Annotated in this window: 53 protein-coding genes, 1 pseudogene and 1 riboswitch (1 of these 55 cut by a window edge); of the genes and pseudogenes, 22 read left to right on the forward strand and 32 right to left on the reverse strand. The window is 69.9% G+C overall.

Annotated elements, in window-relative coordinates; all coding sequences use genetic code 11:
* The first annotated feature begins 145 nt into the window (after positions 1-145).
* On the forward strand, positions 146-574 hold the full coding sequence (locus tag SALPAC6_RS0107655) for an OsmC family protein (protein WP_018252842.1): 429 nt from the start codon (positions 146-148) through the stop codon (positions 572-574).
* A 301-nt stretch (positions 575-875) separates the two neighbouring features.
* Positions 876-1,766: a hypothetical protein gene (locus SALPAC6_RS0107660; protein WP_018252843.1), complete on the forward strand. Its 891-nt coding sequence runs from the start codon at positions 876-878 to the stop codon at positions 1,764-1,766.
* A 52-nt stretch (positions 1,767-1,818) separates the two neighbouring features.
* Here SALPAC6_RS0107660 and SALPAC6_RS0107665 read toward each other — a convergent pair whose 3' ends face one another.
* Positions 1,819-2,304 carry a hypothetical protein gene (locus SALPAC6_RS0107665; RefSeq protein WP_018252844.1) on the reverse strand — a complete coding sequence of 162 codons (486 nt, stop codon included), beginning with the start codon at positions 2,302-2,304 and terminating at the stop codon, positions 1,819-1,821.
* A 226-nt stretch (positions 2,305-2,530) separates the two neighbouring features.
* A complete protein-coding gene (locus SALPAC6_RS0107670; protein ID WP_018252845.1) occupies positions 2,531-2,836 on the reverse strand; it encodes a hypothetical protein in 306 nt (101 codons plus the stop codon).
* Positions 2,837-3,113: 277 nt separating this feature from the next.
* On the opposite strand from SALPAC6_RS0107670, the gene SALPAC6_RS0107675 reads away from it, so the two are divergent.
* Positions 3,114-4,091, forward strand: a complete 978-nt coding sequence (locus SALPAC6_RS0107675; RefSeq protein WP_018252846.1) for a DUF2267 domain-containing protein — start codon at positions 3,114-3,116, stop codon at positions 4,089-4,091.
* Between the two features lie 63 nt (positions 4,092-4,154).
* Here SALPAC6_RS0107675 and SALPAC6_RS0107680 read toward each other — a convergent pair whose 3' ends face one another.
* On the reverse strand, positions 4,155-5,456 hold the full coding sequence (locus tag SALPAC6_RS0107680) for an NAD(P)/FAD-dependent oxidoreductase (RefSeq protein ID WP_026189416.1): 1,302 nt from the start codon (positions 5,454-5,456) through the stop codon (positions 4,155-4,157).
* A 163-nt stretch (positions 5,457-5,619) separates the two neighbouring features.
* Complete coding sequence (locus SALPAC6_RS0107685) at positions 5,620-6,654, reverse strand: TerC/Alx family metal homeostasis membrane protein (protein WP_018252848.1); 1,035 nt, start codon at positions 6,652-6,654, stop codon at positions 5,620-5,622.
* A gap of 243 nt (positions 6,655-6,897) precedes the next feature.
* Here SALPAC6_RS0107685 and SALPAC6_RS0107690 point away from each other — a divergent pair, with 243 nt between their 5' ends.
* A complete protein-coding gene (locus SALPAC6_RS0107690) occupies positions 6,898-8,064 on the forward strand; it encodes a CaiB/BaiF CoA transferase family protein (RefSeq protein WP_018252849.1) in 1,167 nt (388 codons plus the stop codon).
* Between the two features lie 22 nt (positions 8,065-8,086).
* Here the strand turns inward: SALPAC6_RS0107690 and SALPAC6_RS0107695 are convergent, their stop codons facing one another.
* The 4 genes from SALPAC6_RS0107695 to SALPAC6_RS29655 all read right to left on the reverse strand — a co-directional run bounded on the left by SALPAC6_RS0107695 (position 8,087) and on the right by SALPAC6_RS29655 (position 10,796).
* The gene (locus SALPAC6_RS0107695) at positions 8,087-8,497 is read right to left on the reverse strand and encodes a DUF2267 domain-containing protein (RefSeq protein ID WP_018252850.1); all 411 of its coding nucleotides are present in this window, start codon (positions 8,495-8,497) and stop codon (positions 8,087-8,089) included.
* Between the two features lie 122 nt (positions 8,498-8,619).
* Positions 8,620-9,288 carry a hypothetical protein gene (locus tag SALPAC6_RS0107700; RefSeq protein WP_018252851.1) on the reverse strand — a complete coding sequence of 223 codons (669 nt, stop codon included), beginning with the start codon at positions 9,286-9,288 and terminating at the stop codon, positions 8,620-8,622.
* Between the two features lie 129 nt (positions 9,289-9,417).
* Complete coding sequence (locus SALPAC6_RS0107705) at positions 9,418-10,629, reverse strand: glycosyltransferase family 4 protein (RefSeq protein WP_018252852.1); 1,212 nt, start codon at positions 10,627-10,629, stop codon at positions 9,418-9,420.
* On the reverse strand, positions 10,626-10,796 hold the full coding sequence (locus SALPAC6_RS29655; protein ID WP_018252853.1) for a hypothetical protein: 171 nt from the start codon (positions 10,794-10,796) through the stop codon (positions 10,626-10,628). The genes SALPAC6_RS0107705 and SALPAC6_RS29655 overlap by 4 nt, the downstream gene beginning before the upstream one ends.
* 296 nt (positions 10,797-11,092) lie before the next feature.
* Between SALPAC6_RS29655 and nhaA the strand changes: the two genes are divergently transcribed.
* Positions 11,093-12,403 carry a Na+/H+ antiporter NhaA gene (gene nhaA / locus SALPAC6_RS0107715; protein WP_018252854.1) on the forward strand — a complete coding sequence of 437 codons (1,311 nt, stop codon included), beginning with the start codon at positions 11,093-11,095 and terminating at the stop codon, positions 12,401-12,403.
* 115 nt (positions 12,404-12,518) lie between these two features.
* On the opposite strand, the gene SALPAC6_RS0107720 is transcribed toward nhaA, so the two are convergent.
* The 5 genes from SALPAC6_RS0107720 to SALPAC6_RS0107740 all read right to left on the reverse strand — a co-directional run bounded on the left by SALPAC6_RS0107720 (position 12,519) and on the right by SALPAC6_RS0107740 (position 17,681).
* On the reverse strand, positions 12,519-13,103 hold the full coding sequence (locus SALPAC6_RS0107720; protein WP_018252855.1) for a TMEM165/GDT1 family protein: 585 nt from the start codon (positions 13,101-13,103) through the stop codon (positions 12,519-12,521).
* Positions 13,104-13,342: 239 nt separating this feature from the next.
* Complete coding sequence (egtD, locus tag SALPAC6_RS0107725) at positions 13,343-14,308, reverse strand: L-histidine N(alpha)-methyltransferase (protein WP_018252856.1); 966 nt, start codon at positions 14,306-14,308, stop codon at positions 13,343-13,345.
* Positions 14,309-14,360: 52 nt separating this feature from the next.
* Entirely contained in the window at positions 14,361-15,107 is a 747-nt protein-coding gene (gene egtC, locus SALPAC6_RS0107730) for an ergothioneine biosynthesis protein EgtC (RefSeq protein WP_018252857.1), read from the reverse strand.
* Between the two features lie 10 nt (positions 15,108-15,117).
* Positions 15,118-16,452 carry an ergothioneine biosynthesis protein EgtB gene (egtB, locus tag SALPAC6_RS0107735; protein ID WP_018252858.1) on the reverse strand — a complete coding sequence of 445 codons (1,335 nt, stop codon included), beginning with the start codon at positions 16,450-16,452 and terminating at the stop codon, positions 15,118-15,120.
* Positions 16,449-17,681 carry a glutamate-cysteine ligase family protein gene (locus SALPAC6_RS0107740; protein WP_018252859.1) on the reverse strand — a complete coding sequence of 411 codons (1,233 nt, stop codon included), beginning with the start codon at positions 17,679-17,681 and terminating at the stop codon, positions 16,449-16,451. The genes egtB and SALPAC6_RS0107740 overlap by 4 nt, the downstream gene beginning before the upstream one ends.
* Before the next feature lie 214 nt (positions 17,682-17,895).
* On the opposite strand from SALPAC6_RS0107740, the gene SALPAC6_RS0107745 reads away from it, so the two are divergent.
* On the forward strand, positions 17,896-19,257 hold the full coding sequence (locus tag SALPAC6_RS0107745; RefSeq protein WP_026189417.1) for a serine/threonine-protein kinase: 1,362 nt from the start codon (positions 17,896-17,898) through the stop codon (positions 19,255-19,257).
* A 32-nt stretch (positions 19,258-19,289) separates the two neighbouring features.
* On the opposite strand, the gene SALPAC6_RS0107750 is transcribed toward SALPAC6_RS0107745, so the two are convergent.
* Complete coding sequence (locus tag SALPAC6_RS0107750; protein WP_026189418.1) at positions 19,290-19,964, reverse strand: DUF305 domain-containing protein; 675 nt, start codon at positions 19,962-19,964, stop codon at positions 19,290-19,292.
* 149 nt (positions 19,965-20,113) lie between these two features.
* Here SALPAC6_RS0107750 and SALPAC6_RS0107755 point away from each other — a divergent pair, with 149 nt between their 5' ends.
* On the forward strand, positions 20,114-21,556 hold the full coding sequence (locus tag SALPAC6_RS0107755; protein WP_018252862.1) for an LVIVD repeat-containing protein: 1,443 nt from the start codon (positions 20,114-20,116) through the stop codon (positions 21,554-21,556).
* Positions 21,557-21,653: 97 nt separating this feature from the next.
* Here SALPAC6_RS0107755 and SALPAC6_RS28880 read toward each other — a convergent pair.
* The 3 genes and pseudogenes from SALPAC6_RS28880 to SALPAC6_RS0107770 all read right to left on the reverse strand — a co-directional run.
* Positions 21,654-22,336, reverse strand: a pseudogene (locus SALPAC6_RS28880) (MerR family transcriptional regulator); the annotation flags it as partial.
* A gap of 42 nt (positions 22,337-22,378) precedes the next feature.
* The gene (locus tag SALPAC6_RS0107765; protein ID WP_026189419.1) at positions 22,379-23,989 is read right to left on the reverse strand and encodes an asparagine synthetase B family protein; all 1,611 of its coding nucleotides are present in this window, start codon (positions 23,987-23,989) and stop codon (positions 22,379-22,381) included.
* A 4-nt stretch (positions 23,990-23,993) separates the two neighbouring features.
* The gene (locus tag SALPAC6_RS0107770; RefSeq protein WP_018252864.1) at positions 23,994-24,956 is read right to left on the reverse strand and encodes a DUF5715 family protein; all 963 of its coding nucleotides are present in this window, start codon (positions 24,954-24,956) and stop codon (positions 23,994-23,996) included.
* Positions 24,957-25,245: 289 nt separating this feature from the next.
* Here SALPAC6_RS0107770 and SALPAC6_RS0107775 point away from each other — a divergent pair, with 289 nt between their 5' ends.
* Positions 25,246-26,985, forward strand: a complete 1,740-nt coding sequence (locus tag SALPAC6_RS0107775) for a DEAD/DEAH box helicase (protein WP_018252865.1) — start codon at positions 25,246-25,248, stop codon at positions 26,983-26,985.
* 285 nt (positions 26,986-27,270) lie between these two features.
* Complete coding sequence (locus tag SALPAC6_RS0107780; RefSeq protein ID WP_018252866.1) at positions 27,271-27,609, forward strand: histone-like nucleoid-structuring protein Lsr2; 339 nt, start codon at positions 27,271-27,273, stop codon at positions 27,607-27,609.
* 1,058 nt (positions 27,610-28,667) lie between these two features.
* Here the strand turns inward: SALPAC6_RS0107780 and SALPAC6_RS0107785 are convergent.
* Positions 28,668-29,375, reverse strand: coding sequence for a nitroreductase family protein (locus tag SALPAC6_RS0107785; protein ID WP_026189420.1), 708 nt, complete (start codon positions 29,373-29,375; stop codon positions 28,668-28,670).
* Positions 29,376-29,422: 47 nt separating this feature from the next.
* On the opposite strand from SALPAC6_RS0107785, the gene SALPAC6_RS0107790 reads away from it, so the two are divergent.
* From SALPAC6_RS0107790 to SALPAC6_RS0107800, 3 genes are all read left to right on the forward strand, one after another.
* Complete coding sequence (locus tag SALPAC6_RS0107790; RefSeq protein WP_018252868.1) at positions 29,423-30,154, forward strand: helical backbone metal receptor; 732 nt, start codon at positions 29,423-29,425, stop codon at positions 30,152-30,154.
* A 116-nt stretch (positions 30,155-30,270) separates the two neighbouring features.
* On the forward strand, positions 30,271-30,834 hold the full coding sequence (locus SALPAC6_RS0107795) for a DoxX family membrane protein (protein ID WP_018252869.1): 564 nt from the start codon (positions 30,271-30,273) through the stop codon (positions 30,832-30,834).
* Positions 30,835-30,974: 140 nt separating this feature from the next.
* Positions 30,975-31,352 (forward strand): FKBP-type peptidyl-prolyl cis-trans isomerase, encoded by a 378-nt coding sequence (locus tag SALPAC6_RS0107800; protein WP_018252870.1) that lies wholly within the window; start codon positions 30,975-30,977, stop codon positions 31,350-31,352.
* An 88-nt stretch (positions 31,353-31,440) separates the two neighbouring features.
* Here the strand turns inward: SALPAC6_RS0107800 and SALPAC6_RS0107805 are convergent, their stop codons facing one another.
* From SALPAC6_RS0107805 to pdhA, 4 genes are all read right to left on the reverse strand, one after another.
* Positions 31,441-32,724 carry a L,D-transpeptidase gene (locus SALPAC6_RS0107805; protein ID WP_033666411.1) on the reverse strand — a complete coding sequence of 428 codons (1,284 nt, stop codon included), beginning with the start codon at positions 32,722-32,724 and terminating at the stop codon, positions 31,441-31,443.
* Between the two features lie 274 nt (positions 32,725-32,998).
* A complete protein-coding gene (locus SALPAC6_RS0107810; protein ID WP_018252872.1) occupies positions 32,999-34,354 on the reverse strand; it encodes a dihydrolipoamide acetyltransferase family protein in 1,356 nt (451 codons plus the stop codon).
* Complete coding sequence (locus tag SALPAC6_RS0107815; protein ID WP_026189421.1) at positions 34,339-35,343, reverse strand: alpha-ketoacid dehydrogenase subunit beta; 1,005 nt, start codon at positions 35,341-35,343, stop codon at positions 34,339-34,341. Before SALPAC6_RS0107815 ends, SALPAC6_RS0107810 begins: the two co-directional genes overlap by 16 nt.
* Positions 35,343-36,524, reverse strand: coding sequence for a pyruvate dehydrogenase (acetyl-transferring) E1 component subunit alpha (pdhA, locus tag SALPAC6_RS0107820; RefSeq protein WP_026189422.1), 1,182 nt, complete (start codon positions 36,522-36,524; stop codon positions 35,343-35,345). Before pdhA ends, SALPAC6_RS0107815 begins: the two co-directional genes overlap by 1 nt.
* 72 nt (positions 36,525-36,596) lie before the next feature.
* Between pdhA and SALPAC6_RS0107825 the strand changes: the two genes are divergently transcribed.
* A complete protein-coding gene (locus tag SALPAC6_RS0107825; protein WP_026189423.1) occupies positions 36,597-37,148 on the forward strand; it encodes an Lrp/AsnC family transcriptional regulator in 552 nt (183 codons plus the stop codon).
* Here the strand turns inward: SALPAC6_RS0107825 and SALPAC6_RS0107830 are convergent.
* Together SALPAC6_RS0107830 and SALPAC6_RS0107835 are read right to left on the reverse strand one after the other, a co-directional pair.
* The gene (locus SALPAC6_RS0107830) at positions 37,089-38,165 is read right to left on the reverse strand and encodes a DNA polymerase domain-containing protein (RefSeq protein ID WP_080636145.1); all 1,077 of its coding nucleotides are present in this window, start codon (positions 38,163-38,165) and stop codon (positions 37,089-37,091) included. The genes SALPAC6_RS0107825 and SALPAC6_RS0107830 overlap by 60 nt on opposite strands.
* 41 nt (positions 38,166-38,206) lie before the next feature.
* Entirely contained in the window at positions 38,207-39,088 is an 882-nt protein-coding gene (locus SALPAC6_RS0107835; protein ID WP_018252877.1) for a metallophosphoesterase family protein, read from the reverse strand.
* 113 nt (positions 39,089-39,201) lie between these two features.
* A riboswitch (ZMP/ZTP riboswitch) is annotated at positions 39,202-39,292 on the forward strand.
* A gap of 27 nt (positions 39,293-39,319) precedes the next feature.
* On the opposite strand from SALPAC6_RS0107835, the gene SALPAC6_RS0107840 reads away from it, so the two are divergent.
* Positions 39,320-40,756: a glycine hydroxymethyltransferase gene (locus SALPAC6_RS0107840; RefSeq protein ID WP_018252878.1), complete on the forward strand. Its 1,437-nt coding sequence runs from the start codon at positions 39,320-39,322 to the stop codon at positions 40,754-40,756.
* 23 nt (positions 40,757-40,779) lie between these two features.
* Here SALPAC6_RS0107840 and SALPAC6_RS0107845 read toward each other — a convergent pair whose 3' ends face one another.
* The 3 genes from SALPAC6_RS0107845 to SALPAC6_RS0107855 all read right to left on the reverse strand — a co-directional run bounded on the left by SALPAC6_RS0107845 (position 40,780) and on the right by SALPAC6_RS0107855 (position 42,912).
* Positions 40,780-41,580: a DedA family protein gene (locus tag SALPAC6_RS0107845; RefSeq protein ID WP_026189425.1), complete on the reverse strand. Its 801-nt coding sequence runs from the start codon at positions 41,578-41,580 to the stop codon at positions 40,780-40,782.
* A gap of 86 nt (positions 41,581-41,666) precedes the next feature.
* Complete coding sequence (locus SALPAC6_RS0107850; RefSeq protein WP_188115238.1) at positions 41,667-42,500, reverse strand: helix-turn-helix domain-containing protein; 834 nt, start codon at positions 42,498-42,500, stop codon at positions 41,667-41,669.
* A gap of 172 nt (positions 42,501-42,672) precedes the next feature.
* Positions 42,673-42,912, reverse strand: a complete 240-nt coding sequence (locus tag SALPAC6_RS0107855; RefSeq protein ID WP_018252881.1) for a DUF397 domain-containing protein — start codon at positions 42,910-42,912, stop codon at positions 42,673-42,675.
* 235 nt (positions 42,913-43,147) lie between these two features.
* Between SALPAC6_RS0107855 and SALPAC6_RS0107860 the strand changes: the two genes are divergently transcribed.
* Positions 43,148-43,795 (forward strand): GGDEF domain-containing protein, encoded by a 648-nt coding sequence (locus SALPAC6_RS0107860; protein WP_018252882.1) that lies wholly within the window; start codon positions 43,148-43,150, stop codon positions 43,793-43,795.
* Positions 43,796-43,822: 27 nt separating this feature from the next.
* On the opposite strand, the gene SALPAC6_RS0107865 is transcribed toward SALPAC6_RS0107860, so the two are convergent.
* Positions 43,823-44,446 carry a DUF998 domain-containing protein gene (locus SALPAC6_RS0107865; protein ID WP_018252883.1) on the reverse strand — a complete coding sequence of 208 codons (624 nt, stop codon included), beginning with the start codon at positions 44,444-44,446 and terminating at the stop codon, positions 43,823-43,825.
* 210 nt (positions 44,447-44,656) lie between these two features.
* On the opposite strand from SALPAC6_RS0107865, the gene SALPAC6_RS0107870 reads away from it, so the two are divergent.
* The 6 genes from SALPAC6_RS0107870 (at position 44,657) to SALPAC6_RS0107895 (ending at position 50,105) form a co-directional block, all read left to right on the forward strand.
* The gene (locus tag SALPAC6_RS0107870) at positions 44,657-44,926 is read left to right on the forward strand and encodes a metal-sensitive transcriptional regulator (protein ID WP_018252884.1); all 270 of its coding nucleotides are present in this window, start codon (positions 44,657-44,659) and stop codon (positions 44,924-44,926) included.
* A 129-nt stretch (positions 44,927-45,055) separates the two neighbouring features.
* Positions 45,056-46,468: an MBL fold metallo-hydrolase gene (locus SALPAC6_RS0107875; protein WP_018252885.1), complete on the forward strand. Its 1,413-nt coding sequence runs from the start codon at positions 45,056-45,058 to the stop codon at positions 46,466-46,468.
* Positions 46,469-46,541: 73 nt separating this feature from the next.
* Positions 46,542-47,138, forward strand: coding sequence for a rhodanese-like domain-containing protein (locus SALPAC6_RS0107880; protein ID WP_026189426.1), 597 nt, complete (start codon positions 46,542-46,544; stop codon positions 47,136-47,138).
* Positions 47,135-48,031: a sulfite exporter TauE/SafE family protein gene (locus SALPAC6_RS0107885; protein ID WP_018252887.1), complete on the forward strand. Its 897-nt coding sequence runs from the start codon at positions 47,135-47,137 to the stop codon at positions 48,029-48,031. The genes SALPAC6_RS0107880 and SALPAC6_RS0107885 overlap by 4 nt, the downstream gene beginning before the upstream one ends.
* 106 nt (positions 48,032-48,137) lie before the next feature.
* A complete protein-coding gene (locus tag SALPAC6_RS29660) occupies positions 48,138-48,314 on the forward strand; it encodes a hypothetical protein (RefSeq protein WP_018252888.1) in 177 nt (58 codons plus the stop codon).
* Between the two features lie 102 nt (positions 48,315-48,416).
* Positions 48,417-50,105: a long-chain-fatty-acid--CoA ligase gene (locus tag SALPAC6_RS0107895; protein WP_018252889.1), complete on the forward strand. Its 1,689-nt coding sequence runs from the start codon at positions 48,417-48,419 to the stop codon at positions 50,103-50,105.
* Positions 50,106-50,246: 141 nt separating this feature from the next.
* Here the strand turns inward: SALPAC6_RS0107895 and SALPAC6_RS0107900 are convergent, their stop codons facing one another.
* On the reverse strand, positions 50,247-51,389 hold the full coding sequence (locus SALPAC6_RS0107900) for a fatty acid desaturase family protein (protein ID WP_018252890.1): 1,143 nt from the start codon (positions 51,387-51,389) through the stop codon (positions 50,247-50,249).
* A 15-nt stretch (positions 51,390-51,404) separates the two neighbouring features.
* Positions 51,405-52,496 (reverse strand): ferredoxin reductase, encoded by a 1,092-nt coding sequence (locus SALPAC6_RS0107905; protein WP_018252891.1) that lies wholly within the window; start codon positions 52,494-52,496, stop codon positions 51,405-51,407.
* An 87-nt stretch (positions 52,497-52,583) separates the two neighbouring features.
* Between SALPAC6_RS0107905 and SALPAC6_RS0107910 the strand changes: the two genes are divergently transcribed.
* Positions 52,584-53,828 carry a PucR family transcriptional regulator gene (locus SALPAC6_RS0107910; protein ID WP_018252892.1) on the forward strand — a complete coding sequence of 415 codons (1,245 nt, stop codon included), beginning with the start codon at positions 52,584-52,586 and terminating at the stop codon, positions 53,826-53,828.
* Between the two features lie 131 nt (positions 53,829-53,959).
* Here SALPAC6_RS0107910 and SALPAC6_RS0107915 read toward each other — a convergent pair whose 3' ends face one another.
* Both SALPAC6_RS0107915 and SALPAC6_RS0107920 read right to left on the reverse strand, forming a co-directional pair.
* Positions 53,960-54,733: a hypothetical protein gene (locus SALPAC6_RS0107915; protein ID WP_018252893.1), complete on the reverse strand. Its 774-nt coding sequence runs from the start codon at positions 54,731-54,733 to the stop codon at positions 53,960-53,962.
* Positions 54,733-55,699 carry the 3' portion of a VWA domain-containing protein gene (locus SALPAC6_RS0107920; RefSeq protein WP_018252894.1) on the reverse strand. The gene runs 317 nt beyond the window's last position, so 967 of the gene's 1,284 nt are visible here — the last part of the coding sequence; the start codon falls outside the window, past its right edge; its stop codon occupies positions 54,733-54,735. The genes SALPAC6_RS0107915 and SALPAC6_RS0107920 overlap by 1 nt, the downstream gene beginning before the upstream one ends.

Below are 55,699 nucleotides of genomic sequence, written 5' to 3' on the forward strand. Positions count from 1 at the left end.
GGCTACTCGGACATTTCCGAGATACCGAAGCGCACCGACGGAGGCCAAGCCCGGCTCCGCTCCCCTGCGCTGCTCCTCCGCGCCCGAAACACGGTTTCGCCGGCCGAAAGCTGGGTAGCCCGGGGTGAGTGACGGGAGGAACGCGATGTCCCAGCACAGCTCCTGGCTGAACGAGACAGCCACCGCAACAGCGGAGGGCGGACACGTCCGAACTGAGGATGGTGGGCTCTCCACCGCCCTGGCATCCCCACTGGCTCCGCACTGCACCGGGCTGAGCCCGTCGCAGTTGCTCGCTGCCGCCTTCGCCTCCTGCCTACACCACGCCGCGGTGGAGGCGGCCGGCGAAATCACCGACGAGGCGCACACGGTCCAGGTACGGGCGGAGGCGAAGCTCGGCCGAGACGACGACGGCCGCTACCGGGCCGACGTGAGCGCCTCCATCTCGTCGGCTGGACTGACCCGTCAACAACTGGCGGATCTGGTGGAGCACGCGGACCGACTCTGGCCCTTCTCCACCGAGGATGCGAGCCGGCACCACCTGACGGTGGCGCTGACCGACAACGGCCGACGCTGAGCAGCTCACGGCGAGTTGGAAGCCGTCGGACAAGCACTCTGACCTACCCACAAACAGTCGAACGACCTATATACGCTCAGCTGTTCGGAGGAGGGTAGGTGTTCGGGTCCGCGCATTCGACAAGATCGAAGACCTGCGACCTTTTGAGGTTCTTGACGAACTATTTCCGACATAAGAGATAGTTGAGTTTTGGGAGGTTTCCCCGGACCTCATCCACCCCATCCGAACTTTGGTGCAAATAGTGACGTGTCCCACCAAAGGGACCGGTGGCAACGAGCGATCCGCTTTCTAGCCTCGGCGGATGCACTCCGACGACACCTTCACCCAGAAGGCGACCGAGCACGAACCGACTACCCGTTCGACCGAGGAGAGCTCCACCGAACGGACGACCCTTACCTTTCACGCCCCTCACCGCGGGCTACGCGCTCTCCTTGCGTCCACCCCGACCCGGGTCGCTCTCGCTACCGGCCTCACCTGCTGCCTCGGCGTGGCCGCCTACGCCGGGACACGACAGACTCCCGAGCAGCCGGAGCGGACCCCAGTCGCCGAGGCAGCGGCGGAGCGGATCGACGCCGCCGAGCGCTCCTCACGTTCCCTCCTCCGAGAGGACGCCATTCCCACCTCGACGAGCCTCAGTCCGACCGACACCGCCAGTCCGACCGACACCCCCAGTCCGACCGACGCCCCCAGTCCGACCGACACCGCCAGTCCGACCGACATGGCAGAGGAGGAGTCCACACCCAGCGAGTCGGTACCGCCCCAACCGGTCGCCGGGCTGACCCAGATCCAGATGGACAACGCAAAGACAATTGTCGATGTTGGGACCGAGATGAACATCCCGCATCGTGGTTTGGTCGTTGCCATCGCCACCGCGATGCAGGAGAGCACCCTGCTCAACTACGCCAACGCAAGCGTGCCGGAGTCACAGAACTACCCACACGAGGCAGTTGGCTGGGACCACGACTCGGTCGGCCTCTTCCAGCAGCGGTCAAGCACCGGCTGGGGCAGCATCTCCGACCTGATGACTCCGACCTACGCGGCCACGGCGTTCTACGAGGCGCTCCTACAGGTCCCCGGCTGGCAGGAGATGAGCGTCGCCTGGGCAGCCCAGTCTGTTCAGGTTTCGGCCTTCCCCGATGCGTACGCCCAGCACGAGACTCGAGCGACCACAATCGTCAGCGCGTTGGTGTGACGAAGAACGTCCCGCTCGGCGGGGTGACTCGCCCCCAGGGAGCGACTCGTCCTCACTGGGCGACTCGGCTCGGCCCCACGGCGGAGGCGGCGGTCGGCGTGTCGGCCGGCACCGCCTCCGCCGGGCCACCGAGGATCTGGTCAACCCGGGCCGCCCGGCACTGCCGGGCGTATAGCGCCGCCTCAAGCTCCCGGCGGGCCTGCACCGCCTCGGTGTAGACCTGCTCACGCACCCGCCGCGCTTCCTCCCGGGCGGAGTCGAACTCCAGTCGTGCCCGCAGGAGTAGTTCGGCTGCCTCCCGCTCCGCCGTCTCCCGGTCGGCTGCGTCGGCGGGTCGCCGAGCCACATCGCCAAGGTCAAGCCGCTGGAGCAACCCGCACAGGCCCGCCGCCTCCTCGCGAATCTCGTCCCACTTCCGTCCGGCCCCCGCGGCGCCCGCAGCGCGTGCCGCCAACCGGCTCAACCGGACTCCAAGCTCATTCAGGCAGGAGTCGACCTGCCGCTGGTCGTAACCGATGTCCACGACGGAGAACCTCATACTGTCGCCCCCAGGCAGCTGGTCCGTCTATCCCCACCATCGATCCTCGGTGCCCGGGGGCCATCGCCGAGGACATTCCGAAAAAATATTCAACATTCGAATGAAGCGGCCATTTCCGATACTTTCCGGGTCGGCCGCTACCGGTCGGTCCCGCTGGAGCGCGGCGGGCCGAAGAGCGGCACAGCTCCGCACTCTGTCGTCGATGCCACCACTTCCACCGCCCGCCTTACACCGCCCGCAGGTCGGGGCCGGTAACCCGCCCCGGCACCACCGTCGTTGCCTCGGCGTCCGCCGGTGCTCCCGAATCCGGAGTTTGGAAGAGGTAGCGGACAAACTCCCCGCCGGCCTCGTTGTCGTCCGCACCGGGCCACTGCCCAACGCAGTCCACCCCGATCACCTCCCGGCCAGTGCCGTCGGTCTCCTCAAGCAGGACCCACAAGCTGACCGGATAGCAACGGGTGCCGCCGGGTGCCAGACGCCAACGCGCGTACCAGCCGGGTCGGGCGGGGATGATCTCGACGATCTGCTTCATCACGACCTTCCCTTCCGCATACCTCGGAAGTCCACCGGTCCACTGCGATCGTCCGGCTCAACCGGGTGAGCGACCATCACCCAGGCCGGATGAGGATCCGACAGGGACGCAGTGGTCCGCGAGTCCAGCCCGGCAGGGGCGGCCACCGCCAACGCGGCCCCGCACCGCCGCGGGCCGGCCGCCGGCCCTGCGGGCCGCGCCGCCCGGCCCTGTTTCCTGCTCGCCGGCGGTGGGAAGGCAGTTGCGACAGCCGGAACCGCAGTGGAGGAGTTGTCACATGCGCAAGCAGATGGAGGGCGACAACCAACGCCGCCGGGCGCTCGCCCGGCAGGCCCGGAGCCAGGGACAGCGGCCCAGCGAGACCGGGGCCAGCCTGGGCGCCGCCAAGCAGCTAACCAGCCTGGACCACCGGCGGCGCAACGGACCCGCTCCGGCGGGACGCCACAAACCGACCAGCACCAGCGGTGGTCCCGCCCCGCCGCCGATCGGGGCCCCGGAGAATTCACGGCCCATTCCGGAGAGCGGTCGCACCGATCCCACCACGATCAGCTACCAGGATCTGGTGAGTGATGTTGGGCGGCGGTCCGGGGTCGACTTCCCTACCGCGAAGGTGGGCGTGACGGCGACAGTGCTGACCCTGGCCCGCGCACTGGGGGTGGCCGAACGCGGCCGGCTGCTCGCTGCCGTACCGAACCGGCTACACGACATCACTCCGGTGGACCCGATCGAGGACCGCTCCGACCTACCCGGCTTCCTCGCCGAGGTGGGCCGGCTCAGCGGCCGTACCCCGGAACAGGCCCGCTACCAGGCGGCGGCCACCCTCACCGCGCTGGCCGACCGGGACGGCGACCTGGTCGAGTCGCTGCACGTCCCGAAGGGGCTGTGGGACCTACTCGCCCCGCCCGAGCCCGGCGGAGGCGTGATCGGGGCAACGGCCGCAACCCCGTCCCTGGACGACGGGCAGCTACGCGAGGTGCTGGCCCGCCTCCCGTACTGGTCCGGGGACCGGCACGGGCTGTCCCGGACAGTCGAGCTGCCCGCCGAGAACCTCGGCCGCGTGCTCGACCGACTCGACCGACTCCGACGACTGACCGGACGCGGGCCTTCGATCGGTCAACCCGACCGCACCACCGCGGTGTTGACGGTGACGACCGCCCGGCCCCGGGGAGCGCCGGAGGTAACAGAGCCAGACGTTGATCTGGCCCACGCGGTGGACGACGCGATCGACAAGGTGGGGGCCGGGATGGCGGGCTAGCCCGGCGCCCGGTGGCGGGGAGGGGCCGCCTCCACCACCTGTGGTGGACCGGCCCCTCCCCGCCTACCCCGCGTGAGCCGGCACCTCGGGGGAGTTGCCCTCCAACGGAACCGAGTGGGCCGGCACCAGGCTCAGCTGGACCGCCGGACGGGGCAAGGTCGCGTCGAGCAGCCAGTCGGCACCCACCCGGGCTCGATTGCCGGGCATGTTGAGCAGGTGGTATCCCCGGGTCACCACCTTCGCGGGCAGTCCGGCCAGCGGCACCTTCAACGGGTTCGCTGCCGCGTCGCGACCCCCCAGGTCGACCACCCAGCCCAGGTCATGGTGCTTGTACGGCTTGCGGGTGCCCTGCCCGTAGGAGGCGGCGATGTTGTGGGCGACCAGCTTGCCCTGCCGCTGGGCATGCTGGGCGGTCATCGCGCAGACCTGCCCGGGCTGGGCTAGGTCGGGCACGGCCGCGGCGTCGCCGCAGGCGAACACCTCCGGGAAACCCGGAACGTTGAGGTACTCATCGGTCACCAGACGGCCCTTCTCGGTCCGCAGGCCGAGCTGCTCGACGAACGGATCGGGGCGGACCCCCACACACCAGATGAGGGAGCAGGTCTGGATGAACTCCCCGTCGGTGAGTTTGACCCCGTCGGCGGTCGCGACCGCAACCGAGGTCCCCATCCGCACATCCACTCCCCGCTCGTCCAGGACCCGATGGGCGGTGTCGGACATCCGCCGGTCCAGCTCGGGCAGCACCCGCGGCGCCACGTCGAGCAGCATCCACCGGGGCCGAAGCTTCAGCCCAGACCGCTGCCCGAGGAGCCGGTCGGTGAACAGCTGTCCGTGGGCAGCCACCTCGGTGCCGGTGTAGCCAGCTCCCACCACCACGAAGGTGGCCCGGGCCCGTTGTTCGGCCGGGTCGGTGGCTTGTTCCGCCAGCTCGATTTGTCGGACCACGTGGTCGTGCACGTAGAGCGCCTCCGGCAGACCGCGAAAGCCATGCGCGTACTCGGTGACCCCGGGGATCGGCAGCAGCTTGTTGACGCTACCGACGGCCAGCACCAGCCGGTCGTACGCGAGGCGGTTCCGCTCCCCCTCCGGCTGCGTGAAACCGACCCAGCGGTTCCGCAGGTCAACGTGGTCGGCTTCGCCGACCACGAGGCGGACACCGTCGAGTGTCCCCGCCAGCGGCACTGCGATCCGGGTCGGCTCGACAACACCGGCGGCGACCTCTGGTAGCAGCGGCAGATACAGGAAGTAGTCAGTCGTGTTCAGCAGCACGATCTCGGCCTGGTCCTTGGCCAACCGGCTAAGCGTCTTTGCGGCGTGGTACCCGGCGAAACCGGCTCCTACGATCACCACCCGAGGCTTCGTCATTCCACCGCCGTTCCCCGGGCAAGGCCGGACAAACCTCCCGCGGCGGCCGGCAACGGCACCGCGGGTGTCACGTACCGCTGACGAACACCCTCGGTCGGGCGTCCCGCCCAGCAGGCCGGCCCGGGAACAGACCCGGGCCGGCCTATCCGCTGGACGCAGGGCCCTAACGGGGGGTCCCGTCGCCGCCGGAGGTGTTGACGATCGACCCCTGTCCACTCGACCTGCTGGTGCGAGTCGCATACAGGCTGGTGACGGTGACCACCATGAGGACCATGAGGATCACTGCGAGTGATGCCAGGGTCGGAATCTCCGGCACCCCCGGCCAGACCCCGTGCGCCCAGTGCAGGCCCAACTTCACTCCGATGAACGCGAGGATGACCGCGAGCCCGTAGTTGAGGTGCACCAGCCGGCTGAGCGCGGCGTGCAGGACGAAGTAGAGCGCCCGCAGCCCGAGCAGCGCGAAGGCGTTGGTGGCGAAGACCAGGTACGGATCTTCGGTGATGCCGTACACGGCGGGCACCGAATCGACGGCGAAGACCACATCGGTGGCGAGCACCGCGACGACCACCAGCGCCAGCGGGGTGAGCGTTCGCCGGCCAGCCAGCCGTACGACCATCTTTGTACCCTGGTACTCCTGGGTGACCGGCATGAACCTGCGCAGGAGCCGCACCGCGCGCATCCCGTTGATGTCGACCTCTTGTTCCTGGCCGGAAATCGCGTCACGCAGCAGCTTCGCCGCGGTGGCGAGCAGGATGAGCGCGAAGAGCAGGAAGGCGAAGTCGAGCGTCTGCAGAGCAGCCGCGCCGAGTGCGATGAACACCGCGCGCAGCACCAGGGCACCGGTGATCCCGAACAGCAGGACCCGCTGGGCGAGCACCGGGGGCACCGCGAACGCGGCCAGCAGCAGCATGAAGACGAAGAGGTTGTCCACCGAGAGGGACTTCTCCACCAGGTAGCCAGTCAGATACTCGACGCCCTGCTGCGAGCCGTAGCGGGACCAGAGCCAGGCACCGAACGCCAGCGGCAGCGCGAGGTAGAACGCCGACCAGGCCAGCGCCTCCCGGATCGACACCTCGTGCGGCCGCCGGGTGACCAGAAAGTCGAGTACCAGCAGCACGACGATGCCGGCAATGGTGACGCCCCACAGCGTCGGTGTACCGACTGACTGTAGCCCGGCAGAAAGGTACAAATCGGTCATGGAGCCTCCTCGAACACGATGCCATGCTCGAGGTCTCCTTCACCCACTTTCGTAGGCAACCATCCGAGGCAGGCTCCGGGCCCGCCGTACTGACCGGAATGGCTCGTGGGAAGTACTCCCCTCGTCGCGACAAGGTTAGGCCAATCCGGGTCCGGTCTGCCACGCGGCACCCCGGCCACCCAGTCTCCCACCAGCACACCTAGCCCCCTATCCCCCGGGCCCATCGGCGCCTATCGTGGCCCGATGACCGACAACGTACCGGCCGGCCCCCTCGCCGGGGTGCGGGTAATCGAGCTGGCCGGGATTGGGCCAGGACCGTTCGCCGCAATGATGCTGGCCGATCTCGGTGCCGAGGTGATCCGGGTGGACCGGGCGGCCGACGTGGACCCGGCCGCTTTCGGCACCCCCCACCCCGATCTACTGAACCGGGGGCGGCGATCAATCGGCGTGGACCTGAAGTCACCCCCCGGCCGCGACGTGGCACTCGCGCTGACCGCCGGCGCGGATGTGCTGATCGAGGGCTTCCGGCCCGGCGTGACCGAGCGACTCGGTCTCGGCCCGGCGGACTGCCACGCGGTCAACCCACACCTCGTGTACGGGCGGATGACCGGCTGGGGGCAGCACGGTCCCGCCGCACTGGAAGCCGGGCATGACATCACCTACCTGGCCTTGACCGGGACGCTACACGGGATCGGACGGGCCGACGAACGTCCGGTGCCGCCACTGAACCTGCTCGGCGACTTCGGTGGCGGTGGAATGCTCCTGGCCCTCGGCCTGATCAGCGCCCTGTATGCCGTGCGCGGCGGTGCCCCCGGCCAGGTGGTGGACGCCGCCATCGTGGACGGCGTCTCGGTGCTCAGCACCCAGATCCACGCCCTGCGCCACCTCGGCCGGTGGCAGGACCCCCGCGGAGTGAACCTGCTCGACGGGGGCGCTCCGTTCTACGACAGCTACGAGTGTGCCGACGGAAAGCATCTGGCGGTGGGCGCACTGGAGTCCCGCTTCTACGACGAACTGGTTCGGCGTACCGGGTTTCCGCTGCCTGGTGACACGGCGCTGGACCGCACCGATCCGGCGAACTGGCCGGCGCTGCGGGAGGCGTGGGCACGGTTGTTCCGGACCCGGACCCGGGACGAGTGGGCGGCGATGTTCGCCGGCTCGGACGCCTGCGTGGCGCCGGTTCTGGACTGGGCGGAGGCGCCGGCACACCCGCACCTGACGGCGCGGGACACGTTCGTGGAACACCACGGGGTGACCCAACCGGCACCCGCACCGCGCTTCTCCGGTACGCCGACGGCCCTGCACCGGCCACCGCCACACCCCGGCGAACACACGGACGAACTGCTGGCCGAGGCGGGCTTCGGAGCTGACCGCATCGCCGACCTGCACGCTGCGGGCGCCGTAGCCTAGTGCGGGGAGTCAGCGCGGCGGATCAGGGCCGGCGCAGCGCCGAACCCGGCGCCAGCGCCGGCTCCACCAGTTCCCGGTAGTCGCGGGGCAGCTGCACCGCGACATCGTCGAACTCACCACCGCTGATCGCCTCCCGCAGCGTGATGAAGACCGCTCGGACGGCCCCGTGCGCAGCGGCTTCGTCAACGTGGGCACGGGCGGCCACCCGAGTAACGAACTCTGCCGCCGCGAGCCGCTGCGCTGCCTCGTTGTCGGGCCCCGGCTTCAACACCCCCTGCAGCTGCGCCGGCAGCTGTACGGCCAGGTCCAGCACCTCCCCGCCGGTCAGCCGCTCGGCGAGCGTCTCCAGGACCGCCCGGGTCAGCTCCACCGCCTGCGCGGCAGGGGCTCCCGTCCGCTGCCCGACCTGGTCAACAAAGGTGTGATAGTCCATGCTGTCCCCTTCGGTCCGCCGACCGGATACCCGCGCGGCGCGGTGGGGAAACTGCCGGATTGCCGACGCCGGATACGACGTGGCCCAGGACGCTGACCCAGTGCTGGCCAGGGGATGTCCCCTCACTGCGCTGGTGCAGCCTGGCCGATCACCTCCGGGTATCGCTGCTCTAGGTCCACCCGAGCGAGCGCGCCCACCAGCCAGGCCAACCGCTCGGACCGGCCGCTACCCGCCAGCCCGGCCAGGTCGTCGGCGGAATTCCCGAGGCCCAGCCGGCGGGCTGCGGCCAGCGCCCGCCGATCGGCGACCGGCGGTATCTCAGCCCACAGTGCCTGCACCTCGCGGAGAAATAGGACGACCGCCGCATCGTCCACCCCGGGCAACTCGGCGAGCAGGGCACGTTCCCGGTCGGCATCGCGGGCGGCGACCACACGCAACCGCCGAAGGTCGCCCCGGTACCGGTCAACGACCGCCTGTGCCAGCTCCCCGAGGGTGCCGGCGGTCTGCTCAGCCGTCGCGCGGAGCCCGCAGTCGCGCAGCAGCCCGGCCCGCTCTGCGGGCGTGGAGCGGGCCAGCCGGGCGGCGCTGTCCCAGCCCTGGTCCTGCAGGGCGTGGGCCACTTCAATGGCTCGCCGAGCGTCGCCGCGACGGGACAGCAACACGGCGAGGCAGAGCAGCTGGAAGAGGCTCGACGGATTGTTGGTGGTGCGGAAGCCGTACTGCTCAGCAAAGCCGCGCCCGTCACCGGCAAGCCGGCGGACCAAGCGCTTCTTCTCCTCGATGGTGGGCATGGGCGGCGACTACCCGCCCCGACCGGCGCCACTCCTGGCTGCCCGCCGTGCGCTGCCAGACATCCCACTCGGCTCGCCAACGCGCCCAGCCGCACCGCGCAGCCGCACCGCGGGTAGCGCGCGTCGTCCTCACCGTCGGCGTCCGCTGGCAGCCTCGTCCAGCAGGCACTCGATCCGTTCCACTCCAGCAGGCATCGACATCTGCCGCAGGTACGCCTCCCGGCCCCGCCGGCCCATCTCGGCACGGGCAGCCGGCGGGATGGTGGCGGCCAACCAGAACCGGTCGGCGAGGGCATCCCACTCCTCCGGCGGACAGGAGAGTCCGGCCCGGGCACTCTCCACCACCTCAGCGGTGTCGCCGCCGGCCGAGGCGATGACCGGCGCCCCGCACGACAGGGTCGTCGGCAACTTGCCGGGCAGGGTGCTGCGCAGTTCGGGCAGGTCCCGAAGCATGACCAACTGGTAGTCGGCGGCGGCGTACAGCTCCGGCATGTCCAACGGCGAGCGCCGTTCGACGAACCGCACGTTGTCTGCCCCCAGCTCGGCGGCGAGCCCCCGCACCCGCCGCTCCTGCTCGCCCGACCCGACCAGCACCAGATCCATCCGGTGGTCGAGGGCTGCCGCTGCCCGCACCGCCGTCTCCAGCCCCTGGCGAGCGCCGATGGTGCCGGCGTACATGACCACGCAGCGGTCGTCGCGACGGATCAGTTGACCCGCGGCCGGACTCGGCGGAGCTGGCTGGAAGATCCGCTCGTCGGTCCAGTTGAGCACCACCTCGACCCGCCCCGGGTCAGCCCCCTCGGCCACGACGAGGTCCCGCAGCGAGGGGGCCGCGACCACGATCCGGTCGGCGCGGTGGTAGGTAGCGGCCATCGCCCTGGCAAGCCGAGCGGTCCACCGATCGGGCCCGCCAGCCGCCGGCTCCGGACCAGCCCACACGTCCGGAACATGCACGACGGCCGGCACCCGCCGAAGTGCCCGCAGCAGGCGGGCGGCGGCGAAGGCGGTGGCCGTCGGCTGGTGCACGTAGAGGGCGTCGACACCGGCGAAGAACCGCCGGCCGACCAGCGACACGCTGCCTGCGAAGGAAAGGTGACCGGCCAACCGGCCGCGCATGCTCCGGCCGACGTAGCGGGGCACCCGCCGCACGGTCAGCCGCTCGCTACGGGTCTCGTGGCGCCAACGCTGGTGCCAGCCCGGGTAGGCGTGCCCGCCCGGATAGTCGGGAAAGCCAGTCAGCACCCGGACTTCGTGCCCACGCCGGGCGAGTTCCTCTGCGAGGCTGCCCGGGATGAAAGCCGGTTCCGGTGGAAAGTGATATGCCAGGATGCCGATCTTCATCGTTGCTCCCCCGTTGCCAGCAGGGCGGCCCCGTTGCCCCGCTGGCCGCCGTCCACGTACGAGTGCGCCCTGGTCTCCGACCTGAACGGTTCGCTCTGGTGCTCGCCGGCCGCCCGGCGACGCAGGTAGGCGCGCTGGAGTACCGGGTGCAGGCGGCAGCGGTCCATCAGGTACGCGGCCGCACCGAGCCGAAACCTCCAACGAAACTCATGAAAGCTCCTAAGCTCAACCTATACCGTGAAAACATTACAACACCTCATACATCAAATATCCGAAATTTCACCATTCGATCGATAAGCCCGACACACCTCCTCTCCGGAGAAGCGGTGTGACGGGGGCACGGTCACGTCGTCTCCGCTCGCCGTCCCGTCACTCGCCTGGATAGGGTGGTGAGCGGTGTGCCGGGAAGCCTGGTCGGCGAATGATTCCTGCTGCTCCGACACCGCTTGGATGGACCGCGCGTATGACCGACCGCACCCCACCCCCGGGCCGCGCCCGCCGCCTCTTTTCGCGTACCTCCTGGCCGGAGGCCCGCTTCCTGGCTGACGTGCTGCGGACCGAGACCTTCGGCGGCGGCCTGCTACTGCTCGGCGCGGTGATCGCGCTGCTCTGGGCGAACTCGCCCTGGGGCGACTCCTACGCCGCTTTGGCATCGTGGGTGCCCTGGCCGAGCGGGTCTGACCTGCACCTGGACCTGGACCTCGCCACCTGGGCGGCTGACGGCCTGCTAGCGATCTTCTTCTTCGTGGTCGGGCTCGAACTCAAACGCGAATTCGTCGCCGGCGACCTTCGCGACCCGCGTCGTGCCGCCCTGCCGGTCGTCGCGGCCATCGGAGGTATGGTCGTTCCGGCCCTGATCTACGTCGGCATCAACCTCTCCGCCGGCGGCGAGAACCTCCGCGGCTGGGCCATCCCGACCGCCACCGACATCGCCTTCGCGCTCGCCGTGCTGGCGGTCATCGGATCCCACCTGCCGCAGGGGCTCCGCGCCTTCCTGCTCACCCTCGCCGTGGTGGACGACCTGCTCGCGATCACGGTCATCGCCATCTTCTACACCGGCGACTTCAAACTCATGCCGCTGCTGCTCGCGCTGCTGCCGATCGCACTCTTCGGCCTCCTCGTGCAGCGCCGCAAGACCTGGTGGTGGGCGCTGATCCCGCTGGCCCTGGTGGCCTGGACCCTGGTGCACGAGTCCGGCGTGCACGCCACGGTGGCCGGCGTCCTGCTCGGCTTCACGGTGCCGGTCCTGCGCGGCCGGGAGGGCGATCGGCACGGGCTCGCCGAGCACCTCGAACACCGCTGGCGGCCGGTCTCCGCCGGCTTCGCCGTCCCCGTCTTCGCCTTCTTCGCCGCCGGAGTGTCCCTACGCGGGGCCGACCTCGGCGCCGTGATCACCGACCCGATCGTCGTCGGCATCGTCGCCGGCCTGGTGCTCGGCAAGGTACTCGGTATCTTCGGCTCGACGTTCCTGCTCGCCCGGTTCACCCGCGCCGAGCTGGACCGGGACATCACCTGGACCGACCTACTCGGTGTCTCCCTGCTGGCCGGCATCGGATTCACCGTGTCACTGCTGATCGGTGAACTCGCCTTCGAGAGCAAAGCTGCCGACGACAACGTCAAGGCCGCCGTACTCAGCGGATCGCTGATCGCGGCGCTGCTCGCCTCCGTCGTCCTGACCCGCCGCAACAAGGCCTACCGGCGCATCGCCGTGAAGGAGCGGGTGGACAGCAACCGCGACGGGGTACCCGACGTGTTCGAGCACCGCGACGGCTGAGGCCGACAGGAACGCCGCGACGCCAACCAGGGTCTGCCGGCGACCCAACTGCCGGCGCCGTACTGGGGCGAACCGAACGAGTTCGGTTCGCCCCAGTACCGGCTCACCCAGAAAATCAGCCGAGCTGCCCGACCGCATCCAGGATCAGCCAGAGGCCACACCCGGCGAAGAGCAGCGCAGCACCGAACCGCACGGTCCACTCGGGCAACTTGCGGCCGAGCACCCGCCCCACCGCAATCGCCAAGGCATCCGCGACGACCATGCCGAGCGTGGATCCGACCCAGGTACCGAACCAGCCGTACTGGGTGGCCAGGGTGATGGTCGCCAGCATGGTCTTGTCGCCCAGCTCGGCGAGGAGGAACGCGACGCCGACCACCACCGCCGGACGGCCCGACCGATTCGCCTTACGGCGCTCCTGCTCGGTGAGGTGATCTCCGCGAAGCGTCCAGGCGCCAAACCCGAGAAACGCCACGCCGGCGAGGAGCGCGATCCATCCGGTAGGCAACGCCGCACCGAGTCCGTAGCCGATCGCCACCGAGGCCAGGTGCACGACTGCCGTGGCCACGGTGATGCCGATCAGCACCGGCAACGGTCGAAATCGGGTGGCAAAGGTCAGCGCCATCAGCTGGGACTTGTCCCCCAACTCGGCGACGAAGATGACGCCGAAGCTCACCCCCAACGCGACGAGGAAACCCTCCATGACATCCTTCCGATCCGGCCGGAAAGAGGCACGGAGCGACCTCGACCCGGCTACCAACCTGGGTCGAAGGTCTCGCCCACCCCGCCGAGCGGGGCCGTGTGGCCGGGTGCGGGAACACCAGTGTGTCGACCACGACGTTGGGGGCTACTCCCCTTCGCGCCGACCACCCTAGCCGACCACCGACAACGCTGACGTCGGAGGACCGGCCGGTGGGTCGAGGAGGGGCTGGCGGCGTCGGCCTACTCGGCGCGGGCGAGCGTGACGCCGAACAGGCCGGCCGGATCCGTCCAGAACTCGCTGGTGACGAAGCTGGCCTCGCGCAGCTCGGCCGCGATCCCCTCGGGCCGAAACTTCGCCGAGACCTCGGTCCGTAGCTCCTCCCCGGCAGCGAACGTCACCTCGGTGTCGAGCACCTGCACCCGCATCGGGTGCCGGGCCCGCAGCCGCATCTCGATCCACTCCCGCTCCGGATTCCAGAGCGCGACGTGGTCGAAGGCTGCTGGGTCGAAATCGGCACCCAACTCGCGGTTGATCACCTGCAGCACGTTGCGGTTGAACTCGGCAGTCACCCCCGCTGCGTCGTCGTAGGCGGGAACAATGACCGCCGGATCCTTGACCAGATCGGTGCCGACCAGCAGCCAGTCCCCCGGCTCCAGCGCGGTGCGCATCGCCGCCAGGAACTCGGCGCGCTCGACCGGCAGCAGGTTGCCGATCGTCCCGCCGAGAAACACCACGAGCCGCCGCCCGCCCGCGGGCAGCCGATCAAGATGCCGGGTGAAGTCGCCGACGATCCCCCGTACGCGCAGGCCCGGATAGTCAGCAGCGATCCGGGCTGTGGACTCGCGCAGCGCGCTCACCGACACGTCCAGCGGCACAAAGGTGCCCAGGTCGCCGTGGCGGGTGAACGCGTCCAGCAACAACCGGGTCTTCTCCGAGGAACCGGAGCCCAACTCGATCAGCGTCTTGGCACCGCTCACCGTCGCGATCTCAGCAGCCCGATCGAGCAACACCGCACGTTCGGCCCCGGTCTGGTAGTACTCCGCCAGCCGGGTGATCTCCTCGAAGAGCTGGCTGCCCCGAGCGTCGTAGAACCACTTCGGGGACAACCACTTCTCCTCGGCGGTCAGCCCGGCGCGGACATCCTGCCGCAGGTTGCGCCCCAGGTCCTGCTCTTCGAGGTAGATCTCCAGCGGCTCTGCGCTCATGTCTGTCCCTTCCTCATCGAAGTCTCCTGGCGGGGTCGAGATCTCCTGGCGGTCACGCCGCCAACAGGGCACTGGTCCGCACCCCGGTGGCGGTCGCCACCACCAGCTGCCCCTCCGGCACCGCCTGCCAGTCGGGATCGTCGTCGTGCGGCTCGGATGCCAGCAGTACCGAGTTCGGCGTCTGCAGGATCGACAGGCTGTGCCCGGCGACGCTCGCCACCGCCGTGTGCCCATCGGTCAGCAGCAGGTTGAGTCGGGACCCGGGAGCGGCCCGGACCACCGCCACAACCGTCTCCGCCACGGCGCGGGCCGGCTCGACCCCGGCCCGCAGCCGGTGCCGGACCAGCGCCCAGAGCAGCGCCGCATCGGTGGGCGCGTCGAGGGTAAGCAGGTCGCGCACCGGCAACGCACCTGCGAGCGGGGCAACGCTGTCCGGCCAGCCACGCACCGCCCCGTTGTGGCTGAACAGCCACCGCCCCTCCAGAAACGGCGCGGCGGCCGACTCGAGCACCGGCATGCCGACGGTCGCGGACCGGACCGCCGCGAGGATCGCGCCCGCACGGGTAACACCGGCGAGCTGGGCGATCGTCGGGTCACTCCAGATGGGCTGCGCCCGCCGGTAGCGGATCGGATCGCTGTCGTCCGGGTACCAGCCGACACCGAATCCGTCGGCATTGATCACCCCACCGCGGCGCATATCCTTCGGTGCCCAGGACTGACGAACCAGTGACGCCGGCGGGTCGAAGAGCAACTCCCGCAGGGTGATCGGCGGCCCGAGATAGACCAGGTGACGACACATCAGTGAGCCCTCACTCGGCTGCCTCCTCGGGGGCGGCATCCCGAGCGCAGCGGAAGCCGCTGAAGATCTGCCGCCGAATGGGGTAGTCCCAGTTACGGAAGGTGCCCCGGCAGGCCGCCCGGTCGGTGCCGAATGATCCACCGCGCAACACCCGGTAGTCGTCGCCGAAGAAGACCTCGGAATACTCCCGGTATGGAAAGGCCGTGAAGCCGGGATGGCCACGGAAGGTTGTCGAGGTCCACTCCCACACGTCGCCGATCAGCTGGTGGACACCGAGCGGCGACACACCCGCCGGATAGGCCCCGACCGGCGCCGGCCAGAGGTGCTGCTGGCCGAGGTTGGCATGGTTGGTCGTCGGGTCCCCGTCGCCCCACGGGTAGCGGCGAGACCGACCGGTCGCCGGGTCCCAGCGGGCTGCCTTCTCCCACTCCGCCTCGGTCGGCAACCGCTTTCCCGCCCAGGCAGCGTAGGCCTGCGCCTCGTACCAGCTCACGTGCACCACCGGCTCGTCGTCGCGGACCGGCGCCCACCGACCGAAGCGGCGGTAGGCCCAGCCGTCTCCATCCGGGTGCCAGTGCGACGGCGCAGTCAGGCCCGCCTCCTGCCGGTGCGCCCACCCCGCGGCGCTCCACCACCGTGGGTCGCGATACCCACCCTCGGCGATGAAGGCCGCGTACGCACCGTTGGTGACCGGTGCCGTGTCGATGACGTACGCCGGCAGGTGCACCCGGTGGGCGGGACGCTCGTTGTCCAGCGCCCAGGGGTCGGTGTCGGTACCCATGGTGAACTCGCCGGCCGGAACCAGTACCTCCCCGTCCACCCGGACTCGGGGCTCCGGCGGAGGCGGCGCGTCGAAGACAGCTGGACCGGAGCGCAGCTGGTGGGTCGCGAGCATGGTCTCGTCGTGCTGCTGCTCGTGTTGGACGATCATGCCGAAGGCAAAGCCGTCGGCGACCAGCCGCCGATCTGTGAAGGTGACCCCGTCGAGGAGGTCAAAGACCTTGTCCCGGACCGTCGCCACGTATGCCCGCGCCTGCGGCGGCGGCAGCAACGGCAGCGCCGGCCGGTCCCGGCGAGGCTGCTTGAAGGCATCGTAAAGATCATCGATGTCCCGGCGGACGGGCTCCCGGCCGCCGACATCCCGCACCAGCCAGAGCTCTTCCTGGTTGCCGACGTGGGCGAGGTCCCACACCAGGGGCGACATCAACGGTGAATGCTGTCGCACCAGGTCGGCATCGTCAACCGCGTCGGTCAACACCTCGGTACGGGCCCGGGCACGGGCCAGCTCCGTCGCGATATGCTCCCGCAGTCGCACCCCGTCGGGCCGGTCGGTCGTCTCGGTCACCGCCGCCTCCTTCCCGCGGCCTCTCGCCGCCGTCGTACGCCTCGGTCAAGGTCGTCGTGTAGCGCGGGCGGCAACCCCAGCCGGGGCAGCGCGGTCAGCGCCAGATCAAAAAGGTCTGCGGCCGCTGCCGCGAGAGCGTCGTCGTGCAGGCCGTGCCGGGCGGCGGCGATCCACCGCTGCGCCTGCGCCCCGACGAGCGATCGGGCGGCCCGGGTGACGGCCGGCTCGGAGAGCAGCGCGGCGACCACCGCCACCGGCACCGACCAACTGTCTTCCGGTTGGGCGTCGAGGTAGCGCAGTTCCAGGTAACCGCGGGGACGCACCGGCGGAAAGAGCGTGCTCACGTGGTAGTCGAGATCGTCGACTGTGGGGGGTCGGGGCAGCGCGCCAGCGAGCCAGTCGGCGAAGGTGATGCCGACCGGCGCTGTCCAGTCCGGCCCATCCCGCACACAGAGCAACGGGGCGGCCAGGACGTACGCCGTCCAACTGGCGATCGGATCCGCGGCGCCCTGCTCGGGAGTCCACACCGCCCGGGTCCGCGCCGGGTCAATGGCGAGCCACGCGGCCATCCGGGCCGAGACCCAGCCGGTCGCTCGCCCGGCGTGCCGCCCGGCGGTGGCGAAGGCGGCGATCAGGGGGGGACCAATCGCGTGTGCCGTGGCCCAACGGTCGGCGAGTTGGTCCGCCTCACCGACGTCCAGACAGATCTGGAGGCCGGCGGTGCTGTACATCATCCTGCGCCCGGCCGGGCCACGACGGTCGAAGACCTGGCGCATCGCCCGGTAGCGCGGGGTCTCGAACACGGGGCACGGGGACCGATGGGCGTCGATACCGCCGGGACCGAGAACCAGACCGGCCCGCCGGAGCAGCGCGGTGAGTTCGGTGATCTCAGCTTCGGTAGCGGTAACGAGGGCCGGGACCGAGGTATGTGTTGCGGTGGAGATCTCCACCTGTCCGCCGGGTTCGACGGTGACGGACCCGCCATGCCGCAGCGGCTGGGCGGGGCTCGTGGTGTCCAGGGTGCGGGGGGTGTGCGGCCCGAGGGCGGCCCGCAGACGGTCGGCCCCGACTGGGCGGGCGGGGTCGACGGCATCGTGCACGGTCCATTCAAGCTCGACGCCGAGCCATCGGGGTGGGCCGGTCTTGAAACAGATCCGGGACAGGTGGCTCGCAGCCGCAGCCGAGGAGGTGAGGACCGTTCCCTGGTCCACCTCCGGCGACGTCACCATGGTTCGGCCCCCTTCGCCGCGCCGACGTCCGACCCGTGTCACCGTAACGCGGATCACCAACGAAGGTGAGTGCCCGCGGGCCGACCCCCTCTGTCTAGCAGGCGAACTCCCTGAATCCGAGTGGAATACGGGGTGTCGCGCGGCGATGGGGCGGCGCGGCGCATCGCCGCCACCCGGTTGTCGGTACGGTGTTCGCGTGTTGACCTCAGGTGTCGTGCTCAGCGGTCGATACCGCCTGGACGAACGGATCGCCACCGGCGGCATGGGGGACGTCTGGCGGGGCCTCGATCTGGTCCTGGACCGACCCGTGGCGGTGAAGGTGCTGCTGCCAGCGCTCGTCTCTGACCCCGACTTCATCGCCCGGTTCCGGTCTGAGGCTCGGATCATGGCCGCCCTGCGGCACCCCGGGGTGGTGCAGGTCTTCGACTGCGGCGCGGACGAGTTGCCCACCGGCGACCAGGCCAACTATCTGATCATGGAGTTCGTCACCGGCGAACCCCTGTCCCGGCAGATCGAGGCCGCCAGTCGACTCGACGTGGCCAAAACGATGTCAATCGTCGCGCAGGCCGCAGAGGCGCTGGAGACGGTGCACCGCCGCGGCGTCGTGCACCGGGATATCAAACCAAGCAACCTGGTGGTGCAGGAGGACGGCACCGTTGTGCTGGTCGACTTCGGAGTAGCCCGTTCGACCAACGTGACGAGTATCACCCACACCGACGCCGTACCGGGAACCGCGCTCTACATGGCGCCGGAGCAGGCCGCCGGGCGGCCGGTCTCCGGCGCCACCGACATCTACGCGCTCGGAGCGGTCGCCTACTGCTGCCTCAGCGGCAGTCCACCTTTCACCGGTGAGAGTCCGCTGCAGGTCGCCGTCGCGCACCTCGACGAAGATCCGCCCGAGCTCCCCCACGACATCCCGGAGGCGGTGCGGGCACTGGTCCGCCGAGCCCTGGCGAAAGACCCTGAGCACCGGTTCAGCAGCGGGTCTGCGATGGCAGCGGCCGCCCGCGCCGCGGTGTCGGACCCCACGGCGGCGACCGCGCCGGTGGCCCCGGTGAGCTCGGTGACGCTGCGCACCGCCGAGCCGACGACGCTGACCGACAACCCGGTCATTGACGCGTACCACCCAGGCCGACGCGGACCGCTGGTCGGGGTGGTGGCCACCGTGGTGGTGGCGGTGGCTGGCCTGGCCACGGTGGTAGCTATCGGCGCTGCCGCAGTCGAGCCGCCGGGCGAGCTGCCGCCGTCAGCGCCAACGATGACGAATGACGACGGGGCAGCGCCGCCGCCCGACCCGACCACCAGTTCGGTGCCGCAGCGTCCCCACCAACCGAACAGGTTCATCACCGAGCCGACACGGACGCCGACGCCGACGCCGACGGCGTCCGTGTCGGCGTCCGTGTCGGCGTCGGGATCAGCATCGGTATCGCCATCGACGGATGCACCACCGAGCGCGAGCGCGCAGCCAACCTCTGCGACGCCCGAGCCCTCGACATCCGATCCCGAGCCGCCGCCCAACCCGAGCGACAGCCCCACGACAACCCCACCGAATCCGGCCACCCACTCCGAGCAGTAGCGCGACCCGGGCGCCGGAGCGGTGTCAGCCGGTCAACGGCCGAGCAGTTCCCGCATCCGACCGATCTCCACGTTCTGTTCGACGGCGACCGAATTCGCGAACTCCAGCAGCACCGGCTCCGCCCCGACCTTCAACAGATCGATGGACATCTCGACCGCCCCGGCATGGTGATCGCTCATCATCTCCACAAAGAGTCGGTCGAACTCGGCCCCCCGGGCCCCGGCGAGACGGCGCATCGCCTCGGGTGACTGCATGCCACGCATCGTGCTGTGATCATGCTCGGGAACCTCCACCGGCAGGTTGCGGGCCTCGAGCCAGGCCCGCAACACCTCGATCTCCGGTGCCTGGCTGGCTCGGATCCGCTCAGCCAACGCCGCCACCCGGGGATCGGCGGCCCGCCCCGGGGCCAACTCCGACATCTCCAACGCCTGCTCATGATGCGGGATCATCATCTGGACATACCAGGTATCCAGCGAGTTGTGCCCTCCGGTGGCGTTCGCCCGCAGCTCGTCGGCCGAGCGGACCCGAGCCGGCTCTCCGGGCCGGCCGGGCACGATGACCGACGGACCGGGACCGTCGCTGACCCCCGTTGCCGTCGGCACCGCGGATCGTGACCGGTCCTGGGCGACCCCCAACCACGCCACCACGCCGAGCAACAGAGCCACCGTGCTGACAGCGGCCAGCACCCACCTACCCCGCACGGTCATCCGAACACCCCCTGGAGGTCAAGATCATGATGATCATAACCATCGACAACCGAGAGTACACGCGATCGGGGTCACCTCGGATCTATCGACACTCACCATTGCGGCGGTAGGGTGTGGCCAGTCGTCACACCTCGCGAAGGGCCCCGCCGATGAGCAGATCCCGCACGCCGCGGTCCCGCTGGCTCGGCACACTGAGCCTGGCCGCGGCCGGCCTTCTCCTGACAAGTGTGGTCGCCGCAGCGCCCCACGGCGCCAGCGCGGCCACCACCAAGTCCAGCGCCGTCACCACCGCGGATATCCCCGGGGTTGACGAGATCCGCAGCAGCCCCAACCTGAAGCTGGTCGTCAACCTGCCAAAGGAAACACCGCTCGACGCGACGAACAGTGACCTCGCCTTCCAGGGCCGGTACGCCTTCGCCGGCAACTACAACGGCTTCGTCATCTACGACATCTCGCGTCCGGCCGCCCCGACGGTCGTCTCCCGCGTGTTCTGCCCGGGCTCGCAGAATGACATCTCCGTCCACGGCGACCTGCTCTTCCTCTCCACCGACTCGCCCCGCAGCGACGACTCGTGCGACAGCACCCGGGTTCCGTCAAGCGAGACCCAGTGGGAGGGCATCAAGATCTTCGACATCAGCGACAAGGCCAACCCGCGCTACCTGAAGAGCGTGCAGACCGCCTGCGGTTCGCACACCCACACGCTGGTGCCCGCCCGAAACAGGGCGACGATGTACATCTACGTCTCGTCGTACGGCCCGTCGGACACGTACGTCGGCTGCCCACCACCGCACGACTCGATCTCCATCGTCAAGGTGCCGGTACACCGGCCCACCGACGCGGCGGTGGTGGCCACCCCGAATCTCTTCCCCGACGGCGGCTACGAGGGCGTGCCGGGGCAGAAGTCGGCGACCAGCGGTTGCCACGACATCACCGCCTACCCGTCAAAGAACCTGGCCGCCGGTGCCTGCATGGGTGACGGCATCCTGATGGACATCTCGGACCGGGAGGCGCCCGAGGTCATCAACCGGGTCCGAGACACCGAGAACTTCGCCTTCTGGCACTCCGCCACCTTCAACAACGCCGGCACAAAAGTGATCTTCACCGACGAGTTGGGCGGTGGCGGCGCCCCCACCTGCAACGACACCATCGGCCCCAACCGGGGTGCCGACGCGATCTACGACATCGTCGGTCGCGGCGACGACCGCACCATGGTCTTCGGCAGCTACTTCAAGATCCCGCGGGAGAACACCGACACCGAGAACTGTGTGGCACACAACGGCTCGCTGATCCCGGTGTTCGGGCGGGACATCATGGTCCAGGCGTGGTACCAGGGCGGCATCTCGGTCTGGGACTTCACCAACTCGGCCAACCCCCGCGAGATCGCGTACTGGGAGCGGGGCCCACTGGACGAGGAGAACCTCATCACCGGCGGCTCCTGGTCCGCGTACTGGTACAACGGCTACATCTACTCCAACGACATCGCCAAGGGCCTTGACGTTCTTCGGCTCACCGACTGGCGCACCTGGACGGCCAACTTCGTTCGCTACCCAGAGCTGAACGCACAGACCCAGACCGGTCGCTTCGGCCGGTAGCCCCGGGTAACCGGCCAGCCGGTCACGACCGGACGCACCGTGGGGTCGACTTCCACCCGGAAGTCGACCCCGGTCGCGTTCGACGGCCGGGCGTAGGTCAGGCCCGCGTCACCGGTTGCTGTAGCTCCGTAACCCCGGCCGCAGGATCATCGGCGCAGTACTCCACGTACAGCTCGCGGTGGTAGCCCTCGGCCCGCCAGCCGTTCTCCTCGATCCACTGAGCCAGCGCTGCAGGGTTCCCGCGACCTCATCCATCGGACCGCGGTGAATCACCGTGGCCGCCGCCGGCACCGCCGGCAGGTCTACGACCGCGAAGTCCCGCGTCCGATCCGGGCTGACCGCGACCTCGATGGCGGCGTGCACCACAACCGTCTCCCCGTCCCCGGCCGACTCGTCGTATGCCAGGCCGGGCCCGGTCGGCGACGTCTGCGCGACGGCCAGCCGCCGAAACAACTCCGGGTAGAGCGGCTGGATCGCCCGACCGATGTCAGCGGTCTCGTGGCTGGCCGCCATTGCTGTCAACTCCGCGACGCGAAGCGATGACAGCTCCTTGAGCACGACATCCTGCGTGTTCATCCGACCCTCTCTTTCGATCGTCCGGAGCCTCGCCTCGATCCGGGTCAACTGCGCAGTGTCCGCCGCAAGCTGGGCCCGACGTAGTCGCAGCATGCCGCGCAGCTCCGCGACATCCAGCGCATCGTCGAGAACCTGCTGGACCTGGGCCAACGTGAAACCAAGGTCCTTCAGCGCGATCACCCGGTTGAGTCGGCGCAGCTGATCGGTCAGCCCTGACACCATGTCAGAGTCAACCCCGAACCGCCCTCAACCGGGCGACGGCACGTCGTCGCCTCGGGTGCGGCGCGGTCCGACCAGCCGGCGCACGATCGGCACCGCGTTCCACTTGGCTGCGCCGACCAGGTCCCGAGCATGCTCCAACATCGTGTAGTCCGGACGGGCTCGGCCGGCGGCGATGGCCCGGTCCAGGTCGTTGCCGCAGCTGGTGAGCACGCGGTCGAAGTCCCGGCGCACCGGCTCGGCCAGGTCGTAGCGGAAGGAACGGTGCAGCCGGGCAAAGACCGGTTTGTAGAGCCGGGCCCGCTCGTGCAGACCGGAGGAGTACGACATCGGGTTCTTCGGTCGCTGAAGGATGTAGTCCGGCAGCAGATCCGCGAAGGCCCGCCGGACGATCCACTTCTCCTGCCCCGCGCGCAGCTTCAGCCCGATCGGCAGCCGCATCGCAAGCTCGACCACGCTCGGGTCGAGGAACGGCACCCGGGCCTCCACCCCGTACGCCATGCTGGTGCGGTCAACGCGTTGCAGCTCCGTACGGCAGAGGTTGATGATCTTGTGCAGAAAGAGCCGACGGGCTGCCTCCGGGCCGACCCGGTGGTACATCGGGTAGCCGCCGAACAACTCGTCCGAGCCGTCACCGGTGAGCGCCACCTTGATGCCCAGCTCGCGCAGCCGTCGGAAGAGCGGCACCGAGACCACCGCGTTGATGATGTCGCCGTACTCGGTGAGTTCCGAAATTCGGATCGCCTCCCGGATCTGGGCCAGGCGAATGTCTCGCGGCTGCAACTCCACCACCTCGTGCGGGACCCCAAGGTCCTTCGCCAGCCGACGCGCGTAGCGCAGGTCGGGGCTCTCCGGCACGCCGACGGTAACCGCAACGCAGTCCGGGTGCAGATCGCGGGCGTGGAGCAGCGCGAGTGAACTGTCCAGGCCACCGGAGAGGACCACGCCGACGGTGAGATCGGTGTCCAGCCGCGCCCGGATGCTGTCGGTGAGGGCGTCCCGGACGAGCAGGGCGGCCTCGTCCGGGTCGTCGACCGTCGGCAACCCCTCGCCGAGGGCGAGCAGGCTGACGTACGGACACAGGCGGGCCGCAGCATCGGCCTGCACCCAACCGTGGTGGCCGGGCGGCACCTCGGTGACCGGCGCGCCGAAGCCGACCAGGGCCTTGACCTCGCTCGCCACATGCAGACAGCCCGGGGTCTGGGTCCAGTAGAGCGGCTTCACCCCGAGCGGGTCACGCACCAGGTACGCCCGTCCGCTGGCCCGTTCGACAATCACAAAGGCGTACTCACCGCGCAGCCGGGAGACCATCGCCTCGCCCCAGTGCAGGTATCCGGCGAGTACCACCTCGGTGTCGCTCATCCCACGGAAGCGGTAGCCCAGGGTGGTCAGCTCCGCGCGCAGCTCGTGGTGGTTGAAGATCTCGCCGTTGTAGCAGAGCACCCACCGCTCGTCGGCGGAGACCCAGGGTTGCACCGCCCGCTTCCGGTCCACCACCGGCAACCGGCGCACCCCGGTGAGCAGGCCACTCTCGGACCGGGTCTCGGTCACCTCACCACGTGGCTCCAGGGTGGCGAGCATCCGTCGGAAGATGGCCGGATCGGCCTCCGGGCCGAGGCTCACCGCAATCCCGCACATCCGTTCAGACCCCCAGCTCGGCTTCGTACACCCGACGCAGCCGACCGCGCGCCCCGGGCGCCAGGCACAGGTGCCAGGCCTGCCCCTCATCAACCACGTTGACCTCGCCCGCCCGCTGCCGGGCGAGGAGCAGATCGGCGAGGACATCCCGGGCTCCGAAGCGGTCGAACCAGGTCATTTCCACATCCGCGGCCCAGCCGAGGCAGTGTCCACTGGGCAGCATCGCCGCGTATCCGAGTCGTCGCAGCCGATGCTGGTGCTCCGCGCTCCGGACCAGGCTGGTCACCCAGAGCGGCGGGGTACCGGCGGGCGCATGGGCCGTGAACTCGCGGGCGATGTCGTTGAGTAGCGCCACCATCTCCCGGCGGGATCGGCGAAACAGCAACCCGGCGGTCTGCGGAGCCGCGCAGGGGCGGATTCGGCGCCGCAGTGCCCGCATCCCGCGCTCGAAGAACGTGGCCGGCTGTCCCTGGTAGCGGAAGCGCAGCAGGTCCCGGCGGCGCAGCCACTCCAGGTCAATCAGGTCGGTGCTCTGGTTGACCTGGTCGTCGGTACGGTAGGTGGGAGCCTCGCGCCACCACATGACATCGATGCGCGAGAGCAGGTAGATCCGGACCAGGGCGGTAAGGTCAGCCGCGGAACTGCGCTCGCTCGGCTGGTAACGGGCCATCTCCAACAGCAGCGTCTCGCGCGCGCCGACCAGACCCGATGGGGTGGCATCCAGCACCACGGCGATAGCCGGCTCGCGCAGCCGCTGGTCGATCAGCACCTGCCGGGCCACGGTGCTGGTGGCCCCGGCGAGCGCACCGACCTCGACCAGCAGGTCGGCGACGGCGGCTCGGTACGCGTCCAGGTCCGGCTCGCCGGTCGGAAGCCGACGGGACCGATCCGCCGCCGCGCGGCGGGCCGGAGCAGCCGGGACGGACGGGCCGGGCTGCTGGCCCGGGCTTCGGCTGGGCAAACGCATCGTCGGTCCCCTCTCCCGTCACCACACCACGGGGAACATCACTCTGCGTGAAATAGTAATCACCTTTTACGGGCAAGAGGTCGAATATTCCTCCTATCTCCCCGTCAAGAAGTCAAAGAGTGCGATGGGTCGTGAACCGCCTGCAGGTAGACAGCTCATCAGGAATCCGGCTGTCCCGTAGCCACGGCACCTGAGTTGGCAACCCCCGCCGTACGTGGTGGCACCGGCTGGCCGCCGTGATGTGCCGGTCGGCGAAGCGGGCCCCAGGCCGTGATGAAAGGCTTGACGCATGAGTTCCGCACCCGTTAGGCCAGATCCAACTGCCGAACCGTCCACTGACGACGAGGCGACCGCCTTCGTCGACCTGGGCCTGCGCGACGAACTCCTCGCCGCGCTCGCCGCGCTCGGCTACGAGGAGCCGACGCCGATTCAGCGGGAGGCGATCCCTCCCCTGCTCGCCGGACGGGATCTACTCGGCCAGGCTGCCACGGGCACCGGCAAGACGGCCGCATTCGCCCTACCGTTGCTGCAACGGATGCCCGCCGACCGGTTGACCGCCGATCCGGTGGCGCTGGTGCTGGTACCCACCCGAGAGCTGGCGGTGCAGGTCTCGGAGGCGTTCCATCGGTACGGCAAGGAACTCGGCACCCGGGTGCTGCCGATCTACGGCGGCCAGCCGATCGGTCGGCAACTGCGGGCCCTGGACGCCGGGGTGGACATCGTGGTGGCCACGCCCGGCCGAGCGCTCGACCACATCGCTCGTGGCACACTCCGCCTGGGTGACGTCGGCACCGTCGTGCTGGACGAGGCCGACGAGATGCTGGACATGGGCTTCGCCGAGGACATCGAGGCGATCCTGGAACACGCGCCGGAACAGCGGCAGACCGTGCTCTTCTCGGCGACCATGCCCGCCCGCATCGACGGCATGGCCCGGGCATACCTGACCGACCCGATCCGCATCCTCATCGCGCGGGAGAAACCGGTAGCCGGCGAGGCGCCCCGGGTCCGGCAGAGCGCATACCTGGTAGCCCGGGCGCACAAACCCGCCGCGCTGGGCCGGGTGCTGGACGTGGAGTCCCCCACTGCGGCGATCGTCTTCTGTCGCAGCCGGGAGGAGGTTGACCGGCTCACCGAGACGATGAACGGTCGCGGCTACCGGGCCGAGGCGCTACACGGCGGGATGAGTCAGGAGCAGCGGGACCGGGTGATGGGTCGGCTGCGCGCCGGCACCGCCGACTTGCTGGTCGCCACCGACGTGGCAGCGCGCGGCCTGGATGTCGAGCAGCTCAGCCACGTCGTCAACTACGACGTCCCCTCGGCGCCCGAGTCGTACGTGCACCGGATCGGCCGGGTGGGGCGAGCCGGCCGGGAGGGAGTGGCGATCACCCTCGCCGAGCCGCGGGCACACCGGATGCTGAAGACCATCGAACGGGTCACCGGTCAACGGATCACCATCGACAAGATCCCCACCGTGGCGGACCTGCGTAATCGTCGCCTGGAACTCACCCAGGCCGCGCTGCGGGAGAGCCTGCTGGAAGACGACCTGGAGCCGTTCCGGGTCATCGTCGAGTCACTGAGCGACGAGTTCGACCTGATGGAGGTGGCCCTCGCCGCGGTACGCCTGGCCCACGAGGCCACCCTGCCGGGCGCGCTGGAGGAGGAAGAGGAGATCCCGCAGATCGCGGTTCGCCCACCCCGGACCGGCCGACCGGGACACGAGGGCAGAGGCGAGCGCCGGCCGGGTCGGCCCCGGAGCGCCGGCACCACTCAGGTCTTCGTCGGGCTGGGTCGGCGGGCCGGGGTGCGACCGCAGGATCTGGTCGGTGCGATCACCGGCGAGACCGGCATGAACGGACGGGACATCGGCTCGATCGAGATCGCAGACCGCTTCTCGCTGGTGGAGGTGCCGGCGGGGCTGGCCGACGAGGTGATCTCGGGCCTGCGCGGCAGCACCATCAAGGGACGCCGGGCAACCGTTCGTCGCGACCGGGACACCGACGGGGGTGACCGCCGCCGGCAGCCCCGTTGAGCGGGCGGGGCCGCACCGACGCAGTGGCAGTAACGAGGGCCTGCTTTCCGGCCCTCGGTGGCGGCGATCGGCTCCTCGCCATCGGGCGCTACCAAACTCGGGGCGCACCAGCCAGCCGACGATGGTCGGCACTGGTGCGCCCGAGGCGTTTTCGGTTGCCGCCATGTCGATTCGGCGCCAGATTTCGCCACACCCGAAATGAAGTCGACGCGTTTTGTTGCGAAAATGCCCAGGGATAGGTCAAACTTTGACCACACCCCACCCCCACACAGGGAGTAATCGGCCATGGCAAGAAAAGTAATCACGGTTCTGACCGACGACCTCGACGGCGGAAAAGCCGATCGGACCGTCGAGTTCAGCCTGGACGGCGTGGCGTACACCATCGACGTGTCCGACGAGAATGCGGGCATCCTCCGGAAGACGCTGGATCCGTATCTGAGCGCCGGCCGCAGGATCGGCCGAGGCGGCATGGACACCTCGCGGGCACCACGACGGGGCACCAGCACCGGAATAGACCGGGAGCAGAACCGTGCGATCCGGGAATGGGCTGCGCAGAACGGCTACAAGATTTCTGAGCGCGGTCGCATCCCGGTGGAGGTCGTCGAGGCGTACAAGAACCGCTGAGCGCCGGGTGTCCACCCGAGCGGGGCCGTGCCGATTCCAGCACGGCCCCGCTGTCTTTTCGCCGGCCAACGGCCCGCCACCAGTGACGCGCCCCGCACTCACCACCATGCCTGCGGGCGGTCGCCCGGCCGGGCGCGCTCCACCAGGCACAGACACGGTCGCGGAATCGACCGCGAGGGACCGGAATCGCCGGACCACCGACCGGTGCCCGGTAGCTGAATTGATCCGGGCTCGCCAACATTCGACCGTGACCGAGGCTCGGGGTCATACCAGTCCACGGCCGGACTTGGCTGCAGTCGGTCCAGGCCCGTCAGTTAAGGGTTCCACGATGACACAGCAAGCCAACTGTCCGCATCGGCGATAGCGTGATCCCTGTTGATGAACGGCAGTAGCGCCACCCGCCCAAATCAATCGATGATGGGCGATATGTTCCAAATGCTGCACACGCAGCAATCAACCCCCGAGAGCAAAGATGTCGACTGCCGGATCACTCCCCGGGCAGACCGATCCCCCCGCCAGATCTCGGCCAATCCCTCCTTCGTCGTCGCCCTCCGCATCGCCCCCGGGTTTACCAAATCACTGCGAGGCACGCGGGTTAGCGGTGTGCGGAACCGTGCTCACGCTGAAGGGGCCCGCCGTGGTCGGCACGCTGCCTGAGGCGACCGACCAGGCGGTCGGCAACGTAAGCGACCACCTCCGCGTGCTGGCCTCGGCCGAGCTGATCGAGGAAACACCGGAGTTGGCCAGAAACCGCCGGGAGCGGTGGTGGCGTCTCGTCTCAGACGCCGCCTGGCACGAGGGGTGCGCTGTCTCCGCCGAGACGTGGCTACGGCTGACCGCCGAGGAGACCCGCCAGGTAGCTCACGAGCTGACCGAGGTGCTCACCAGGGCGGCGCGTCCGCTGCCCAGGTCGCCGGTCCCGGCGTCGGCGCGAGCCCGCTGCGCCCGTGAGTGGATCTACCCACGTCGGCCGTGGCCCAGCCTGCTGAGCGCGGGGACCGCACCGCGGGTGCGTCCCCTACAGCTCCGATGGTCAACGATGAGGACCGCGCCCCAGGTCAGCGCCAGACGACCACCTCGTCCAGCGGCTTGCGGGAGATGTCCGGCACGGTCGCCCCCTCCGCCGGGTAGCCGACCGGAATGATCAGGTTTCCCCGCTCCTCCGCAGGCCGGTCCAACAACTCGTTGAGGAAGCGCATCGGACTCGGGGTATGGGTCAGGGTGGCGAGGCCAGCCTGGTGCAGCGCGGCGAGCAGTAGCCCGACCGCGATCCCTACCGACTCCTTGACGTAGTAGGGACGGGGACTCTGTGGGCCGCGGTGGACCTCGAAGACGACGATCACCGCTGGGGCGGTCTCCAGAAAAGGCTTGCTCGCATCCGTTCCCAGCGGCGCGAGCGCCGACAGCCACTCCTGCGGCGCGCGCTGCTCGTAGAACACCCGCTCCTCGGCCTCCGCGGCGGCGCGCAGCCGCCGCTTGAGCTCCGGTGCGGTTACCACCACGAACCGCCACGGCTGTCGATTCGCGCCACTCGGCGCCGAGGCCGCCGCCCGCAGGGCGTGCTCGAGCACCCCCTCCGGGACCGGCTTCTCGCTGAAGTCCCGCACCGTACGGCGCCGGACCATCGCCTCGGCGAACCCACGTACGCGAGCCAATGCCACCGCAGGCGGCACGCCGTAGTCGGGTAGCGGTAGGACGGCGGGAGGTTGCTCAGCACGGTTCGGCGACATCCGGCCATTGTCGGCCTCTCGTGTGGCCATGGCCACTCCCGCACGGCATGATCGACACAACGGGCCTACCGGAGGTGAAGCGGATGCGGGTGGTATCACTGGTGCCGTCGCTGACCGAGGCGGTGGCATTGACGCTGCCCGGGGTGCTGGTCGGCGCCACCGACTGGTGCGCCCATCCGGTGGGGCTGAAGGTGCCCCGGGTCGGCGGCAGCAAGTACCCGGACCTGGACCGGGTACGCGCGCTCCGGCCGGATCTGGTTCTGCTCAACGTCGAGGAGAACCGGCGCGAGGACGCGGACGCCCTGGTGGCGGCGGGGGTTCCGGTGCGGATCACCTACCCTCGCACCGTCGATGGGGCGCTCACCGAGCTGGCCGAGCTCCTCACCGAGCTGGGTTCGCCGGGTGAGCCCGAGTGGTTGGTGTCCGCCCGCCGTGCCTGGGCGGAGCTGCCCGAGGACTGGCCGCCGCGCCGTGCCGTGGTGCCGGTCTGGCGGCGCCCGTGGGTGGTGCTGGGCCGGGACACCTTCGCCGGGGACGTGCTCCGCCGGCTGGGGTTGACCAATCTGTACGCCGGCGACGCCGGGCGGTATCCCCGACCGTCCCTGAGCGAGCTACGCGCCCGGACTCCTGCGCTGGTCGTGTTGCCCGACGAGCCATACCGTTTCGCTGTGGATGACGGGCCGGAGGCATTCCCCGAGCTGCCGTGTGCCCTCGTCTCCGGTCGGCACCTGACGTGGTATGGCCCGTCCCTGGCGGAGGCGCCCACCGTCCTGGCCGCCCAACTGGCGGCGCCGGTCACCTACCGGGCGGTGTGACCCACGGGCCCAAGGTCCCGTCTGACGGACCCGATTGACCCTGCCCGCACCCCCTGCCGCTGCGATCGAATTGATGTGCCACAGACAGTGCGACACGAGGCACCAGCAGGAAGGGCGTGCAGACGATGACCGCGACGACCAAGCGGAACGCCGCCGAGACAGTCAACACCGTGAGCCAGGTCGAAACCGGGCAGGGACGAGCCGCCCGCCTTGTACTGGCCGGCACCCGCCTGGCGCTGGGCTGGATCTTCCTCTGGGCCTTTCTCGACAAGCTGTTCGGGCTGGGGCGGGCGACCGAGGCCGACAGCGCCTGGATCAACGGCGGCAGCCCGACGAAGGGCTTCCTGACCTTCGGTGCGACCGGGCCGTTCAAGGGCTTCTACAACAGCATCGCGGGCGCGGCGTGGGCCGACTGGCTGTTCATGATCGGGCTGGCGGCCATCGGCACCGCCCTACTGCTCGGGATCGGCATCCGGGTTGCCGCCGCGACCGGCGGACTTCTCATGGTGCTGATGTGGACGGCCGCATTGCCGCCGTCGAACAACCCGTTCATGGACGATCACCTGATCTACGCCGCGGTGCTGGCGGTCATCGCCCTGCTCCACGCCGGTGACACCTGGGGCTTCGGTCGAGCCTGGGCCGGGCTCCCGATCGTACGGCGGATGCCCTGGCTCCGTTGACGATCTCGACACTCCGCTGGGCGGGCGTCACCACTGGTGGTGCCCGCCCAGCGCCTTACCGCCCCCAGGGGTTCGGCCACCAGCGGCGATCGGGCAGGATCGGGCAGGTCAGGCAGCACGACGAAGGACAGGAGACGCTGGTGAACCAGGCAACGAAGCCCGAGGTGGGAGCGATCGAGGGCGCCCCGCCGCGTGACCTCCTCGTCGAGGAGATCACCGTCGGCGAGGGAGCGGAGGCGCAGGCCGGGCAGGTCGCCCGCGTCCACTACGTCGGTGTCGCCCACTCCACGGGCCGTGAGTTCGACGCGTCGTGGAACCGTGGCGAGCCGCTCGAGTTTCCCCTCGGCGGCGGGCGGGTCATCGCCGGCTGGGACCAGGGTGTGGTCGGCATGCGGGTCGGCGGCCGACGGCGACTGACCATTCCACCGCATCTCGCTTACGGCGACCGCGGCGCCGGCGGCGTCATTCAGCCGGGCGAGACGCTGGTCTTCGTCGTTGACCTGGTCGGCCTCCGCTGACCGGTCCGAGCAGCCGGGCGCCGGGCGTTCCCTCCGGCGCAATCGGAGGGAACGCCCGCGGGTCCACGCGGCATCGCAGCGCTGGCGGTTAGCCGCCGCTCACGGAGGGCTCCGGGGCAGGGGAGCCGCTGCCCTCGGACGGCACCGGCGCGGGAGAGCCGCCGGCCACCGCACCCGGGTTCGGGGCGGCCGGGCTCGGTTTCAGGCCGGCCGGCACGGGCAGGGCGCTGCCCTTGACGTACTCCTCCCAGCTCACGTTCCAGGCGGTCCAGCCGTTGCCCTCATCCAACGTCACCTCGGTGCCCTTGATGGTCACCAAGTCGCCGACCTGGGTGACGCCCATCAGCCAGTCGGCGCTGGCGGCCGATAGGTTGGTACAGCCGTGGGAGACGTTGCGATACCCCTGAACTCCCTCCGACCAGGGCGCGCCGTGCAGGAACTCACCCCGCCAGGTCAGCCGCTGCGCATCCTCGACATCCACCACGTACGGGTCCGCCGAGCCGCGGGTATCGAAGGTGGTGAAATCATGCTTCTCCATGATCACCATCTTGCCGCTGGAGGTTGGCGTACTCGGCTTGCCGAGGCTCACCGGTAGCTCCCGCAGCAGCTTTCCGTCCTGGAACACCGACATCTGCTTGGTCTCGTTGTCGATCTCCAAGGCGACCTGGCGACCAATCTTCGCGGTCGCCTGCCGGTCGGCGTCGCCCACGTACTCCTCACCGATCGGCAGGCCTTCCAGACCGGCGCGAAAACTGATCGTCGTATCCGGTCGCCAGAAGTCCGGCGCCCGGTAGTAGACCTGGCTGCCGTCGGACACCCAGGACCACACCCCCGGCTGGGACGGATTGGTCCGCACAAACAAACGCCGCTGGACGGCCGCCCGGGCCTCCTCCGGAATCGGCGGATCGAACGCGACGGTCACCGGCATAGCGGTTCCGTACGTCCGGTCACCCGTGAAATACAACGTGCTGGTAATTGCCGGTTTCGTGGACTTCGGCATGGTGGTGAAGGTGGTTTTCCGGGTCGTAGTGGTTTTACCGGAGTTACCGGTCGCAGTCACCTCAGCCGTATATGTCCGTTTTGGCGTTAGCGGCGTGCTCGGCACCCAGGTCGAGCCATCCTCCCTGGGCTCCCCCTTGACCTCGGCCCCCGCGTCATCGGTGACGCGGACCGCGGTAATCGTCCCGCCCTTGACCGCGGTGCCGACCTCGGCACTGATCGGGACGTCCGTCGCCTGGTCGGTCGGCGTCACGGTCAGTTCCGGCGGAGCCGGTCGGGCCTCCTCGCGCTCGCTGAATGCGCACCCGCCGAGTGTTACCGACACGGCCGCGACAGTTACCGTGAGCAGCGTCATTCGCCGCCTGAATGCCATGTGCGCCCCCCGTTCGTCTCCTCCTCCGCCACATTCTCTCCGCCGTGCTGCTCGGGGCACGCATTTTCGGCAAATTTGGCTTTGTGAATATCTACCCCATTTTGGGGCTTTGCGCTATCTGTTCCGAGCCTGCCCGATCAGGGGCACCGATCACATCCGAACCGTCCAGGGCCGTTCGTCCGAAATTCACTCCAACGTGGGGTGGAGCCGACGGAACCGGTCGGGAAGCGGACGATGGCCCGGCACGCGGGGCCGTACCGGCCCCGCGTCCTGGTCAGAGGTTCGCGATCAGCACCGCTGGCCGCTCGACACAGTCCGCGACATGCCGCAGGAAGCCCCCGGCCACCCCGCCGTCGCAGACCCGATGATCGAAGGTGAGGCTAAGCTGCGTTACCTTGCGTACCGCAAGCTGCCCGTCAACCACCCATGGCTTATCCATAATCCGCCCGACGCCGAGCAGCGCCGCCTCCGGATGGTTGATGATCGGCGTGGACCCGTCCACCCCGAACACGCCGTAGTTGTTCAGCGTAAACGTCCCGCCGGTGAGCCGGGTCGGTGGCAGCGTGCCAGCCCGCGCCGCCGCCGTGGTCTCGGCCAGCGCGGCGGCCAGCCCGGCGGTGGTGAGCCGCTGCGCGTCGCGCAGCACCGGAACCACCAGCCCTCGGTCGGTCTGGGCGGCGATCCCCAAATGCACCCCGGCGGACTGGACAATCCGCTGCGCCCCACTGTCTACCCGGGCGTTGAGCTGGGGGAACCTGCGCAGCCCAGCAAGGCAGATCCGGGCGAGCAGGGCCAGGATGCTCACTGGTTCCGCCGGGGTGGCCGCGTTGATCGCCGCGCGGGTCTCCAGCAGGGCGGTCGCATCGACATCCACCCAGATCGTCACCTCGGGAATCTCCTGCCGGCTGCGGGAGAGCTTGTCGGCGATGACCTTGCGGATGCCGGTCAACGGCACGATCACGTCGCCGTCGGCGGGCGCGGCGGGCACGGTGACCGGAGCCGGGGTGGCGGCCTCCACATCAGCGCGGCGAATCACGCCGCCGCTGCCGGTGCCGCGCAGGGCGGCCAGGTCAACGCCGCGCTGCTTCGCCAGCCGCCGCACGATCGGTGAGATGACCCGAACACTCTCGCCGGCCGGCCCGAGGCCGCCACTCGGTGCAGCCTCGGGCCGAGTCGCGACCTCGGTCGGAGTGGCGTCACTCGAGGCGGCGTTGGCCGGCGCGGCCCGGGCGACCCGGGTTCGGCGCCGGCGAGCCGCCCCGCCATGGCCGGTGCCATAACCGATCAAGACGTTCCCGGAGCCAGTCCGCTCCTGCTCGTGGTTGACCACGGGCCCGCCAGAGCCGCCAGGAGTGCTATCCGCCTCGACCGCGTCCAGCGACGCGATGGTGATCAAGGGCTGGCCGACCGGCCGCACCTCGCCCGCCGTGCCGTGCAGGGCCACCACCCGTCCGGCGTACGGGCAGGGCACGTCTACGACCGCCTTGGCGGTCTCCACCTCCACGACGGCCTGGTCCACCGTCACCGTGTCGCCCACAGCGACCCGCCACTCGACGATCTCCGCCTCGCTCAGCCCTTCCCCGAGATCCGGCAGAAAGAAGACACGCTCACTCATCAGGCCGCCACCCACCGCTCGTCGGGCTGGTCGTCCCACTGGAGGCGGGCCACCGCGTCAAGCACCCGATCCACCGACGGCAGGTGGGTATGCTCCAGCATCGGCGCCGGGTACGGGATGTCCAACCCGGCAACCCGCAGCACCGGCGCGTGCAGGGAGTGAAAGCAACGCTCCTGCACCCGCGCGGCGATCTCCGCGCCGACCCCGGCGAAGCCCTGGGCCTCGTGAACCACCACACACCGGCCTGTCTTCCGCACCGACGCCGCGATCGTGTCGTCGTCGAACGGCACGATCGTCCGCACGTCAACGACTTCAAGGTTCCAGCCCTCCGCCTGGGCCGCCTCGGCCGCCGCCAGGGCCACCGGCACCGCCGGTCCGTACGCGACCAGGGTGGCGTCAGTGCCCTGATGGCGTACGACGGCACGGCCGAACGGCTCGGTCCGAGCTGGCAACTGCGTCTCGGCGCTGGCGAAGTAGAGCTTCTTCGGCTCCAGGAAGACGACCGGGTCCGGATCGTCGATCGCCGAACGCAGCAGCGAGTAGGCATCGGCCACGGTAGCCGGGGTGACGACCTTCAGACCAGGGGTGTGCGCGTAGTACGCCTCGGAGGAGTCGCAGTGGTGCTCCACCCCGCCGATGCCGCCAGCGTACGGGATCCGGATGACGATGGGCGCGGTCAGTGCACCCCGGGTGCGGTTGCGCAGCTTCGCCACGTGCGAGGCGATCTGCTCGAAGGCCGGATACCCGAACGCGTCGAACTGCATCTCCACCACCGGCCGTAGCCCGGACATGGCGAGGCCAACCGCAAAGCCGACGATGCCGGCCTCGGCAAGCGGAGTGTCGAAGCAGCGCTTGTCGCCGAAGCGGGCTGCCAGCCCGTCGGTGATCCGGAAGACCCCGCCGAGCTGGCCGACATCCTCGCCGAAGACGACCACCCGGTCGTCGTCGAGCATCGCGTCGGCGAGCGCGGTGTTGAGCGCCTTCGCCATGGTCATGCTTGCCATCACCCGGCTCCCTCCTGGTCAGCGGCCAATTCGGCACGAACCTGCGCGCGCTGTTCGACCAGCTGGGGCGTTGGTTCGGCGTAGACGTGGTCGAAGAGCGTCAACGGGTCAACGGTCGGCTTGTCGTGCATCCGCTCGCGCAGGTCGGCCGCGTACTCCTCGGCCTGTGCGGCCACCCGCGCCACCGTGGTGTCGTCCAACGCCCCCCGGTCGCGCAGGTAGGTCTCCAGTCGAACGACCGGGTCCCGGTCCTGCCAGCTCGCCACTTCGTCGGCATCCCGGTAGCGGGCGGCGTCGTCGGCGTTGGTGTGCGGCTCCATCCGGTAGGTGTGCGCCTCCACCAGGAAGGGGCCGTGGCCGGCACGGGCGTGCGCCACGGCCCGGTTGAGCACCGCGAGGACGGCGACCGGGTCGTTGCCGTCGACCTGCTCGCTGGGCACGCCATAGCCGACGCCCTTGTACGCGAGACTCGGTGCGGCGGTCTGCCGAGACAGCGGCACGCTGATCGCGTACTGGTTGTTCTGCACGAAGTAGACGACCGGTGCCTTGAAGACGGCGGCGAAGTTGACCCCCTCGTGGAAGTCGCCCTCGCTGGTGGCACCGTCGCCGAGAAAGGCCAGTGCCACCGTGTCCCGGCCCTGGTACGCCTCGCCGTGGGCGAGCCCGGCGGCGTGCACACACTGGGTGGCCAGCGGGGTGCACTGCGGGGCGGTGCGCCGGACGGCCGGATCGTAACCACAGTGCCAGTCCCCACGGAGCAGGGTCAGCACCTCCACCGGGTCGATCCCCCGGGCGGTCAACGCCATCGACTCGCGATAGGTCGGGAAGACCCAGTCATCGTCGCGCAGCGCGAGGATCGCGCCGACCTGACACGCCTCCTGGCCCCGAGCCGACGGGTAGACGGCGAGTCGACCCTGTTTGGTCAGGGCGGTGGCCTGCAGGTCAAAGCGGCGGCCGAGCACCATCCGGCGGTACAGCTCGACAAGCACCTCAACCGGGGGCGCCGGGTAGTCGGGGTGCACCGGTAGCGGGGCGCCGGCGGGGTCGAGCAGGCGAATCTGCTCACTGGCGGGCAGCAGCGGGCGGGCCGGGTCCGGCGGTGCGGCCGGCCGGGAGTTTCTGCGGACCGCCCGGGGTGTGGTCGTCACGGCGGATACCTCCTGGACATCTGGTGCGCCCATGCTCCTGTGGTCGGATGGTTGACTCAAGATCCCCCGCAAACGCAGGATGGTTGGCCTGGAGGGGGTGCTGCGATGAGCCAAGAGTCCGGCCCAGATAGGGCCTCGACGGCCGGGCCGGGACGATCGGCCCGGCCACTGGACCATGTGGACCGCCGTATCCTGGCCGAGCTGGTCCGGGACGGACGCACGTCGGTGCGGACCCTCGCCGTACGCCTGCACATCTCCCGGACCAACGCATACGCCCGGGTGGAGCGGTTGCTGCGCGACGGTGTGGTCACCGGCTTTCAGGCCCGGGTGGCACCGGAGGCCGCCGGGTTGGGCACCTCGGCGTACATCGCGATCACCATCGAGCAGAACACCTGGCGTGAGGTCTCGGCGGAGCTGGCCCAGGTGCACTACCTGGAGCACGCCGCGCTGGTCGGCGGCGATCACGACGTACTCGCTCTGGTCCGGGCCCCGGACAACGCCACGCTGCGAGACGTGGTTCTGACCCGGGTGCAGAGCATCCCCGGAGTGCTCTCCACCCGCACCTGGCTGGTGTTCCACGAGTTCGACGGCGAGACATCACCCTGGGGCCCGACCGCCTCCCCTCCGCTTCCCGGTCCCGGACGCCCGGGACCCTGAACGCTCTGGTGGCACCGCCAGCTTCTCCCGGTCGGCCAACTCCAGCAACGGCTCCAGCGAATACGCCCGCTCGTCCAGGCCCGCGTGTGGGTCACCGTGCTCGGTGAAGCGGGCCGGCATCGTGGTGATGTCGAAGTCCTCCGGCCGGGCATCGTCCAGCTCGGTCCAGGCCACCGGCGCGGAGACCAGCGCCGCCGGGGTGGGCCGGATCGAGTACGCCGAGGCCATCGTGTGGTCCCGGGCCATCTGGTTGTAGTCGACGAAGACCGGCCGATCCCGCTGCTCCCGCCACCAGGTGGTGGTGACCAGGTCGGGTCGGCGGCGCTGGATCTCCCGGCCCAGCGCCAGCACCGCCCGGCGGCAGTCCCCGAAGCCCCACCGTGGCTCGATGGTGAGATAGACGTGTAGTCCTCGTCCCCCGGTGGTCTTCGGGTAGCCGACCAACCCGAGCTCGTCGAGGAACGCGCGGACCTCGTGCGCCACCGGGACCACCTGGTCAAACCCGACCCCGGGTAGCGGATCCAGATCAATGCGTAGCTGGTCTGGTCGCTCGACATCACGCCGGGACACCGGCCACGGGTGGAACCGGAGCGTGCCGAGGTTGACCGCCCAGGCCACCACGGCCAGCTCACTCGGCGCGAGCTCGTCCGCGCTCCGACCGCTTGGGAACGTCAGGTGCGCGGTGCGAACCCAGTCGGGGGCACCCGCCGGCAGCCGCTTCTGATAGAAGGCGTCACCGCGGTTGTCCGCCCGCGTCGCGATCTTGGCACCGGCGACGACGCCGCGTGGCCACCGCTCGAGCATCGTCGGCCGGTCCCGCAGGGCGCGCAGGATGCCCTCACCGACGGCCAGAAAGTACCGCACCACATCGAATTTGGTCAGCCCCAACTCGGAAAAGTAGGGCTTGTCCGGGTTGGAGACGCGGACCAGCCGCCGTCCCACCCGGATCTGCTCGGCCGGCGTCGCCACGCCCACACCGTAGCCGTGATCCGGACGTGCACAGGGTCGGACGCGCATCGCCAGCCGCGCGGATCCGGCAACCCCGGCGAGGGAGCGGGCTACCAGGCGGTGGGTGGCGACCCTGCCGGCGCCGGCAGGATCCGGCGCGGCTGTCCCAGTGGCCCGCTCCGTCGCCGCCACTCCCGGGGGTAGCCCACCGACACCTCCTCGAAGCGCACCCCGTCGTACCAGGTGGTGCGCGGGATGTGGAGGTGGCCATAGACCACCGCGACCGCCTCGAAGCGCTGATGCCAGTCGGCCGTCGCCTCGGTGCCGCACCACTGCGCGAAGATCGGGTAGCGGAGAATGCGGGTGGGTTCGCGCCGCAGCGGCCAGTGGTTCATCAGGACCGTCGGAAGCGCCGGGTCCCGCTCCGCCAGCCGCCGGGCCGTCCCGGCGACTCGGGCGGCGCACCAGGCCGATCGGCTCTCGTACGGGTCAGGGTGCAGCAGGTACTCGTCGGTACAGACGATCCCGGTCCGGTACGCCTCGGCGAGTGCCGCCTGCGACGTGTCGAGGCCCTCGGGGCGCCAGCTGTAGTCGTAGAGCAGGAACAGCGGTGCCACCGTGACCGGGCCGCCGGGCCCCTCCCACACCGGGTATGGGTCCTCCGGCGTGACAACACCGAGCTCTCGGCAGAGTTCGACCAGGTGGGCGTAGCGGGCGGCGCCGCGCAGGGGCACCGGGTCGGCCGGCAGGCTCCACAGCTCGTGGTTGCCGGGCGACCAGAGCACCTTGGCGAACCGGGCAGTCAGCAGCCGCAGCGCCCATTCAACCTGCGCGACCGTGTCTCCCACGTCGCCGGCGACCAACAGCCAGTCCGCCGGCGACTCCGGGCGGAGCTGCTCGACGACCGTCCGGTTCTCTGCGTGCCGCACGTGCAGATCGCTGATTGCGAGCAGACTCCCCCGATCGTCCGCCCGATCGCCCGGCCACGTCATATTCCGATCTTAGCCGCGCTCTCCATCGCCGTCGATCTTCGATTCGGCTCCCGGCCGGCCGCGCAGGGCGGACGAACGGGTGCCGGCGCCGCAGAAGCGAAACCGGTAGGATCCCCTCGGGTCGGGACTGGCGCGATTTGGGATGGAGCACCATCGGGGAACGACCCATCACGAGGACGCACGCCGAGCGCCTGGGCCTCCACACGTCCACCGGGTTTACCAGGAGGTCACATGTCGGGTAACGCCGAGTCCACCGCCTATCGCAGCGCACTCGAGGTGATCGGTGCCGTCGAGCCGCGAGTCGCCAATGCCATCCGCGCCGAGCTGGCCGACCAGCGTGAGTCGCTCAAGCTGATCGCCAGCGAGAACTACGCCTCCCCCGCGACGCTGCTGGCCATGGGCAACTGGTTCAGCGACAAGTACGCCGAAGGTACGGTCGGCCGTCGCTTCTACGCCGGCTGCCAGAACGTCGACACCGTCGAGGCACTCGCCGCCGAGCACGCCCGGGAGTTGTTCGGATCGCCGTACGCCTACGTGCAGCCGCACTCGGGGATCGACGCCAACCTGGTCGCCTTCTGGGCGGTCCTCGCCGACCGGATCGAGTCACCCACGCTCACGCGTGCCCAGGCCCGGCACGTCAACGACCTCACCGAGGCCGACTGGTTCGCCCTGCGCCGTGAGTTGGGTAACCAACGGATGCTGGGCATGTCGCTGGACGCGGGGGGTCACCTCACCCACGGCTTCCGGCCAAACATCTCCGGCAAGATGTTCGACCAGCGCAGCTACGGCACCGACCCGGAGACCGGGCTGATCGACTATGACCGGGTCGCCGAGGCGGCCCGCGAGTTCAAGCCGCTGATCCTCGTCGGCGGCTACTCGGCGTACCCCCGGAAGGTCAATTTCCGAATCCTGCGGGAGATCGCCGACTCGGTCGGTGCCACCTTCATGGTGGACATGGCCCACTTCGCCGGGTTGGTCGCCGGCAAGGTCTTCACCGGTGACTTCGACCCGGTTCCGCATGCGCACATCGTGACCTCCACCACACACAAGTCGTTGCGCGGGCCCCGCGGCGGCCTGGTGCTCTGCGGTCCCGAGCTCGCCGAGCAGGTCGACCGGGGCTGCCCGATGGTGCTCGGCGGCCCGCTGCCGCAGGTGATGGCCGCCAAGGCGGTCGCGCTCGCCGAGGCCCGGCGTCCCGACTTCGTCGACTACGCTGGGCGAATCGTCGCCAACGCGCAGGCCCTGGCCGACGGGTTGCAGCGTCGGGGCGCGAAGCTGGTCACCGGTGGAACCGACAACCACCTGGCGCTGATCGACGTAACGGGGTACGGGCTCACCGGCCGGCAGGCCGAGCAGGCGCTCCTCGACTCGGGCGTCGTCACCAACCGCAACGCGATCCCGCAGGACCCGAACGGCGCCTGGTACACCTCCGGGATCCGGGTCGGTACGCCGGCGTTGACCACCCGGGGTTTCGGCACCGCGGAGTTGGATGCCACCGCCGAGCTGATCCACACCGTCCTGAGCCGGACCTCGCCCGGGACGAACGCCGACGGCACCGCCTCGAAGGCGAAGTACGTGCTGGACCCGGGCGTCGCCGACCGAGTCGGCAAGCAGGCCAGCGACCTGCTCACCGGCTTCCCCCTCTACCCCGCCATCGACCTCGGCTAGCCCGCCGCACCTCGATCGCCACGTCAGCTCACGGTGGTGTCCTCCGACCAGCTACTCCGGTAGAGGGTTCCCCGGCCCTGCGGGTCGGGGACACCATCGACAGGTGGCATCGACGCCGGGAACTCGTCCTCCGGCCCGTTGGGCCGCACTCCCCCGGTCGTCCGGGACCGGCGGAGCCGGGTGACGACGAACCAGACGAGCCCCGCCACGCAGGCCAGGATGACGACGTTCTGGAGAATACCGGCGTACTCCTCGACCAGGTGCCAGTTGTCACCGAGCAGGTACCCGGCCATGACGAAGGTGGTGTTCCAGATCAGACTGCCCAAGGTGGTGTAGACGACGAAGGTCCACACCGGCATTCGCTCCACCCCGGCTGGAATCGAGATCATGCTTCGGAAGATCGGAATCATCCGACCGAAGAACACCGCCTTGACGCCGTGCCGGAGAAACCACTCTTCGGTCTTGTCAACGTCGCTCAACTTCACCAGCGGAAGCCGGGCGGCGATGGCTCGCATCCGGTCCCGGCCCAGTGCCGCACCGATGTAGTACAGCGCGAGCGCGCCCACCAGCGAACCCAGCGTGGTCCAGAAGATCGCGCTGATGACGCTCATCCGCCCCTGCCCGGCAACGAACCCGGCCAGGGGAAGGATCACCTCGCTGGGAATCGGCGGGAAGAGGTTCTCCAGCCCCACGGCGAGGCCGGCGCCGGGCCCGCCCAGCCGTTCCACCAGCCCGGTCACGTGCCCGACCAGGCCGTCCTGCGGGGGTTCAGTCTGGTTGGCGGTGGTACTGGCGGAGAGGAGGGCGTACACGGTTCGAGGCATGGGCTATACGGTACGAACTCCGCCTGAGGGCGCGCCCAGGCGGTCGGCGGTACCCAGGTGACGAGATCGAGCGGGCCGGCGCCACGTCAGACCGATGGCAGGTCGGCCAGGATCTGGCCGAGGAGTTCCGGCGTACGCTCCGGCGGCTCCGCCTCCACGCAGAGCCGCTCCATCGCCAACGCGTAAAACTCCAGATCTTCCCGCTTGTCGAGGTAGAGGGCGCTGGTGAGCTGCTCAATGTAGACCACGTCGGGCAGCTCCTGGTCACCGAAGCGCAGGATGGAGAAGGCACCGCCCGCGGCGGCATGCCCGCCGGCGGCGAACGGTACGACCTGGAGCCGCACGTTCGGCAACCTCGTCGCCTCGATCAGCGCCGAAAGCTGCTGCCGCATGACCGCCGCGCCGCCGATCGGCCGGCGCAGGGCCGCCTCGTCCACCACGGCCCACAGCCGCGGCGGATCCTCCCCGTGCAGCACCTCCTGCCGCCGCATCCGCAGGGTGACCCGACGGTCAATCTCCGTCGCCGCGGCGCGGCTGTGCCCCAGGAGCACGACCGCCCGGGCGTACTCCTCGGTCTGGAGCAGGCCGGGCACGAACTGGAGCTCGTACGTGCGGATCAGGGCCGCTGCCGCCTCCAGCCCGAGGTACGCCTGGAACCAGGACGGCAGCACGTCACCGTACCGGTGCCACCAACCGGGGCTGTTCGCGTCCCGGGCAAGATGGAGCAGGGCGTCCCGCTCCGTGGGGTCGGTGATGCCGTAGAGGGTCAGCAGATCGGCGACATCGCGTTCCTTGAAGCCGACCCGCCCCAGCTCCATTCTGCTGATCTTCGACTCAGAGGCCCGAATCTCCCAGCCCGCGCCCTCCCGGGTCACCCCGCAGGTCTCTCGTAACCGGCGCAGTTGCGCGCCGAGCATCATCCGCAGGACGGTGGGGCCAGCCGATGACCCCCCCTCAACGGGCATCGTCGCCACTGCCGCCCCTCCGTTTGCTGGACCGCGCCGGGCCGGGCCTGACCCTGTCGCCGAGTCAGCATGCCATGGACCGTCGGTAAGGGGAATTGGTCCCGGCGGCGCGGCGTGGATCAGTGGATCAATGGATCAGGTGATCGAAGTCACCGTCCCGGGCGCCGAGCACGAAGGCCGCGATCTCGTCCACGGTATAGATCAGGGCGGGGCCGTCGGGGTGCCGAGAGTTGCGAACGGCGATGCCCGCACCATCGGGAAGTTCGGCCAGCTCGACGCAGTTGCCGCTGGGGTTGCTACGCCGGCTCTTCTGCCACCGCAACGGCGGTAGCTCGGGGATGGGAACGCCATTCGGTAGCGGCTGCATGTGCGCCCTTCTCGTCATGCATCCGTCCACATCGCAGCCCAAGCGGGTGCGGTGTGGACAGAGAGGCTCCTGCACGTGCATCTGCTATTGCATCTGCATCGGACAGAGAGCATGATAGCCGACAGGAGTGGTGTCGATCCGCTTACCTTTAGTCACCTTTACTGGGCGACGACCAGGGCAGATACGGTTCGGTGACCGTCGGCTATGCCGGGGCATCGGTGTGACGGGAGGACTCATGCCGGATCCGCTGACGATCGCGTCCGGCGTCTGCGCCGCGGGCGCCCTCGTCTCGTCCTGGCAGCTGCACCGCCGGGCGGTGCGGGCCGAGACGGAGATCGCCGTCCTCCAGGCCGAACTCGCCGCCGAACGCCACGCGGCCAGCCACGACCCGCTCACCGGCCTGCCCAACCGACGCGCCTTTCATCGACTGGCCGCCGCCCTGCTGACTCGAGCGGACGGGCGACCACTGATCGCCGTCGTCCTCGATCTCGACGACTTCAAACAGATCAACGATCGGTACGGGCACGCCGCCGGTGACCAGGTATTGGTCAACGTCGCCCAACGGCTCGCCGACTTCGCCGGGGACGACCCGGTCGCCCGGCTCGGCGGGGATGAATTCGCCGGGCTGCTCACCGCCCCCGAGGTCGAGCGGCGATGGCTTGAGCACGCCACCCGCCGGCTGCACGACGTCCTCGCCGCACCGATCCGGCTGCACTCGGCAAGCGTGCGAGTGACAGCCTCCGTCGGGTTGGCGCCGGTCACCTGCCCCGCTCAGCTCTCCGAGGCGCTGGACCGGGCCGACGCCGCGATGTACCGGGCGAAGAGCATCGACTCGCCCCACCTCCGCCAGCTCCTCGACAGCGCGAGCAGCGGCGACCGCTGAGCGGCCAGCCACCCCGCCCAGTGGTCGTCACGCGGAAGGTCGTCGGGCGGCCTGGCGACGGGCCAGCAACACGACAGCCAACAGGATGAGCCCCTCGAATCCGACCAGCGCCCGCTGGGCCAACCCGAGGTAGTCGGCCTGAGTGAGTTCACCTCTGGAGATGTCGTAGATGATCCGCCATCCCGCCGGCACCAGCTGCACCGCGCTGAGCAGCAGGCCCCACCGAAGACGCAGTGGTCCGGTGCGGTTGGCGGCGAAGGTCGGCCACAGCGCCGCCGCGAGAAACACCAGCCAACCGGAGACCGTGTGGGCGTTGACCACCGCCGCGGGGGCGGGACGCCCGTCCACCCACCGGTCGGGAAAGGCGGCCACGGCAATCGTGGCGACGCCCGAGAAGGCGAGCATCACGCGCCCCGCCATCCGCACCGTACGTAGGCCAACGGCGGACAGCACGACGCAGAGGCCGGAGCCGAGAATAAACAGGGTCATCACCCAACGATGGCTGGCGCCGTGTGCGGCGAGTTGACTGATCGAGTAGCTGACCTGGTCAAAGCCGCCTGGCTGGAGGGTGGCCGCGAACGCCGCGCCGCCGATCAACAGCAGCGGGGCCAGGAGGGCGGTGATCACGGTCCAGCCGGGCACGGTGGGCATGGAGCCATCATGCGACGAGGAGTTCCACACCACCCGAGATCTAGGGATATAACGGGGATCTTGTATCGCCTACAGCCCTGTGAAGACCACCGCCGCCTGGGCCTGCGACCTTTCTGCGCCGCCCTCCACACCTGGATAGGTCTGGACAGCATGATGAAGACCACAGCACCAGAAATACCCCCCGGGGTATAGTGGCAGCCGGAGGTGCCCGTGAAGCTTCGACCCGAGATGACCAGTGACGCACTGACCCGACTCAAGCGCGCCCGGGGCCAACTCAACGCTGTGATCGACATGATGGAAGACGGTCAGGACTGCCGGGAGGTGCTGACCCAACTCGCCGCGGTGTCGAAGGCCATCGACCGGGCTGGCTACAAAATCATCGCGTCGGGTATGCGTCACTGCAGCACCGCCCGAGAACAGGGCGAGGCGCCCGAGATGACCGAGGAGGAGCTGGAGAAGCTCTTCCTGGCCCTGGCCTGAGTCAACCAAAGAACCAACCCTCCGGCCGCATCCCGGCGACCGGAGGGGGTAACCGCACGCCAACCGAAAGACACCCACCTGCCCGCTGGATACCCCCTGGGGTATAGGTTCCCTGAAAGGAGCACGACAGTGAAGTTCCACGTGTCAGTCCTCGCGACCTCATCACTGGGCGACCGCAGCTACCTGGCCTCCGACGGTCAGGTGGCGGTCGTCGTCGACCCACAGCGTGACATCGACCGGATCCTGTACCTTGCCGGAGCGGCGGGGGTCCGAATCACCCACGTGGTCGAGACACACATTCATAACGACTACGTCTCCGGTGGGCTCGAACTGGCCCGGGTCACCGGTGCCCACTACCTGGTCGCCGCGGCCGAGCGGGTCGAGTTCGGACGACTGCCGGTCGCCGACGGCGACACCCTCGCGATCTCCGACACGATGCGCCTGCGGGTGATCGCCACTCCCGGCCACACCTTCCACCACCTGTCCTACGTCCTGGACTACGCAAACGATGGCGACTGGCAACCGGCGGGAGTCTTCACCGGTGGCTCGCTTCTTTTCGGCACCACCGGCCGCACCGACCTGCTCGGCCAGCAACACGCCCACGAACTGGCCCAACACCAGCACGCCTCGGCCCGGCGGCTGGCTGACCTGCTGCCCGACGGCGTCGAGGTGTGGCCGACCCACGGGTTCGGCAGCTTCTGTTCCGCCAGCCAGACCGACGCCCCGGAATCGACCATCGGCCGGGAGAAAGAGGCCAACCCGGTGCTCCGGCTGGCCGCCGACGACTTCATCACCGAGACCCTCTCCGGGTTGGACGCCTACCCGGCCTACTACGCCCACATGGGCGTTACCAACCTCAGCGGGCCGACACCGGTAGACCTCACCTCGGTCGCCCGCGCCGACGCCGCCGAACTGCGTCGACGAATCAATGCTGGCCAGTGGGTGGTCGACCTACGACACCGCACGGCGTTTGCCGCCTCCCATCTGGCCGGAACGGTAAGTCTCGGACTGGACGGGCCGATGTCCACCTGGCTCGGCTGGCTCATCAGCTGGGGCACACCGATCACCCTGCTCGCCGAGACCTCCGCGCAGATCGCCGAAGCACAGCGCGAAATGGTACGCATCGGCATCGACCGGCCAGCCGCCCAGGCGACCGGCGCGGCCGAGCGGTGGGCCGCCGACCACGGACAGCTACGTGAACTGCCGCTGGCAGACTTCGCCGCGCTGGCCGCCGCCCACGCCGGACAGCTTCCCACCGGGCTACCCGCCCCCGACGTCGTACTCGACGTGCGAATGACCAACGAGTGGACCGCAGGTCACATCGCCGGAGCCGTGCACCTTCCCCTACCCAACCTACCCCAGCAACTCCCCGACCTGCCCGCCGGCGCGGTCTGGGTGCACTGCGGTTCCGGCTACCGCGCCACCGTCGCCGGTTCGCTGTTGGCGAACGCAGGACGCGACGTGGTGGTCATCGATGACCGGTTCGCCGCGGCAGCGGGGGCCGGAGTCACCCTGGTCGGGCCGGACGCCCCCCGCGCCTGAACCGGCGCGGGCCGCCCGGCGACGAGCGGCACCTTCGCCCCATCCCATCGGAGCACCCGTGAACGAGGAGACCATGACCACCGCCGCCCACACCACCCTCGACGCCGCCCAGCTGCGGGAACTCATCGACTCGGGCCACGCCCCGCGCCTGCTCGACGTGCGCACCCCGGCCGAGTTCGAGACCGCACACATCCCCGGCGCCTACAACGTGCCCCTCGACCTACTCAAGGAACATCGCGCGGAGCTCCGCGACCACCTCGACGAGGACGTGGTCCTGATCTGTCACTCGGGAGCCCGGGCCGCCCAGGCCGAGCGGACGCTCGCCGGGATCGGCCTACCGAATGTCAAGGTCCTGACCGGCGGCATGGTGGCGTGGCGGGGCGCCGTCGGGCCCGTCACCGAAGGCACCCCCCGGTGGGACCTGGAGCGACAGGTTCGGCTGGTCGCCGGCGCCATCGTGCTGGCCAGTGTCCTGGCGTCGCTGTTCGTACCCGGTGCCGAGTGGATCGCCGGCGTCATCGGCGCAGGCCTGACCGTCGCCGCGCTGAGCAACACCTGCGCGCTGGGCATGTTACTCAGCAAGCTTCCGTACAACCGGAACGCCAGTGGTGACCTGGACACCATCGTCGGCCACCTGAGCGCCGCCTCGTCCGCTGGTCGACGATCGTGACCGTCAGCCTCACCCTGACCGTCGGACTGGCCGTCCTGATCGGGCTCAGCCTCGGCCTACTCGGCGGGGGCGGCTCCATCCTCGCCGTACCGCTCTTGGTCTACGTCGCCGACCTGCCGGCGAAGGAGGCGATCGCCACCTCGCTGCTGGTGGTCGGCGTGACCAGCGCGGTCGGCGTGTTACCGCACGCCCGCGCCGGACGGATCCGCTGGCGTACCGGGTTGCTCTTCGGGGCCGCTGGCATGGCGGGGGCCTACATCGGCGGCCGGCTGGCCGCGTTCATCCCGGCGACCATCCTGCTCACCGGCTTCGCGGTGATGATGCTCGCCACCGCGACCGCGATGATCCGCGGTCGCCGTGACGCCGGCGGCCCGACGGCGCCGCGCGAGCTCCCGGTACGGCGGGTCCTGCTGGACGGCAGTGTGGTCGGTCTGGTCACCGGCATGGTCGGCGCGGGTGGCGGCTTCCTGGTGGTACCCGCACTCGCGCTGCTCGGCGGCCTGCCGATGCCGGTCGCCGCCGGCACCTCACTGGTCGTCATAGCGATGAAGTCGTTCGCGGGTCTGGCCGGATTCCTGTCCAGCGTCAGCATCGGCTGGGGCCTGGCCGCCGCGGTCACCGCCGCCGCGATCACCGGCAGCCTGGCTGGCGCCCGGCTGGCCGGCCGCGTACCCGAGGTCGTGCTCCGCCGGACGTTCGGCGGATTCGTGGTGGTCGCGGGCATATTCATGCTGGTGCAGCAGGTGCCCGGGGATGGCCAGCTCACGATCCTGGCAGCCGCCCTCGCCGGCGCCCTCGGGGCGGTGGCGCTGCTCGTCGCCGGCCGCCGCCGCAGACCCACCGCGACCACCGGGCCGGTGCGCCGCACCTCACAGGATCACCGGGACGGATAGCTGACCACGCGGGCAGGAACTCACCGTTGCCTGCCCGGCATGTTGTCGGCCAGGGCGGGAAAGTGGCGGGGCACCCCCAGACGACGGGGGCGGGACGGAGGTCGACATGCGGGCAGTACTGTGGGTCATCGCCATCACCGCGGCCGTACTCATCCTGGTGGGACTGCTCTGGGATGCAGCCCAGTGGCTGATGGTCATCGGTGCGATCACGCTGGTGGTGTTGTTCATCATGGCGGTGGTCAAGGTACGCCGGATGAACCGGCAATCGCAGCGGCGGCACTGACCACGGGGCACCCGATCGGTAGTGCGGCGACAGGTACCTCGCCGGGTTGCTACCGGACCGTAGGTTACGGTCCGGTAGACGAACGTGGGGAGGATAGACACCATGAACCTGAGCGCCGAGCGGCCGTGGCTGCGTAGCTACGCACCGGGGGTGCCGACGACCATCACCCCGACCGACGAGTCCCTGGTTGATCTGCTGCGGGAGGCCGTTCAACGGTTCGGCGACCGGACCGCACTGGATTTCTTCGGCGCCACCACCAGCTACCGAGATCTGGCGGCGCAGGTGGACCGGGCAGCCGAGGCGCTTCGCCGCCTCGGCGTCGGCCGGGGTGACCGGGTCGCGCTGGTCCTGCCGAACTGCCCGCAACACGTGGTGGCCTTCTACGCGGTGCTCAGACTCGGTGCACTCGTGGTCGAGCACAACCCCCTCTACACCGAGCAGGAACTCGCCCACCAGCTCGCCGACCATGGCGCCCGGGTCGCCGTGGTCTGGAACAAGGTCGCCCCACTGGTGCAACGCACCGCCGGCACCACCAAGGTCGAAACGGTCGTCGCAGTCGATCTCAGTGCGGCCCTGCCCCGGCTCAAGCGCTGGGCGCTGCGGCTACCGGTGCCCCGAGCCCGCACCGCCCGCGCCGCGATCACCGCCCCTGCACCGGGCACCCTGGCCTGGGAGCGCCTGCTGGCCGACAGCGGGCCACTGGCTGCCGACCACCCCGCGCCAGAGCCGGACGACACCGCCCTGTTGCAGTACACCGGCGGCACCACCGGCACCCCGAAGGGAGCGATCCTGACCCACCGCAACCTACGCGTCAACGCCGCGCAGGGTCGCGCGTGGGTGCCGGGACTCCGGGACGGTGCCGAGACCGTGTACGGCGTGCTACCACTGTTCCACGCGTACGGGCTGACGTTCTGCCTGACCTTCTCGGTCAACATCGGCGCGACCCTGGTGCTGCTGCCCCGCTTCGACGTGGACGAGACCCTCCAGGCGATGCGGCGTCGCCCGCCGACCTTCCTGCCGGCGGTGCCGCCGGTCTACGAGAAGCTCGCCGTCGCCGCCCGGAAGCGTGGGGTCGACCTGAGCTCCATCCGGTACGCCATCTCCGGGGCGATGTCGCTGCCCCCGGCCACCGTGGGGCTGTGGGAGTCGGTGACCGGCGGGCTGCTGGTCGAGGGGTACGGGATGACCGAGACCTCCCCGGTGGCGTTGGGGAACCCGGTGTCCACGGCCCGGCAACCCGGCACGGTGGGCATTCCGTTCCCCGCCACCAACATCCGCATCGTTGACCCGGAGGACCCGACCCAGGACCGCGCCCTCGGCGAGGCAGGCGAGCTGCTGATCAGCGGGCCGCAGGTCTTCGCCGGGTACTGGTGCCGGCCGGAGGAGACAGCGGCGGTGCTGCTGCCCGGCGGTTGGCTACGGACCGGGGACATCGTGGAGATGAACTCGGACGGCTTCGTACGGGTCGTTGACCGGATCAAAGAACTGATCATTACTGGTGGGTTCAACGTCTACCCGTCCGAGGTGGAGCAGGCGCTGCGGCAGATCCCCGGGGTCCGCGACGCCGCGGCGGTCGGTCTGCCCGGCGCCGCTGGGGGCGAGGAGGTTGTCGCCGCGGTGGTGCTGCACCCCGACTGCACCATCGACGAGGCGGGCATCCGGGCCAGCTGCCGGGAGCAGCTGACCGCGTACAAGGTGCCGCGCCGGGTGGTGGTGGTCAACGACCTGCCCCGCTCCCAGCTCGGCAAGGTGCTGCGCCGGGAGGTCCGCGACCGGCTGCTAGCCGCCTGACCGGCCGGACACCGGGCCGCTGTACGCCCGGTTCACGGGAGCTCGTCCGGCCGCGTGACCGTTGGCCGGACGACACCCGGGCCGGCTGGGAAGGTCGGCCCGGATCGGCTCGGCGGCCCGGGCTGACTGACCTACGCCAACTCAGGCACCAGAGGTGCTGAGCGCCGGTGCCGACCGGTTGCTGGCCCGGTCACGCGGCCGGCGGTTAGGCAGCGACAGCCGGATGACCTTCTTCCAGGCGGAGAAGACCTGCCGGGGCAGCGATCCGGTGGTGTACTTCAGGCCGTACCGGTCGAAAAGCGCCCGGACCTCCGGGACGACCTCCCGGTAGCGGTTGCTCGGCAGGTCTGGGAAGAGGTGGTGCTCGATCTGGTGGGAGAGGTTGCCGGACATGATGTGCAGCAACCGGCTACCGCTGATGTTCGCCGAGCCGAGCATCTGCCGCAGGTACCACTCGCCGCGGGTCTCCCCCTCGATCGAGGTCTTCTCGAAGGTCTCCACGCCCTCCGGGAAGTGCCCGCACATGATCACGGAGTGGCTCCACAGGTTCCGGACCAGGTTCGCGGTGAAGGTCGCGGCGAGCGTGCTCAGAAACGACGGCCCGGACAGCAGCGGGTGCAGCACGTAGTCCTTCAGGACCTGACGGCGGATCTTACGGCCGACCGCCCGGGCCCGGGCCCGGAACGCCGGATCCCGGTGCCGGCCCTTCTTCAGGTTGCGCCCCAGTTCCAGGTCGTACGCGGCGATGCCGTACTCGAAGAAACAGGCATTGATCAGGTTCCACAATGGCTGCCCCAGGTAGAGCGGGTGCCACCGCTGGTCCTCGTCAACGCGCATGATGCCGTACCCGAGGTCGTTGTCCTTGCCGATCACGTTGGTGTAGCGGTGGTGCAGCTCGTTGTGTGAGTGCTTCCACTGCTCAGCCGGAGAGACGTGGTCCCACTCCCAGGTCGTGGAATGGATCTTCGGGTCCCGCATCCAGTCCCACTGGCCGTGCAGGATGTTGTGCCCGATCTCCATGTTCTCCAGGATCTTGGCGATCGACAGACCGGCCGTCCCGATAATCCACGCCGGCGGGAACAGCGAGAAGAGCAGCACCGCCCGGCTGCCCAGTTCCAGGCGCCGCTGCGTCCGGATCAGCCGGCGAATGTAGCGGGCGTCCCGTTCCCCCAGGTCGGCCATCACCCGGTCCCGGATCGCGTCCAGTTCCCTTCCGATCACCTCAATGTCTTCGGCGGTGAGGTGAGCGATCGGGTTGACGGGCTTGCGTTGCATGACGGTCACGTCGGTACTCCGGAATCAGTGGTCGAGGTCACAGGGGCCGGCGGCGGCCGACACGCAGGTCTGGACGAGGACACCGTCACCAGGAACCGCGGTGGTCAGCGACCCGTTGCGCAGGTCACGGACGGCACCCTGGCGCAGCGGCAGGACGCAGCCGTAGCAGATGCCCATACGGCAACCGGACGGCATGAGCACACCGGCCGCCTCCCCCGCCTCCAGCAGCGGGGTGCTGCCGTCGGCGGCGACGGTCACACCGCTGCGGCCGAAGGTGACGGTGCCGCCCTCGCCGGGCGAGATAATGGTGGGACGGAACTGCTCGGTGTGCAGTCGCCCGCCGCGGCCCGCGGCGGCCCAGTGCGCGGTCAGGGCGTCGAGGAGCCCGGCCGGGCCGCATGCCCATGTCTCCCGCTCGACATAGTCCGGCACCAACGCGGCCAGGTCGGCGAGGCTGAGCTGGCCGTCATCCCTGGTGTGCCGCTCCACCAGCCGGAGCGCGCCGGCGGCGGCCAGGTCCCGCAGCGCCGCACCGAAGATCACGTCCGCTGCGGTGGGTGCCGAGTGCACCAGCGTGACGTCCGCCCCGGTGAGGGCCCCACTGCGCAGCATCCCCATGACGGGGGTGATTCCGCTGCCCGCGGTCACCAGCAGCACCCGCGCCGGCGCGGTGGCTGGTAGAACGAAGTCGCCCTGCGCCTGGTGAAGCTGCACGATCGTGCCGGGCTGAGCGTGCCGCACCAGATGGTTGCTGACGAGGCCATCCGGGATCGCCTTGACGGTGATCGTGATCGGGTCGTGACGCCCCGCCGGAGCAGAGGTCACCGAGTAGGACCGCCACTGCCGCACGCCGTTGACATCCACGCCGAGCCGGACGTACTGCCCGGGGCGGTGCCCCTGCCAGTCTCGCCCCGGCTGGATCACGACGGTGGCGGCGTCCGGGGTCTCCGGGCGCACCTCGACGATCCGGCCCCGTAGGTCGGCGCCGGCACGCAGCGGGGCGACCAGGTCAAGGTAGTCGTCGGGCAGCAGTGGGGTGGTAACCGCCGCGGCGAGCCGCAGCAGCCCGCGACGCAGGGACGCCGGCGCGGACGGGCGCTGGACGGTGGTGGTCATACACCCGATCGTGGCGGCACACTGGCATAAAATCTTGACCTGGGAAGGTGAACCCGACGCACGAATTTATACGAAGGGAACAAGATTGTGGCCGAACGGTCTGAGGCAACCCGGCGTGCGGCCGGGCTGGACCTGGATGACCGGGTTGCCGCGGAGCTCCGCAACCGGCTCGCCCTGCTCGCCGAGCACACCGTCACCGCCATCACCGCCGAGGTACCCAGCTACTCCGGCACCCTCACCGGGCAGATGCGGGACAAGATCGAAAATGCCGTACGAATCGCCCTCGGCACCTTCCTCCAACTCGTCGAACGCTCCTACGGGGCCGACCCCAGCACCCCGCTCGTACCCGCTGTCGAGGCCGCGTACGCGCTCGGCAGCGGAGAGGCCCGCTCCGGCCGCAGCGTGGACGCGCTACTCGCCGCGTACCGGGTGGGTGCCCGGGTTTCCTGGCGAGAGATGTCCACCGTCGCCGTACGCGGACAGCTGCCGGCCGCCACGGTGGCCGAGTTCGCCGAGCTGATGTTCGCCTACATCGACGAGCTCTCCGCCGCCAGCGTCGCCGGGCATGCCGACGAGTTGGCCAGTACCGGCCTCATCCGCCGCCGAAACCTGGAACGACTCACCCAGCAGTTGGTCACCGGAGCCGACGAAGAGGTACTGCTGCGCAGCGCGGAGCGGGCCGACTGGCCCCCGCCGCAGACCCTCACCGCCGTCCTGCTGCCCCGGTCGAGCCTACGCCCGGCGCTCAAGCTGCTGCCCACCCAGACGCTGGAGAGCGCCGACGACCTGCCCGGTGGCGGGCCCGGCGACGAGACCGCCGGCCTACTCGTCCCGGATGCCCACGGCGACCGGCGACGGCAGCTTGCCCGGCTGCTGCGCGGCCGGCGGGCGGTGCTCGGCCCGGCCCGGCCGTGGACCCAGGTCGCCTACTCCTGGCAGCGGACCACCCGGGCGCTCGCCCTGGGTCTGCGCCCGGACGACGCCGGCGCGCCCCTGGACACCGAGGCGCACCTAGCCGAACTGTTACTCAGCCACGACCCAGAAGGCCTGGCGGACCTGCGGGCACGGGTGCTGGCGCCGCTGGCGACGCTGCCACCCACCACCGCCGATCGGTTGACCGAGACACTGCGCTCCTGGCTGCTGCACCACGGCCGCCGCGACGATGTCGCCGCCGACCTCTTTGTGCACCCACAAACTGTGCGCTACCGAATGGGCCAGCTACGCGAACTGTACGGGGAGCGGCTCACCGACCCCGCCACCGTGCTCGACCTGACCCTGGCTCTGGCCTTCCCACCTCGCGGGCGGATCAACGAGCTGCTGCCGCAGGACTGACCGGCCGCGAGGGACCACTGCCGGTCAGTCCTGCGGTCCAGCCCGTACGGGTCTTGGCCCGCCCCTTGGTGACCAACCGGCCGGGAGGACGCCCGCGTCCGCGAGCGCCCTCCCGGGCTACACCCGCACCGTCAGCGACGACGGGGGCGCCGGGTCAGACCGAAGCCGACGACTCCAGCCACCGCAGCGAGAATGCCGCCGACCGTGCTCCAGGCCCAGCGCGAGCCGAGCTCGGGCAGCCAACCGAAGAATCCGTCGTCGTCGCCCTCGGCCGGCTCCGTCGGCGCGGCATCGAGTATTGTGCCGGCCTTGGTGGGCAGCACCAACGGCTCCGCCAGCACGCCGTCGTCCCGGGATCCCGCACCCACTGCGCCGACCAGCAGGTCAACCTCGATCGGCAGGCCAAGGTCCTCCTCCGGCAGCTCGGCCACCGCGAGCCGGACGTAGTACGTCCCCGGCAGCGGATCGGCTGACCACGGCTCCGCCCAGGAGCGCACCTGCCGCAGGGTGCAGCCGAGCGAGACGCTCTCAGCCTCGGCCGTAGCCGTCGGCGTCTGGGCACCGGCGGTGCAGGCCTGACGCCGCCGCAGCCCGTCGAAGACCTCCACGGTCCACGTCGACTCGCCACTACGCTGTGTGGGGAACGACACGGTCGCGGTGATCTCGTGGCGCTCGCCGGCCACCGCCGGGAACGACCAGTACAGGTAGTCGCCGGTAGCGGCGTCCACCTGCACCGGCTGCCCGGCGGTGATGTCGGTGGCGGTCAAGAAGGAGGTCCCCGCTCGGGTGACCGGGGTCGCCCCCGGTGAGGGTGTCGGGGTGGCCAGGGCCGCCCCGGGCGAGACCAGCAGGGCCAGGCCGACAGCGGCCAGGGCTGCTCCACCCCGCATTGACCGCACCCGCATCACTTCTCCCTCCAGGTCGCTACCCACCACCGGGTGAGTACCCCGGACGCCAGTCCGGCCAGCAGACCAGTCACCGTCAGCAGAACGAGCAGCACCCAGCCCCGACCGAGATCCGGGGCAGCCGGAGCAGGCGAGGACGCGACCATGTCCACGGTCAGCTCAACCGGCATCCCCGGCGAGGTCTGGGTCCCCGGCTGGGGCGCGAAGGCGTTACTCACCACGAGACAGACGATGGTGGCTTCGGCGTCGGTCGTGGTGGACGGGGTGGGGGAGGGCCCATCCTCCGGCTCCTCCCCCGCCGACCACCGCAGACCGGCGGAGACGACATCGGTCCGGCCGCTACCGGCGTCCACGCCACGTACCAGTTCCCGACCGTCGGTGGCCACCGCCCGCAGCAACACCGCATGGTCGGGGTTGACCGGCCGGTCCAACGCCACGCTGACAGAGGCCCGCAGCTCCTGCCCGGGATACACCGGCACCCGATACCAACGGTGCTCCGAGAACTTCTCCCGGTCGCTGTAGACGCCGGCACCGAGTAGCGGGGCGTCGGCGCAGACCGAGGTGCCGGCGACCACAGCCGGCGTGACCGTGTGCGTATCCCCGGCTCGGTCGACCAGCTGCTTGATCCGACTAGTCAGTTCGTCCGCGCTCTGCGCCGCGGTGTACGTGCCACCAGTGGCAGCGGCGATACAGAGCAGCTGCTGGCGCACCTTCTCGTCCGGGGCCAGGCCGAGGGTGTCCACGACCAGCTTCGTCCCCTGCGCAGCCAGCTCCCGGGCCACCTCACAGGGGTCCGGCGGGGCGCAGGTGTCCTCACCGTCGGTGATCAGCACGATCCGCCGGGCGGTGCTACCCGTACCGAGGTCCTCGGCGGCCGAGCGCAGCGCCAGCCCGACCGGGGTGTACCCAGTCGGACGAAGCGTCGCCACCGCCGCCTTGGCCTGCACCCGGTCGACCGGCCCGACC

The sequence above is a fragment of the Salinispora mooreana genome (genome assembly GCF_000379065.1).
Taxonomy (GTDB): domain Bacteria; phylum Actinomycetota; class Actinomycetes; order Mycobacteriales; family Micromonosporaceae; genus Micromonospora; species Micromonospora mooreana.

Bases quoted from the DNA above. Each gene is read 5' to 3' on its own strand.
- SALPAC6_RS0107655 (WP_018252842.1), top strand. From the start codon at position 146: ATGTCCCAGCACAGCTCCTGGCTGAACGAGACAGCCACCGCAACAGCG.
- SALPAC6_RS0107660 (WP_018252843.1), top strand. From the start codon at position 876: ATGCACTCCGACGACACCTTCACCCAGAAGGCGACCGAGCACGAACCG.
- SALPAC6_RS0107665 (WP_018252844.1), bottom strand. From the start codon at position 2,304: ATGAGGTTCTCCGTCGTGGACATCGGTTACGACCAGCGGCAGGTCGAC.
- SALPAC6_RS0107670 (WP_018252845.1), bottom strand. From the start codon at position 2,836: ATGAAGCAGATCGTCGAGATCATCCCCGCCCGACCCGGCTGGTACGCG.
- SALPAC6_RS0107675 (WP_018252846.1), top strand. From the start codon at position 3,114: ATGCGCAAGCAGATGGAGGGCGACAACCAACGCCGCCGGGCGCTCGCC.
- SALPAC6_RS0107680 (WP_026189416.1), bottom strand. From the start codon at position 5,456: ATGACGAAGCCTCGGGTGGTGATCGTAGGAGCCGGTTTCGCCGGGTAC.
- SALPAC6_RS0107685 (WP_018252848.1), bottom strand. From the start codon at position 6,654: ATGACCGATTTGTACCTTTCTGCCGGGCTACAGTCAGTCGGTACACCG.
- SALPAC6_RS0107690 (WP_018252849.1), top strand. From the start codon at position 6,898: ATGACCGACAACGTACCGGCCGGCCCCCTCGCCGGGGTGCGGGTAATC.
- SALPAC6_RS0107695 (WP_018252850.1), bottom strand. From the start codon at position 8,497: ATGGACTATCACACCTTTGTTGACCAGGTCGGGCAGCGGACGGGAGCC.
- SALPAC6_RS0107700 (WP_018252851.1), bottom strand. From the start codon at position 9,288: ATGCCCACCATCGAGGAGAAGAAGCGCTTGGTCCGCCGGCTTGCCGGT.
- SALPAC6_RS0107705 (WP_018252852.1), bottom strand. From the start codon at position 10,629: ATGAAGATCGGCATCCTGGCATATCACTTTCCACCGGAACCGGCTTTC.
- SALPAC6_RS29655 (WP_018252853.1), bottom strand. From the start codon at position 10,796: ATGGACCGCTGCCGCCTGCACCCGGTACTCCAGCGCGCCTACCTGCGT.
- nhaA (WP_018252854.1), top strand. From the start codon at position 11,093: ATGACCGACCGCACCCCACCCCCGGGCCGCGCCCGCCGCCTCTTTTCG.
- SALPAC6_RS0107720 (WP_018252855.1), bottom strand. From the start codon at position 13,103: ATGGAGGGTTTCCTCGTCGCGTTGGGGGTGAGCTTCGGCGTCATCTTC.
- egtD (WP_018252856.1), bottom strand. From the start codon at position 14,308: ATGAGCGCAGAGCCGCTGGAGATCTACCTCGAAGAGCAGGACCTGGGG.
- egtC (WP_018252857.1), bottom strand. From the start codon at position 15,107: ATGTGTCGTCACCTGGTCTATCTCGGGCCGCCGATCACCCTGCGGGAG.
- SALPAC6_RS0107740 (WP_018252859.1), bottom strand. From the start codon at position 17,681: ATGGTGACGTCGCCGGAGGTGGACCAGGGAACGGTCCTCACCTCCTCG.
- SALPAC6_RS0107750 (WP_026189418.1), bottom strand. From the start codon at position 19,964: ATGACCGTGCGGGGTAGGTGGGTGCTGGCCGCTGTCAGCACGGTGGCT.
- SALPAC6_RS0107755 (WP_018252862.1), top strand. From the start codon at position 20,114: ATGAGCAGATCCCGCACGCCGCGGTCCCGCTGGCTCGGCACACTGAGC.
- SALPAC6_RS0107765 (WP_026189419.1), bottom strand. From the start codon at position 23,989: ATGTGCGGGATTGCGGTGAGCCTCGGCCCGGAGGCCGATCCGGCCATC.
- SALPAC6_RS0107770 (WP_018252864.1), bottom strand. From the start codon at position 24,956: ATGCGTTTGCCCAGCCGAAGCCCGGGCCAGCAGCCCGGCCCGTCCGTC.
- SALPAC6_RS0107775 (WP_018252865.1), top strand. From the start codon at position 25,246: ATGAGTTCCGCACCCGTTAGGCCAGATCCAACTGCCGAACCGTCCACT.
- SALPAC6_RS0107780 (WP_018252866.1), top strand. From the start codon at position 27,271: ATGGCAAGAAAAGTAATCACGGTTCTGACCGACGACCTCGACGGCGGA.
- SALPAC6_RS0107790 (WP_018252868.1), top strand. From the start codon at position 29,423: ATGCGGGTGGTATCACTGGTGCCGTCGCTGACCGAGGCGGTGGCATTG.
- SALPAC6_RS0107805 (WP_033666411.1), bottom strand. From the start codon at position 32,724: ATGGCATTCAGGCGGCGAATGACGCTGCTCACGGTAACTGTCGCGGCC.
- SALPAC6_RS0107815 (WP_026189421.1), bottom strand. From the start codon at position 35,343: ATGGCAAGCATGACCATGGCGAAGGCGCTCAACACCGCGCTCGCCGAC.
- pdhA (WP_026189422.1), bottom strand. From the start codon at position 36,524: ATGGGCGCACCAGATGTCCAGGAGGTATCCGCCGTGACGACCACACCC.
- SALPAC6_RS0107825 (WP_026189423.1), top strand. From the start codon at position 36,597: ATGAGCCAAGAGTCCGGCCCAGATAGGGCCTCGACGGCCGGGCCGGGA.
- SALPAC6_RS0107830 (WP_080636145.1), bottom strand. From the start codon at position 38,165: ATGCGCGTCCGACCCTGTGCACGTCCGGATCACGGCTACGGTGTGGGC.
- SALPAC6_RS0107835 (WP_018252877.1), bottom strand. From the start codon at position 39,088: ATGACGTGGCCGGGCGATCGGGCGGACGATCGGGGGAGTCTGCTCGCA.
- SALPAC6_RS0107840 (WP_018252878.1), top strand. From the start codon at position 39,320: ATGTCGGGTAACGCCGAGTCCACCGCCTATCGCAGCGCACTCGAGGTG.
- SALPAC6_RS0107845 (WP_026189425.1), bottom strand. From the start codon at position 41,580: ATGCCTCGAACCGTGTACGCCCTCCTCTCCGCCAGTACCACCGCCAAC.
- SALPAC6_RS0107850 (WP_188115238.1), bottom strand. From the start codon at position 42,500: ATGATGCTCGGCGCGCAACTGCGCCGGTTACGAGAGACCTGCGGGGTG.
- SALPAC6_RS0107855 (WP_018252881.1), bottom strand. From the start codon at position 42,912: ATGCAGCCGCTACCGAATGGCGTTCCCATCCCCGAGCTACCGCCGTTG.
- SALPAC6_RS0107860 (WP_018252882.1), top strand. From the start codon at position 43,148: ATGCCGGATCCGCTGACGATCGCGTCCGGCGTCTGCGCCGCGGGCGCC.
- SALPAC6_RS0107865 (WP_018252883.1), bottom strand. From the start codon at position 44,446: ATGCCCACCGTGCCCGGCTGGACCGTGATCACCGCCCTCCTGGCCCCG.
- SALPAC6_RS0107880 (WP_026189426.1), top strand. From the start codon at position 46,542: ATGACCACCGCCGCCCACACCACCCTCGACGCCGCCCAGCTGCGGGAA.
- SALPAC6_RS29660 (WP_018252888.1), top strand. From the start codon at position 48,138: ATGCGGGCAGTACTGTGGGTCATCGCCATCACCGCGGCCGTACTCATC.
- SALPAC6_RS0107895 (WP_018252889.1), top strand. From the start codon at position 48,417: ATGAACCTGAGCGCCGAGCGGCCGTGGCTGCGTAGCTACGCACCGGGG.
- SALPAC6_RS0107905 (WP_018252891.1), bottom strand. From the start codon at position 52,496: ATGACCACCACCGTCCAGCGCCCGTCCGCGCCGGCGTCCCTGCGTCGC.
- SALPAC6_RS0107915 (WP_018252893.1), bottom strand. From the start codon at position 54,733: ATGCGGGTGCGGTCAATGCGGGGTGGAGCAGCCCTGGCCGCTGTCGGC.